We start from the raw sequence: 57,671 nt of genomic DNA, 5'->3' as shown, positions 1-57,671 counted from the left end.
TTCAGGCCACTGATCGAAAGGCCGCGCTCGGTCAAAATGTGGGAGCGGGCTTGCTCGCGAAAGCAGTCGTTCAGTCAATATTTCAGCTGACTGACACACCGCCTTCGCGAGCAAGCCCGCTCTCACATTTCGTTATGCGCCAGGCAGCGCCAACTGTGGGTTCACGAAGTCAAAGGCTGCCAACGCAAACCCTTGCTCATCCACCTGCAATGCCCACCCTTGCTTGTCCCAATCCCCCAGCACAATGCGCTTGGCCGCCTGTTCGCCAATCTGCAACTTGTGAATCGCCGGGCGGTGGGTGTGCCCATGCACGAGGGTACGCACGCCGAACTGCTGCATCACCCTGGGCACTTCCTCGGGCGTCACATCGACAATGTCGTTGGTCTTCATCCGCGTTTGTGCCCGGCTTTCACTGCGCAGCTTGCGCGCCAGCTTGTGCCGCGTGCGCAAGGGCAGGTGCCGCAGGATGAACAGGGTGATGGGGTTACGCAGGATGCGGCGCAGCTTCATATAGCCAACGTCGCGGGTACACAGGCTGTCGCCGTGCATCAAGAGCACTGGCTCGCCGTAAAACTGCACCACACTCGGGTCCTTGAGCAAGGTTGCGCCTGCCGCTTTGCAGAACGCCTTGCCGATCAGGAAATCCCGGTTGCCATGCATGATGAAAATCTGGGTGCCGCTGTCGCTCAGTTCGCGCAGAGCCTGGCAAATCGAACGCTGGAAGGGCGTCATCCCATCGTCGCCAATCCAGGCTTCGAAGAAGTCCCCCAGAATGTACAACGCCTGGGCGGAACGGGCGCGACCGTTCAGTAAATCCAGAAACGCCCGGGTAATGTCCGGGCGCGTATCGATCAGATGCAAATCTGAAATCAGCAATATCACTCAACGATCTCGGCTTTCTCGACGATAACGTCTTCTACCGGTACGTCCTGGTGACCTGCCTTGCCGGTGGTTTGCACACCCTTGATCTTGTCGACAACGTCGGTGCCTGCGGTAACTTTACCGAAGACCGCGTAGCCCCAACCCTGGGTGTTCTTGCCGCTGTGGTTCAGGAAGGCGTTGTCGGCCACGTTGATGAAGAACTGCGCGGAGGCCGAATGCGGCTCCATGGTACGGGCCATGGCGACGGTGTACTTGTCGTTGGAAAGGCCGTTGTCCGCTTCGTTCTGGATGCTTGGACGCTTGTCTTTCTTTTCTTTCATGCCAGGCTCGAAACCGCCGCCCTGGACCATGAAGTTGCCGATGACACGGTGGAAAACAGTGTTTTCGTAGTGGCCGGCTTTCACGTACTCGATGAAGTTGGCGACGGTGATCGGCGCTTTCTCGGCGTTCAGCTCGATGACGATGTCACCGTGGTTGGTGGTCAGTTTGACTTGAGTCATGTTCACTACTCTTTCAAGAAATTCGTGGGTTTGGGCGTTTTTGCGCCTTACCTGCTTGGCAAAACGACAGCCAAGGCGCGCAGTTTAGCGTGACCTGCAGGAATTTCGAGGTGGTTTTTTACCAGCGGGCTAATAAATGCGGCAGTTTTTGGTCGTGCCCTGTCAGGTAGTTGACAGCATCGGCTATGATAAGCCCTTTGTTTTATCTGGCCTGCCCAGGCCACGTACTCGTCTGTTCAAGGATCCTATGAGCAAGCCCACTGTCGACCCTACCTCGAATTCCAAGGCCGGACCTGCCGTCCCGGTCAATTTCCTGCGCCCGATCATCCAGGCGGACCTGGATTCGGGCAAGCACACGCAGATCGTCACCCGTTTCCCGCCTGAGCCCAACGGTTACCTGCACATCGGCCACGCCAAGTCGATCTGTGTGAACTTCGGCCTGGCCCAGGAATTCGGTGGCGTCACGCACCTGCGTTTCGACGACACCAACCCGGCCAAGGAAGACCAGGAATACATCGACGCCATCGAAAGCGACATCAAATGGCTGGGCTTCGAATGGTCCGGTGAAGTGCGCTATGCCTCCAAGTATTTCGACCAGTTGTTCGACTGGGCGGTGGAATTGATCAAGGCCGGCAAGGCCTACGTCGACGACCTGAGCCCGGAACAAGCCAAGGAGTACCGTGGCACCCTGACCGAGCCTGGCAAGAACAGCCCGTTCCGTGACCGTTCGGTCGAAGAGAACCTGGACTGGTTCGCCCGCATGCGCGCCGGTGAATTCGCGGATGGCGCTCGTGTGCTGCGGGCCAAGATCGACATGGCCTCGCCGAACATGAACCTGCGCGACCCGATCATGTACCGCATCCGCCATGCCCACCACCACCAGACCGGTGACAAGTGGTGCATCTACCCGAACTACGACTTCACCCACGGTCAGTCGGACGCCATCGAAGGCATCACCCACTCCATCTGCACCCTGGAGTTTGAAAGCCACCGTCCGCTGTACGAATGGTTCCTCGACAGCCTGCCGGTACCGGCGCACCCGCGTCAGTACGAATTCAGCCGCCTGAACCTGAACTACACCATCACCAGCAAGCGCAAGCTCAAGCAACTGGTCGATGAAAAGCACGTGTTCGGCTGGGACGACCCGCGCATGTCGACGCTGTCGGGCTTCCGCCGTCGCGGCTACACCCCGGCGTCGATCCGCAATTTCTGCGACATGGTCGGCACCAACCGTTCCGACGGCGTGGTGGATTTCGGCATGCTCGAGTTCAGCATCCGTCAGGACCTCGACCAGAACGCCCCGCGCGCCATGTGCGTGCTGCGTCCGTTAAAGGTGGTGATCACCAACTATCCGGAAGACCAGGTCGAAAACCTCGAACTGCCGCGTCATCCGCAGAAAGAAGAACTGGGCGTGCGCAAGCTGCCGTTCGCCCGTGAAATCTACATCGACCGTGATGACTTCATGGAAGAGCCGCCAAAAGGCTACAAGCGCCTGGAGCCGAACGGCGAAGTGCGCCTGCGCGGCAGCTACGTGATCCGTGCCGACGAAGCGATCAAGGACGCCGATGGCAACATCGTCGAACTGCGTTGCTCCTACGACCCGGAGACCCTGGGCAAGAACCCTGAAGGTCGCAAGGTCAAAGGTGTCGTGCACTGGGTGCCGGCTGCGGCCAGCATCGAATGCGAAGTGCGCCTGTACGATCGCCTGTTCCGTTCGGCCAACCCTGAGAAGGCCGAAGACAGCGCGAGTTTCCTCGACAACATCAACCCTGACTCGCTGCAAGTTCTCACTGGTTGTCGTGCCGAGCCATCGCTTGGCGACGCACAGCCGGAAGACCGTTTCCAGTTCGAGCGCGAAGGTTACTTCTGCGCGGATATCAAGGACTCGAAACCAGGTCAGCCGGTATTCAACCGTACCGTGACCTTGCGTGATTCGTGGGGCCAGTGATCAGTCTTAAGGATTCATCGTGCTAACGATCTACAACACACTCAGCAAGACCAAAGAAGTCTTCAAGCCGCTGGATGGCAACAAGGTGCGCATGTACGTGTGCGGCATGACCGTGTACGACTACTGCCACATTGGCCACGGCCGCAGCATGGTTGCCTTTGACCTGGTGACCCGCTGGTTGCGGTTCAGCGGTTATGACCTGACCTACGTGCGCAACATCACCGACATCGACGACAAGATCATCAATCGCGCCAACGAAAACGGCGAGTCGTTCGACGCGCTGACCGAGCGCATGATTGCTGCGATGCACGAGGACGAGGCCCGCCTCAACATCCTCAAGCCGGACATGGAGCCGCGCGCCACGGACCATATTCCTGGCATGCACGCGATGATCCAGACCCTGATCCACAAGGGTTACGCCTACGCCCCGGGCAATGGTGACGTGTACTACCGCGTCGCCAAGTTCATGGGCTACGGCAAGCTGTCGCGCAAGAAAATCGAAGACCTGCGCATTGGTGCGCGGATCGAAGTCGACGAAGCCAAGCAAGACCCGCTGGACTTCGTTCTATGGAAAGGCACCAAGCCGGGCGAACCGAGCTGGGAGTCGCCATGGGGCGCCGGGCGTCCGGGCTGGCACATCGAATGCTCGGTGATGTCCACCTGCTGCCTGGGCGAGACCTTCGACATTCATGGCGGCGGCAGCGACCTTGAGTTCCCGCACCATGAAAACGAAATCGCCCAAAGCGAAGCGGCCACCGGCAAGACCTACGCCAACGCGTGGATGCATTGCGGCATGATTCGCATCAATGGCGAGAAGATGTCCAAGTCCTTGAACAACTTCTTCACCATTCGCGACGTGCTGGAAAAGTACCACCCGGAAGTAGTGCGGTACCTGTTGGTGTCGAGCCACTACCGCAGCGCCATCAACTATTCGGAAGACAACCTCAAGGACGCCAAGGGCGCGCTTGAGCGGTTCTACCATGCGTTGAAAGGCCTGCCCTCCGTGGCGCCTGCGGGCGGCGAAGCGTTCGTTGCGCGGTTTACCGAAGTGATGAACGACGACTTCGGCACGCCGGAAGCGTGCGCGGTGCTGTTTGAAATGGTGCGTGAGATCAACCGGTTGCGCGAGAGTGATCTGAATGCGGCGGCTGGGCTTGCGGCGCGTTTGAAAGAGCTGGCGAGTGTGCTGGGCGTGCTGCAGATGGAGGCCGAAGACTTCCTGCAGGCAGGCGCTGAAGGGCGTGTGGATGCGGCTGAAGTGGATGCGCTGATTCAGGCGCGGTTGACTGCCAGGGCTAACAAGGACTGGGCGGAGTCTGACCGGATTCGTGACCAACTGACCGCGATGGGTGTGGTGTTGGAAGACGGGAAGGGTGGGACGACGTGGCGGTTGGCTGATCAGGCTTGATGGGTGAATGCTGAAAAAAAACGCCCCGACTGGTTCGGGGCGTTTTTTTTGGTGTGAATATCCGTTATGCAGGTAACGGCTGCTTATGGATCTGGATGGGAAGCATGATGGGGCAGGTAAAGCTGCTCTTCTGTAGGAGCGAGCTTGCTCGCGAAAAACCTGAGAACGCCGCGTTGAATCAGGCTGCCAACGTCATCGTTAACGACCTTCGCGAGCAAGCTCGCTCCTACAGGGGAACGCGTTTGCTTTTAAACACTCAAGCCGGCCGGTAGGCCGCTGTGCTGTTGCTTTTGATCTTGATCTTAGGCACCCCGTTAAACCAAACACACCTGCACCGACGCCAAATCCTTCGATGCGTTGACCAACAACGTCTACGCGTCCAACCCTTCCCGCACGACAAAGAGCCTGGAGCCCTCACCAGGCAAGTCAGTTTCAGAGGATGGATTCAGACAATGATTAATCGCCCGATGAGCAGCGGCGTGAAGCGAGGGTGAATCGAGCGGCGGATTTGGACTGTCTTTGATCATGAAGAAGCTCCTAGAGTAATGGGGCCGCCACCCATCGCTGCGAAACGACAATCGGGTGGCAGCTGTACGCAGGTTCGCAGACCGGGACTCTAGGCACCCGGCATACCCGAAGGTATCCCGCGCACAGCCGCCATAAGATCAGGCATAAAAAAGCGCCCGCTATCTTGTGGTGGACGCTGTGCGTCTAGAGTTTACCCGGGCTGCGAAACCCGGTCGCTGAATTTGCAGCGACCACCGAAGAGTAGGGAGCCATCTTCTGAGCGACAACCCTAAAAAGCTGTCGGAAATTTCCGCGCGTTGACCCACGAGCATCAGCGTGTGCCACTGACTTCATACCGGCTTTGAACAAACCCATTGTCCGACGCATACGTGCCGATATGCCGAAGCTCATGCCCGCTCCCCAACTGGCTGAACAAGGGAATACCCTGGCCCAACAAAACCGGGATACGCGTGATGATCAGCTCGTCAATCAAGCCCGCCTCAAGAAATGCCTGAATCGTCTGGCCCCCGTCTATGTAAAGGTGCTTCATCCCGCGCTCGGCCAACGCTGCCACGAGGCGGGTGACATCCTGGCTCATCACCTCAACCTTGCCCTTCAACTGCGCAGGTATCTCAACCGATTGACGAGAGAGCACTATCACAGGCGTACCCTCATAGGGCCATTCCGCAAAGGAAAACACTTTTTCCAGGGTTTTACGCCCCATCACCAGCGCATCAACCGTGGCGATGAAGTGCTCATAGGTCACACCGTTCAATTCAGCCCCTTCGTACTCTGGCCGATTAAGCCACTCGATATCACCGTCTGGCCGGGCAATAAAGCCGTCGACGCTGGCTGCGATAAAGACCGAACATTTGATATCCATGGGGCGCGAAACTCCTTTTTTATGTGCTTGAAGACAGCGACTGCCAGCGCCCGGTAAAGGCATCGAAACCGACCGCCAGTAACGCTAATGTTAATTTAATCCTTTGGTGTAATAAGCGACCATTGCCAAAAATAACCCAGGGCTGCCCGGTACACGCCGACGCCCTTTCTATATTGCGAGGATCTATGCGCCGTTGGTTAATCCGCTACCGTTACGCAATCATCTTTTGGCTGTGCTTCGGCGTGTTCCGCACCTCCCTGGCCGACTGGAACCCCATCCCGTCCGGCTCCATGCGCCCCACGTTACTTGAGGGCGACGTAGTACTGGTCAACCGCGTAGCGTACGACCTCAAATTACCCCTCACGGATATTTCCCTGGCCAAACTGGACAACCCCCAGCGCGGCGATGTGGTGACGTTCTCCTCACCCAAGGACGGCATGCGCTTGATCAAACGCATCGTCGGCATTCCCGGCGACACCCTGGAAATGCGCGACGAGGTGCTGTGGGTCAACGGCACACCGGCCACCTACAGTAATGGGCAGGACATCAGCGAGCCCCTCGCTCCTGGCCACACGGTCCCGGGGATCAAGCTGACTGAACTTGCGAACAACAGCCAGCGCACAATTCAGTTCATGCCGACAGTACGGGCGCTACGGAGTTTCGCCCCGGTGGTCGTGCCTGCCGACAGTTACTTCATGTTGGGCGACAATCGCGACAACAGCGACGACTCCCGGTACATCGGGTTTGTGCCGCGCCGGCTGTTGATCGGGCACGCCCACCATATTCTGGCGTCAGCGCAGATCCTGGATCATTGGATGCCGCGATTGGGCCGGTTTGGCGCGCCGATTTTGTAGTGGGGGATCACGCATTCATCCGCCAAATATTACCCGGTCAAGGTAAGCGGCCCGCCCCATTGCAGGGGTGACAGAACGTTATGGTGCCAGGTCAGCGATTTTTTTCAGCCCGGCGACTGCTCACCTCAGCCGGCACATCGTCCCCTGCCATACGCTTGCGGAACAACGCCGTACGCGCCAGCAACAACGTGGTCACCGGCACCGTGATCGACAGCAATATCGGAATCAACCAACCGTGAAGTACCGGCCCGGACTTGAGCACCGAAAAATAGATGATCGACGCCAACGCCACGCACCATGCACCCAACGTCGAGGCCAATGCCGGGGGGTGCATGCGTTGAAAGAAGTCCTTCATCCGCAACAACCCGATCGCCCCAATCAGCGCAAACACGCTGCTCGTTACCAGCAAAACCGCAACGATCACTTCAACCCAAAGCGGCAAAACACCGACATTGATCATTCGATCACCTCCCCACGCAGCAGGAATTTCGCCAGGGCAAACGAGCCCACAAAACCAAACAGCGCGATCAACAACGCCGCTTCAAAATAGGTGTCACTGGCATACCGGATGCCCAGCACCAGCATCATCAGCATCGCCAGGATGTACAGGTAATCCAGCGCCAGAACCCGGTCCTGGGCCGACGGGCCTTTGAACAGGCGCACCAGCGTCAGCACCATGGCCAGGGAGAACAGGAACAGGCTGAACAGGATCGCATTGGAGAGCAGGGCGCTCATTCGAAGATCTCCATCAGGGGCCGTTCGTAAGCGTGTTTGAAGTGCTCGATAAACTGCGCTTCGTCATCCAGGTCGAACACGTGAATCAGCAGGATGCTGCGGTCCAGGGCCAGTTCCGACCACACGGTGCCGGGCGTCACGCTGGTGATCATCGACAACACGGCCAGGCCATTGGCGTCCCGCAAGTCCAGCGGGATTTTGATAAAGCGCGAACGCGGTGGCCGCGAGCCGCAGACCAGGATGCCCCAGGCCACGGCGAGGTTGGAGATGATCACGTCGCGGCCCACCAGGAAGAACAGGCGGATCATCACGCCCGGCCTGCGGATGCGGATCGGCAGCGGGCGCAGCGGCGCCATCATCAGCGGCGCGGCAAAACCGAGGATCGCGCCGAGCAGCAGGTTGCCGGGGCTGACGGACAGGTTCAGCACCAGCCACAACAACCACAACGCCAATGACAGCCACGGGGCAGGGAGCAGTCGCTTCATGGCTGCACCTCCACTGCGGCGGCCTTGGCTTCAGGGCTCGGCACCGGGCGCGTCGCCATGACGGCCATCACGTAGTGCTCCGGGTTGTTCAGGCTTTCAGCGGCGGCCTGGGTGTAGCGCATCAGCGGTTCGGCCTTGAAGGTCAGGACGATGCTCAGGCCCAGCAGGAAGAAGATCGGCACGCATTCGAAGCGGCGCAGCAGTGGCGACGGGCGTTCTTCCGGGGTCCAGAAACGCTGGATGCCAAGGCGGGCGAAGGCGATCAGCGAGGCCAGGCCGGAGAAGATCAACAGCGCTACCAAACCCCAGGCAGCCGGGCGGACGGGCCCGTCGATGGCGTTGCCCAGGCCCATCGGGTTGATCAGCGCGCTGAGCAGGCTGAGCTTGCCGATAAACCCGGACAGCGGCGGCATGCCGATGATCAGCAGGGCGCAGGCAATAAAGCTCAGGCCGAGGAAGGCTACGGTCCAGGGAATCACCTGGCCGACCACGGCTTTTTGTTCATCGTCGAGGTTGGTGCCGGGCGGTGGATGCAGGGATTCCATGGCCTTGGGCAGGGCTTCGATTTCATCGTCCAGCGGCATGTCGTTGGCCGAGCGCGAACGCTCGATCAACTCGGCCAGCAGGAACAGCGCACTCAATGCCAGCGTCGAGCTGACCAGATAAAACAACGCCCCGGCGGTCAGGCTTGGCTGGGCAAAACCCACCGCCGACAGCAGGATCCCGGCGGACACCAGAATGCTCAGGCTGGCCATGCGTTCCAGGCGTTGCGCGGCGATCATCGCCAGTGCCGCACAGACGATGGTCGCCATGCCGCCGTAGATCAGCCAGTCGCCGCCGAACAGCGCCGAGGCACCGGCCTGGCCGGAGAACAGCAGGTTCCACAGGCGCAGCACGGTGTACACGCCGACCTTGGTCATGATCGCAAACATCGCCGCCACCGGCGCACTCGCCGAGGAGTAGGCGGGCGCCAGCCAGAAGTTCAGCGGCCACATGCCGGCCTTGGCCAGGAATGCGACGGCGAGGATGCCCGCACCGGCGTGCAGCAGGCCGCGATCGGCTTCCGGCACCAGGGGGATTTTCAACGCCAGGTCGGCAAAGTTCAGGGTGCCGGTGACGCCGTAGATCAGCGCCGCGCCAATCAGGAACAAGGTCGAGGCCAGCAGGTTGATCGAGATGTAATGCAGGCCCGCTGACACCCGTGCCCGGCCGGAACCGTGGAGCATCAGGCCGTAGGACGCCGCCAGCAGCACCTCGAAAAACACGAACAGGTTGAACAGGTCGGCGGTCAGGAAGGCGCCATACAGGCCCATCAACTGGATCTGGAACAACGCATGGAAGCTGGTGCCGGCACGGTCCCAGCGGGCCATGGCAAACAACAGCGCGCTGACGCCGATGATCCCGGTGAGCACCAGCATCATCGCCGACAGTTGGTCCACCACCAGCACGATGCCGAACGGCACTTGCCAGTTGCCCGGCAGGTACACGCCGATGGAGCCGGGGCCGCCTTTCTGGGTCCAGTACAGCAACAGCACGGCGATGCCCAGGCCCACCATGCTGGAGAACAGGTTGATCCGTGCCTTGAGCGGGCGGTGTTTCTCGCCCAGCATCAGCATCAGCGCGGCGGTGAGCAACGGCAGCAGGATCGGCGCGATGATCAGTTGATTCATCCAGGTCATTCCTTGGGCTCCCGGCCGTCTACATGGTCAGTGCCGGTCAGGCCCCGGGACGCCAGCAGTACCACCAGGAACAGCGCGGTCATGGCGAAGCTGATCACGATCGCCGTCAGCACCAGGGCCTGGGGCAGCGGGTCGGTGTAGTTGAGCAAGTCTTGCGGCACGCCGTCCTTGATGATCGGCTCCTTGCCGATAAACAGGCTGCCCATGCTGAAGATGAACAGGTTGACCCCGTAGGAGAGCAGGCACAGGCCCATCACCACCTGAAAGGTCCGTGGCCGCAGGATCAGCCAGACGCCGGAGGCCGCCAGGACCCCAATGGCAATTGCGATGACTTCTTCCATCAGGCGGCTCCTCCTGGGCTGGCAACGGCTTTCGCCTGGTTGCCGGGTTTATGGGCACGCACCGATTGGTGGCCCAGGGCGGTGAGCATCAACAAGGTCGCGCCGACCACCATGGCGTACACGCCAACGTCGAAGAACAGCGCGCTGGCGACGTGGATGTCGCCCAGCACCGGCAGGCTGAAGTGCCAGGTGTGAGTGGTGAGGAACGGGTAGCCGGCGAGTAGCGCGCCAAGCCCGGTCAGCGTTGCTGACAGCAAGCCAAAGCCCATCCAGCGCATCGGCCGCAGGCTCATCTGCGCCTCGACCCATTGGGTACCGGCGACCATGTATTGCAGGATGAACGCGACAGACATCACCAGCCCGGCGACAAAACCGCCACCCGGTTGGTTGTGGCCGCGCATAAAGAGATAAAACGACACCACCAGGGCAATCGGCAGCAACAGTCGAACCAGCACCGCCGGCACCATCATGAAGCCCAAAGCGGTGTCGCTGGCCTGGCGCGGGTTGACCAGGTCGGTGGCCACATCGGGCGCCAGCTGGCGCTGTTGCGCGGGCAATTCCATGCTTTCTTTCGAAGGGCGAAAGCGGCGCAGCAGGGCGTACACGGTCAATGCCACGGCGCCGAGCACGGTGATTTCACCCAGGGTGTCGAAGCCCCGGAAGTCCACCAGCATCACGTTTACCACATTGCTGCCGCCGCCTTCGGGCAGGGCGCGGCTGAGGTAGAAGGAGGAGATGTCGTTGGGCGTCTGGCGGGTCAGCATCGCGTAGGAGAGCAGCGCCATGCCGCCACCGACAACGGTGGACAGGAGGAAGTCCCGCAGGCGGCGGATGCGAGCCTTGCGCAGCGTACTGGGCAGTGGCGAAACTTCTTCGATCCGCCGTGGCAACCAGCGCAGGCCCAGCAGGATCAGCACGGTGGTGACCACTTCCACCACCAACTGGGTCAGCGCCAGGTCTGGCGCGGAGAACCAGACGAAGGTCACGCAGGTCATCAGGCCGCACACGCTGACCATGGTCAGGGCCGCCAGGCGGTGGTACTTGGCTTGCCAGGCGGCGCCCAGGGCACAGGCAATTGCCAGCAGCCACAAGGTGACGAACACGATGGAACCCGGGATCTTCGGCCGGTCGCCCCAACTGATGCCGCTGTACAGCATCGGGATCAACCCGGCGATCACCGCCGCCAGCACCAGCAGGAACAGTTGGGTTTGCAGGCGCTTGGTGCTGATGCGTTTCTCGATCTTGCGCACCCCGCGCATCATCACCACCAGGCAGCGCTCGAAGCCGCGCTTGCCGTTGAAGTAGCTGATGATTGGCGGGTATTTGAAGCGGCCCAGCTTGAGTTGCTTGCGCAGCAGCAGATACAGCACCACGCCGCCGGACATGGCCACCAGGCTCATGATCATCGGCGCGTTCCAGCCGTGCCAGATGGCGAGGCTGTATTCCGGCAATTTGCCGCCGACGACAGGCAGGGCGGCTGCCGCGAGGATCGAACCGACCACCTGGGCCGGGAAAATCCCCACCAGCAGGCAGGTAAACACCAGCAATTCTACCGGGGCACGCATCCAGCGAGGCGGCTCGTGCGGCGTGTGGGGCAGGTTAGTGGCTTTGGGGCCGAAGAACACATCCACGGTAAAGCGCAGGGCATAGGCCACGCTGAAGGTACCGGCGATGGTGGCGATGACCGGCAGGGCGATTTCCACCCAGGCGGTAGCGGAGATGAACACCGTTTCGGCGAAGAACATTTCCTTGGACAGGAAACCGTTGAGCAGTGGCACGCCGGCCATGGACGCACTGGCGACCATCGCCAGGGTGGCGGTAAACGGAATCAGCTTGAACAGGCCGCTGAGCTTGCGAATGTCACGGGTGCCGCTTTCGTGGTCGATGATCCCCGCCGCCATGAACAGCGACGCCTTGAAGGTGGCGTGGTTGAGGATATGGAACACCGCGGCGACCGCAGCCAGCGGGCTATTAAGGCCCAGCAGCAAGGTGATCAGCCCGAGGTGGCTGATGGTGGAGTAGGCCAGCAGGCCCTTGAGATCGTTCTGGAACATGGCGCAGTAAGCGCCGAGCAGCAGGGTAATGGCGCCGGCGCCGCCGACAATCCAGAACCACTCTTCGCTGCCGGACAGCGACGGCCACAGGCGGGCCAGCAGGAACACGCCGGCCTTCACCATCGTCGCCGAGTGCAGGTAGGCCGACACCGGTGTCGGTGCAGCCATGGCGTGGGGCAGCCAGAAGTGGAAGGGGAATTGCGCGCTTTTGCTCAGGGCGCCGATCAGCACCAGGGCGAGCATGATCGGGTACAGCGAATGGGCACGGATCTGATCACCGGCAGCCAGGACCTGGTCCAGGTCGTAGCTGCCGACGATATGCCCGAGCAGCATCACCCCGGCCAGCAGGCACAAACCGCCTGCGCCGGTGACCATCAGCGCCATATAGGCGCCACGCCGGGCATCGGCGCGGTGGTGCCAATAGCCGATCAACAGGAATGAGAACAGGCTGGTGAGTTCCCAGAAAAACACGATCTGGATCAGGTTGCCGGAGATCACCAGGCCAAGCATGGCGCCCATGAAGGCCAGGAAAAACGCAAAGAAACGCGGCACCGGGTCTTCCGGCGACATGTAGTAGCGGGCGTACAGCGACACCAGGGTCCCGATGCCCAACACCAGCATCGAGAACAACCAGGCAAAACCGTCCATGCGCAGCACGAAGTTCAGCCCGAGGCTGGGCAGCCACATGAATTCTTCGCGAATCACGCCACCGTGGGCGATCTGGGGGTAGAGCAGGGCGACTTGAACAGTCCCGGCCAGGGCTACAAGGCCGGCCAACAGGGACTCTGTGTTGCGTGCGTTGTGCGGCAGCAAGGCCGCGAGACAGCTGCCGATAAAAGGCAGAAGCAGTAGAACTATCAGGGACATAGGCTTCTAATCTGCGGGAGTTTGGGATGCATCATACGTGCCGGATTCTTGATCACCAAACGGCAAGATGTGGCAGGATCCTACAAGGTAGGCTGAAAAAGGCCGTTTGGCATTGTTTCATCTGGCACAAGCACAGACCTTAACCCTGACGTTCCTGTTCCATCTCTTCTGCCAACTCGATGGCCTTCTGCCCCCGCGTCTTCATCTCACTGACAATCACCGCCGCCACAATCAACGCCGCGCCCAGCATGGCAATCGGCGGGAAGCGTTCCCCGGCAATCCGCCCGACCACGCCCGCCCACACCGGCTCACCGGCATAAATCAGTGTGGCGCGAGTCGGCGAGACACTTTTCTGCGCCCAGTTCATCGCCACCTGAATCACCGCGCTGGTCAGCCCCAGGCCCACCGCGCTGAACAGCAGCAACCAGGAAAACCCCGGCAGTGCCTCGCCCATCGGCACTACCATCAGGAACGACAGCACCGAGGCCGTGGCCAGTTGCACCACCGTTACCCGGCGCACATCCACCTGGCCGGCAAACGCGCTGATCATGATGATTTCGGCGGCAATTGCTACCGCACTGATCAATGTGGCGATTTCACCCGGACTGAAATTCAGCGATGCGCCCATCGGGCCGGTCAACAGCATCAACCCGGCAAACGCCAGCATGATGCCCAGACTTGGCATCAACCCCGGCCGACGTCCCAGCACCAGCCATTGCAGCAGCGGTACGAACGGCACATACAGTGCAGTAATAAACGCCGACTGGCTGCTCAGGATCGTCTGCAAGCCAATGGTCTGCAAACCGTAGCCAAACATGATCGCGACACCGATAAAGCACCCGGCCTTCAGTTCAAACAGGGTCAGGTCCCGCAGGCTGCGCAATGAGAACGCCCCGACGATGACTGCCGCCGCCGCAAACCGCAGGCCGACAAAAAACATCGGGCCGCTCACTTCCATGGCGTGCTGCACCAGCAAAAAGGTGCCGCCCCAAATCATGGTGATCACCACCAATATGCATTCGGCTTTGCTGAAACGGGAAAACAACGGGGAGGTGGTCATGGCGGCTCGGTCTTGCACAGTAGGGGCGCGGACCGCACAATGCGCCGCAAGCTGGGCAGTATACTGCGCAACCCCACCCTGTGAGCAATATAGTGCACAAAGAAAATCCACAACGGGCCTCGGTCCTGCAACACGTCAGCCAGAACGTTCGGCGCCTGCGCCATGCGGCCGAGTTGAGCCAGACGGCGTTGTCCGAAAAGTCCGGTGTCAGCCGGCGCATGCTGGTGGCGATCGAGGCCGGGGAGAAGAACGTCAGCCTGTCGACCCTCGACCGGGTGGCCGAAGCCCTGGACGTGGCCTTCAGCGACCTGATCCAGGCCCCGGATGCCGGTGATCACAGCCGTATCAACGAGCTGGCCTGGGCCGGTGAAATCCCAGGCAGCAAGGCGGTATTGCTGGCCAAGGCTAACGCCCGGCGCGAAGTGGAGTTGTGGGAATTGCGCCTGGAACCCGGCGACCGCTATATGCCGGAGCCGGACCCCGAGGGCTGGAGCGTGCAGCTGTTTGTGTTCGAAGGTGCACTGACGCTGGTGCTGGGTGACGAGGAAAAACACGTCGCCACGGGTGAGTTCCTGATGTTCGCCAGCCGCCAGCTTCACGCCTATCGCAATGACGGTGACGTGGCGGTGCGGTTTGTGCGCAACGTGGTGATCTAACTGTTGGCAGCGCAACAGTGGTTGGACACTTTGCTGTTTTGAACCACCCACAACATCCCTGAGTTACCAACAACCCACTGATTTTATTGATCATTATATTCAGGCACGACTCCTGCAATTGCCCCAGTATCTCTCTGGAGCCTGGAGTCGGCCCATGTCAGCCCAACCCCTACAAGCTGCCCACATCATCCGCTCGGACGCCGAAGCCATCGCCGTTGCCACCGAGTTGGCCAAGCGCTTTGCCGTCGAGGCGGGCGTGCGTGATCGCGAGCGGCGCCTGCCGGTGGCCGAGCTGGACGAATTCTCCGCCAGCGGCCTGTGGGGCATCACCATTCCCAAGGCCTACGGCGGCGCCGGGGTTTCCTATGTGACGGTGGCCGAGGTGATCAAGCTGATCTCCGCCGCCGACCCGTCCCTGGGGCAAATTCCGCAAAACCATTTGGGCGTCGTCGACATCCTCTTGCAAACCGCCAGCGAGGAACAAAAGCAGCACTACTTCGCCAAGGTCCTGCAGGGCTACCGTTTCGGCAACGCCTTCTCCGAAGCCAAGAGCAAGAACGCCGGTAGCTTTGAAACGCAGATCCGCTTTGACGGCGACAGCGCGTACATCAACGGCGAGAAGTTCTACTGCACCGGCGCGCTGTTCGCGCATATCGTGCCGGCGGTGGGCGTCAACGAAAAAGACCAGGCCTTCATCGCCTTTGTCGAACGGGACGCACCGGGCCTGCAAGTGATCGACAGTTGGGACGGCTTCGGCCAACGCACCACTGCCAGTGGCGGCGTGACCCTCGACGGCGTGAAGGTGCCGCTGAGTGCGGTGGTTCCCGCTCACCAGGCTTTCGACCAGCCCACCGCCAACGGCCCGATTTCGCAAATTATCCAGGCGGCCGTCGACACTGGCATCGCCCTCGGCGCGCTGGAGCAAGCCAAGATCTACGCACGCCAGGCTCGGCCCTGGATCGACAGCCAGCAGGATCACGGCTGGCAAGACCCGTTCACCATCGCCGCTATCGGCGATCTGGAATGGCGCGTCCACGGCACCGAAGCGATTCTCGCCAAGGCCGGTATTGCCGTAGACCAGGCCCTGGCCAACCCCAACGAAGACACCGTGGCCAATGCTTCGCTGGTCGTCGCCCAGGCCAAGGTGCTGTCGGCAGAAACCGCGCTGCTCGCCAGCAGCAAACTCTTCGAATTGGCCGGCACCCGCTCGGTGTCCGGCAAGCACAACCTTGACCGCTTCTGGCGCAACGCGCGCACCCACACCCTGCATGACCCGGCCCGCTGGAAATACCACCTGATCGGCAACTTTGTGCTCAACGGCGTCAAGCCTGCACGCCATGCCTGGAACTGAGGAGCTTCATCCATGACCGCACTGAATCAGGCACGCCAACTGCTGGAAAGCACCCTGGGGTTTATTCGCCAAAGTGACGACCCCTACGTGATCGCCCGGTTCGGCGACCTTCAGATTCGCATCGACGTTGCCGCCGCCTTGCTCGAACGTGCCGAAAACCTCGAAGGCCAAAGCCCGGTAGAGGTTGAGATTGCCTTCACCGAAGCGCAGATCGCCGCCGCCGAAGCCTTGCTCGCCGCCAGCAACGCCGAATTCGAATTGACCGGCCAGCGCACCGCGCTGCCGCCGACCCTTGACGACCCATTGCGCTGGAAATACCAGATTGTCGGCAACTACCGTCTCAACGGCGTTGCCCCCAGGAGTGCTGTTTAATGTCCCGTGAAATCCGCTTGAATGCCTTCGACATGAACTGTGTCGGCCACCAGTCCCCGGGCCTGTGGGCCCACCCGCGCGATCGCTCGTGGCAGTACAAGGACCTGGAATACTGGACCGACCTGGCGAAAATCCTTGAGCGCGGCAAGTTCGACGGCCTGTTTATCGCCGACGTGCTGGGCATCTACGACGTCTACAACGGCAACGGTGACGCCGCGATTCGCCAGGCCACCCAGGTGCCGGTCAACGACCCGCTGTCGCTGATCGCACCGATGGCGCTGGTCACTGAACACTTGGGTTTTGGCCTGACCGCCTCGCTGTCCTTTGAACACCCGTACCCGTTCGCCCGACGCCTTTCCACCCTCGATCACCTGACCAAGGGCCGCGTCGGCTGGAACATCGTCACCTCCTACCTGGAAAGCGGCGCCAAGAACCTCGGCCAAAAAGCCCAGACCGAACACGATGCGCGCTACGACTACGCCGAGGAATACCTGCAGGTTTGCTACAAACTCTGGGAAGGCAGTTGGGAGGAGGGCGCCGTGCTGCGCGACCGCGAGCGGCGGATCTTCAGTGACCCAAGCAAAATCCACGAGATCCGCCACGTCGGCAAACACTTCCAGGTGCCCGGCATTCACCTGTGCGAGCCGTCGCCACAACGCACGCCGGTGCTGTATCAGGCGGGCGCGTCCAGCCGGGGCAAGCAGTTCGCGGCCGAGCAGGCCGAGTGCGTATTCGTGGCCGCGCCGTCGAAAGTGCTGCTGAAAAAGACCGTCGCCGACATCCGCCGGCGTGCGGCAGAAGCAGGGCGTGATCCGAAGAAAATCCTGATCTTCAACTTGCAGACGGTGATCGTCGGCGAAACCGACGCCAAGGCCAAAGCCAAGTTTGAGGAGTACAAATCCTACGTCAGCTACGAAGGCGCGATGGCGCTGATCTCCGGCTGGACCGGCATCGATTTCAGCCAGTTCAAGCCCGATGAACCCCTCAAGCATGTGCACACCAACGCCATTCAATCGGCGGTGGAAGCGTTCTCCACGGCAGACCCGAACAAGGTCTGGACCCCGAATGAACTGGCAGACTGGGTCGGCATCGGCGGCTTCGGCCCGTTGTTTGTCGGCGGCCCGGAAACCGTGGCCGATCTGTTACAGGAGTGGGTCGAAGAGACCGATGTGGATGGCTTCAACCTGGCCTATGCACTGACCCACGAAACCTTTATCGACGCGGTCGACCTGCTGGTGCCGGAGCTGCAAAAGCGCGGCGTGTACAAGACCGAATATGCCAAGGGCACCCTGCGGGAGAAATTGTTTGGGGACGGCGCGCGCCTGGCGGACAACCATCCGGGTAGCGTCTATCGAGACCTGGCTGCCTTGCGCGAACCTAATGTGGGAGCGGGCTTGCTCGCGAATGCGGACTAACATTCAACATTGATGTTGCCTGACGCACCGCTTTCGCAAGCAAGCCCGCTCCCACATTTTAAGCTTCATCGATCCAACCATTTCAGCCAGCGGACCACCGCATGCTTGTTTCACTAATAGGAGCATTACCCTATGAGCGTGCATGAGCTTGAACTACCGCTGGATGTGGAATGGCCTGCCGAACGGGTCACGGTGTTGCCCAAGGCGTTGGCGCAGTTGCACCACTGGGCGCAACTGACCCCGTTGCACAGTGCCCTGCGCCATAAGCGTGACGGGCAGTGGTATGCCTGGCGCTGGATTGATGCCCTGCGCGACGTCGAGCGCCTGGCCGACGGTTTGCGCCAGCAGGGCTTTAGCGAGGAATCGCGGTTGGCCCTCAGCGGTGCCTTCGAGCCCCATTTGCTGCTGCTGGCCCTGGCAGCGCAGTCCATCGGCGGGCAGACCTTGACCCTCGACGATGGCCTGGAGCCCGCCGCCCTGCAGCAACAGCTGTGGCGCATTCGGCCCACTCATGCCTACGTCCAGGGCCGGCAACAGGATCAGCACTGGTTGGCGGTGGTCCAATTGATCGAGCCGGTGGACACCTCACAACGGCTCAGCCGCTGGTGGCAGCCTTCCGGCAAAACCGAACTGTGGAGCGAGGAGAGCACCCACTGGCAAGGCGGCCTGGCGGCGGTGCTGGAGCAATGGCTGAACAGCGGCCAGAGCCTGGGCTTCCCGCAGTCGGGCTGAACTAGGCGTCCCGGGTCGATGTACTGGATACTGCGCGGGGCGATGTTTACCACAACCATTCAGGCACACAGTAAGGGCGCAATTTCATGAGTGAAACCGAACGCGGACAGGCGACGAGCGCCATTCGCAACGCTGATGTGCTGATTGTCGGCGGCGGCCTGAGCGGTACGATGCTGGCGGTGCAACTGCTGCGCCTGCCGGGCAAGCGGCAGATCCTGGTGATCGAACCGCGCCAGGAACTGGGGCGCGGCGAGGCCTACAGCGCGGTAGAGCTGGGCCACACCTTGAACGGTAACGCCGCACGCATGAGCGTCGACCCGGACAACGCCGATGACTTGACCCAATGGCTGACCGCCTACATCGCCGGCGGCGGTTGGCCGGAGTCGGACCAGCAACACGTGCCCATCAGCGAACTGTTTCCGCCACGCGGGATTTTTGGCCTGTACGCGCAGCAACGGCTGGCGGAAGCCAAGGCGTTTTCGGCGTCGACCGTCGAGCATGTCCGTGCCGAAGTGGTGGACCTTCAGGTGGATGAACAGTCCACGCTGCTGACCTTGAGCGACGGCCAGCAACTGCGCGGTGCATTTGCGGTATTGGCCACCGGCATGTTCCCGGCGGCGCGCACGCCACAGACCGAATCCAGCGGCTTGAATGCCGCTGCGGTCGACCCGTGGGACGTGCAGGCCATGACCCGGCTGGACCCGCAATCCACCGTGCTGATCATCGGTTCCGGGCTGACCATGGTGGATGCCGTGGTGTCCCTGGAACAGGCCGGTCATCGTGGGCCCATCGAGATTTTCTCGCGCCACGGCCTGCTGCCCCATGTACGTCGGCAGCCGCCGGCGTGGGTCGATTTTCTGGGTGAAGACCACAGCCTGCGCAGCCCCCGGCAATTGCTGCGGGAAGTGCGCCGCCAATGCCGGATCGCGCTGGCTCAGGGGATTGACTGGCAAGCGCCGCTGGACACCGTGCGCGCCAATATCGGGCGCTTGTGGAGCCAGGCCAGCGAGGGCGAGAAGCGCCAGTTCGTGCGGCATGTTCGGCCCTGGTGGGAAAGCCATCACCACCGCTCGCCGCCCTTGAGTGCCGAGCTGGTGGCGCGGCTGCACGGGGAAGGGCGGTTGCGGATTCAGGCGGCTTCGTACAAGGGGCTGGTGCCTTCGCAGGGGGACGTAACGATTCGCCTGCGTCATCGTGGCGAGCAGGCCGTCGTCCAGGTGTCGGGAGCTGCATTGATCAACTCCAGCGGCATTGAATATGACTGGCGCCGGGTGGCCAGGCCGTTGCCACGGCAGTTACTCAAGTGTGGGCTGATTCAGCCCGGGCCGTTGGCGTTGGGGATTGCGGCGGATGTGTCGGGGGCGGTGCTGGATGCCCATGGGCAGGTCAGCCAGCGGCTGTTTGCAATGGGCCCGCCGCTGCGTGGGATGTGGTGGGAAAGTACGGCGGTGACGGATGTGGCGATCCAGGCCAAGGCGCTCGCCGCAAGGTTGGCACACCTCTAATATGGGAGCGCGCTTGCTCGCGAATACGGAGTGTCAGTCACCGGATCAGTTGACTGATCCACCGCATTCGCGAGCAAGCCCGCTCCCACATTTTTGATCTTTATTGGCCTTTTAATCGGCGTCAGGAACCGACCTTCACAAACCCCGGCTTCAACCCAAACACCTCAACCCCCTGCGCCGTCGACTGCCCGGTCGTCACCGTCACCCGCTCCACCGGTTTATCCATCGCCGCCCGATACTCCACCGTCATCACCCCATCCCCGCGGCTGATCGCCTGGGCCGGCACGACAATCGCCTGGTCATTGTTGTAGGTGACAATGGTCAACCGCGCACTCATCCCCAACCGTACCCGTTGCAGCTGTTGCGGCGTCAGCTTGGGAATCGACAACGTCACCGGAAACTGCGCGCTGCCCTGGGTATCGCCGGCAATCGCCAAACCGCTCACCACGCTGACCGACCCCGTCAGCCGCTCACCGTCAAACCCATCGCCCATCACCTCCACCGCCTGGCCTTGGTGCAGCTGGTTGATGTCCAGCTCGGATACCTTGGCGACGATTTTCAGCTTCTCGATATTCGCCAGCCCAAACAGCACCTGGCCCTGGCTGACCTTGCTCCCGGCCTGCACCGGCGCGTTGTTGTTCCCGCCGCCCTGGGCCGACGAGTTACTGCCCGGCGCCGGTACCACAATGCCGGAGAACGGTGCCTTGACCTCCTTGCCGTCGAGCAAGGTGTGCAGGGCGTCGTACTTCACCGTGGCGTTGGTCAGCTCCATATCGGCGATCTGCCGGTATTCGCCCTTGCCTTGTTCGATCGCCTGTTGCAGTTCGCCACGGGCGGCCACCAGGTCCAGCTGTTGCTGCGTGGCCTGTTGCTTGAGGTCGTCGAGTTCGTTGCGCGGGATGATGCCGCGCTTGAACAGGTTTTCGCTTTCGGTGAGTTTGCGCTGGGTGTTGCTGGCGGTCATTTCGGCGGTGCGCAGGCTGCGGCGGGCGCGGCCGACTTGCTGGCCGCTGTCCCAATCCTGCATTTCCTGCACCGTGCGCCGGGCCTTGAGCTGCGCCGAGAGGGCGTCGCGCAGTTGCACTTCGAGGGTGGCCGGGTCCATGCGCAACAGTACCTGGCCGGCTTCCACCCGCTGGCCCTGTTCCACCAGGTTGGCTTGCACGTTGCCATCGAACGGCGCGGTCAGGGTGATGGTGGTGTCGGGCTCGATCTTGCCCACCAGACCGATCTGGTGCACCAGCGGGTCGACCTTCACCGCCAGCCATTGCTCGGCGTTGCCGGGTTGGTTGGCGGCCGGGCTTTGACGGCTGAGCAGCGTGATGCCGACACCGGCCACCAGCACAATTAACACGGCGCCCAACAGGCGTTTTTTATTAGTAGTCATTGAGGGCGATTTCCCAACTTTCCAGCGTCATGCCCAGGGTCAAGTCGAACTGAGTCTGGGCGTTCAAATAGGCAATCAGCGCATTGAGCCGTGAGTTCTCGGCGTTGCGCAGGTCGGTTTCGAAACTCAGGACCTGGAAGTTGGTGGAGCGCCCGGCGCTGAGTTTTTCCCGTTCGATTTCAATTTTGCGCTTGGACAGTTCGACCGCCCGCTGGGAAATTTCATACTGGCGCCAACGGGTGCCAAGGTCGCGCACCACGTCGTTGACGTCGCGCTCCAGTTGCTGGCGGGCGTCGGCGATGATGATCTCCTGGTTCTCCACGTCGACCCGCGCGTGCACCTCGGCCTGGCGGGTGCTGATGTCGCCGATGGGGATCTGCACTTGCACGCCGGCGTAGCTGTCCCAGCGCCGGTTATTGGCATAGCCGTCATCGTTATTGGTGGCGGCCCGTATCTGGTTGGCGCCGGCCACCAGGTCCACTTGCCAGCGTCCGGAGTCCTTGGCGATCACCAGGTTGAGGTCGGCCTGCTGGCTACCGAGCAGGGTGGCGAGGTATTCCGGTTGCTGGTTCTGCGCCAGGACGAAGGCCTGGCGTTTGTCGATGTCCATGCGCTTGGCTTCAAGGGCCTCGGTGGCGCGGATCGGCGTCGACAGGTCGAGGGCCAGCAGGCGCAGCAGGGCCAGGCGGCTGGTGTCCAGTTGGTTCTGGGCTTCTTCCACCCCCAGTTGCTGGGTGGCGATATCGGCTTCGGTCTGCACAATCTCGAACTCGGCCATGCGCCCGGCACTGATCAGCGCCTTGTTCACCTCCAGCAGTGTGCCGGAGCGCTTGAGGGCATCCTGGACGATGCTCAACTGTTCCTGGGCTCGCAGTAATTCGCGGTAGGTGGCGATGATGTTGCTGATGGTCTGCGCCACGTTGGCCTTGAGGTTCAGGCGGTTGGCTTGCTCCGACAGGCGTGACAGGCGCAGCGGCGCGGTGGTGGCGTCCCACCCGGCGCCGCGCATCAGGGGCTGGATCACCGACAGGTCGAGGCCGTCGCTGCGGTAGCGCCCGGCGCGATCGGCGTTGTTCAGTTGCTGGGTCCAGTTCATGCTCAGCCGCGTGCCGTACTCACCGAGCAAGGTGGCATTGGGGGCCAGGTTGGCGTTGCGGGCGCTGTCGTCGGTGCCTTTGGTGGCGCGGTAGTAGCTGTTCAGGGTCAGCTTGGGGTTGAAGGTGTCTTCGGCCACCCGCAGGTCGAATTTCTGCGCCACCCGTTGCAGGTACGCGCTGCGAATCGCTGGGTTGTTGCGCAGGCCCAGGTACACCGCGTCGCCCAGGGTCAGCGTAGTGGACTGGGCATTCAGCGACACGCTGCGTTCATAGCCACTGCGGGTGGTGCTGGGCGCCGAGGGGCGGATCACCACATCGGCGGCCACGCTTTGCAGGCTGACCAGGGCGATCAGCAACAGCAGCTGTTTATTCATCGCGCAGGGCCTCCACCGGCTGCAGCCGCGAGGCCGAGACTGCCGGATAGATCCCGAAAAACAGCCCGACCAGCAATGTGCTGCCCACCCCGAGTGGCAGCGCCGCCACCGCCAGGGAAAACTGCCAGCCGGACAGCCAGGCATATAGATAGGCGGCGGTCATGCCCAGCACCGCGCCGCACAGCGCACCGACGGCGGTCAGGGTCACAGCCTCCAGCAGGAACAGGTTGCGAATGTCCCGCTGGCGTGCACCGAGGGCCATGCGAATCCCGATTTCCCGGCGCCGCTCCGAGACGTTCATCAACATCACGTTCATCACCCCGACGCCGCCGCCCACCAGGGAAATCGCGCCCAGGGCCAGCAGCAGGTAAGCGAAGGTACGGCTTTGCCGGGTCATGCCATCGATCATTTGCTGGGGCACCTGGATGTCGACATCGTGGTCGGTGAGTTGACTGCGCAGCGCTACGGCCACGTCCTGGGCGAGGCGCTCCATGTCCAGGCCTGGGGTGGCGCGGATAATCACGTTGCCGACCTGCGGGCTGGCGTAGATCCGGCGCATGCCTGGGGCGGGCACGAACAGCGATTCGTTGGCCTGCACCGGGATCAGCATTGCCCGGGGCTGGCTGTGCAGAATGCCGACCACCAGGAACAGGTAATCGTTGATGCGCACCCGGTCGCCCAGTTGCAGCGGGTCGCCGGGCGCGCTCAACGCCTGGACGATCTGGTCACCGACCACCGCGTAGGTTTCCCCCGCATCGAAACTCGACAGGAAGCGCCCCTCGCGCACCGACAGGCGCATCGCGTCCTTCAGGTCTGGCGTACTGCCGACGAAATTTGCGTTGGCGCTGCGGCCATGGAACACCACCGGCCCGCTGAACAGCGAAACCGCGCCGATATGGGCGATGCCGGGCACGCTGCGGCGCACCGCTTCCAGGTCCAGGCTGGCGGGCATCTGCGCGGTGCTGGCGCCTTTGGGCGGAAATTGCGCCACCAGGGTGTCGGTGCCCATGTCCTTGAAAATCATCGCCGCGTCTTCGGCGGCGTTGTGCCCGATATTGATCAGCGCCACCACTGAGGAACTGCCAATGACGATACCCAACAGGGCCAGGATCGAGCGCTTGCCCAGGGTGCGCAGGCTGACAAACGCCTCGTGCAGCAATTGGCTCAGGCTTTGTTCGACCCGCAGGCTCATAGGCGCCCGGCCTCTTGCACAACGCCATTGCGCACCAGGATCTTGCGATTCAGGCGCTCGGCAATGTGCGGGTCATGGGTGACGATAATCAGCGTCACCTGCTGCTCGCGATTGAGCGCCAGCAGCAGGTCCATGATCTCCTGGGCGGTAGTGCTGTCGAGGTTGCCGGTGGGTTCGTCGGCGAGGATCACCGAGGGGTTGCCGACCAATGCCCGCGCGATGGCGACCCGTTGGCGCTGGCCACCGGAAAGGTCGGCCGGGCGATGGTGGGCGCGGTCGGCCAGGCCTACCTGATCGAGCATGCGCAGGGCCTGTTCCACCGAGTCATGCCGTGACACGCCGCGATAGCTCAGGGGCAGGGCGACGTTGTCCAGGGCGCTGAGGCGCGGCAGCAGGTTGAAGCTCTGAAAGACGAAACCGATCTGCTGATTGCGGATCGCCGCCAGTTGATCGGGGCTGGCGCTGAAGATGTCATGGCCGGCAAAGCGGTATTGGCCGCAGTCGGGCAGGTCGAGCAGGCCGAGAATATTGAGCAGGGTACTTTTGCCGGAGCCGGAGGCGCCGAGGATGCCGCAGCTGTCACCGGTTTCGATGGCCAGGCATACGTCATTGAGAATAGACAGGTGTTGACCGGCCAGCTGATAGCTTTTGCCGATGCCTTGCAGGGAGATAAAGCCTGGGTGCGCGGGGGTCTCTGTCATCATGACTACGCCTGCAGCCTCGACAGCGCCATGCTTCCCTTGAAAATCCTTGTAACAAGTTCAGGGCTGCCTGGTAAGCGTCACGGACTGGTTTTATTTCTTGTTTTTAAAATATTGTTTGAATACTAACCGCGATCCAGCCGTTCCGCCAGCCATGGATATAGAGCGGTTTTACCCTTTGAAACGATTCTTCAAGGGGGCATTTCGGGCAGCCAAAAACACCTTCGACTACCCTCAATGTGCCCGTCAGTGCTGGCTCCGGTTTGTATGGCGCAGTGTCACTACTTGCTTTCGGGCAGCGGCCCCGGTATAAAAAATCAAATTATTTTTTAAAACAATATTTCCGCAGTGGAACCCCAACCCTTATGGTCGCGAAGAAACTCAGCGCTCCAAACGTTACCAAGACCCGATTGCTGGATGCGACAGAGGCTCTTTTCATCAAATACGGCTATGACGCCGTTTTGTTGCGGCAGATAACCGAGAGGGCTCAGGTCAATCTCGCTGCGGTGAATTACCACTTCGGGGATAAAGACTCCCTGATGAAAACCTTGCTGATGCAGCGCCTGGAGCCGCTCAACGAGCAGCGCCTGGAGTTGCTGGCCAGGTGCGAAGCCGAATCCGACGGCCCGCTGGACTGCGACACCCTGCTCGGCGTGCTGTTTGCGCCGGCCATGGGGCTTGAGCGCAGCGATCCGGCGAGCGGGGAAGGGCGTTCGTTCATCCGTTTCCTGGGCCGGGTCTACAGCGACACTTCGCCGTTTATCCAGGAATACCTCAAGGTGCATTACCAGCCGGTGTTCCAGCGCTTCTTTGAAGCGTTCGCCCTGGCATTGCCGGACCTGCCGCGTAATGAACTGGGTGTGCGTTTGCAGTTTGCCCTCAAGGCGATTTCCGGCGTGATGGCCGGCACCGAGTTGCGCTTGCTGATGAACTCCATGAGCCTGGGCCGCCCGGCCACCGATGCCGAGGTGATGGCCAAGTTGATCACCCTGGTGTCGGCGGCGATTCGTGTGCCACAGCAAAGTCCTGAGGCCGAAACGGCCTTGGCGCGGGTGCTTGACACCCAGCGCGCAATTCGTGAGCAAGCGGCCGCACCTGCCGGCAAGACCACTCGCTGAGACATCTAGGCCGGCTCGCAATGAGCCGGCTTGCTTCAATCTCACGTACTCATCCTTCCTTGTGAACACGCAAATCCCGGGCAAAAAAAAGCCCGCTGGGGCGGCGGGCTTGATGTGCAGCATTTGTAACGGATGAGGCTTCACACTACGGTTCGGGATGTGAACAAATCGTGAAAAATATGTAAGGAAAAGTGTGAATATGCAGGGTTTGTGTTGGCTGCGTTTTCCCCGGAATGGGCCATCGAGTGCTGCCATTCGTCGCTACTGTCAATTCTGACAGGTAGACGCTCGAAAGGGCCGGGTGTTTGATTTCTTCAGTCGCGTGTTCTGTCTGCACGCTGTTTAATCTGGAGAACAACCATGTCGACCAAGCCTGCCGCGTCAAGACCCACTCCAATCACAAAGCAACCCGCCACACCGAAGCCTTCACCTACGCGCCCAGGTGTGATGATCATTGAGGATTTGGATCCGCCCTACACCAGTCCGCGACAGGCCACACCGGTAGAAGGCGCGGCATACGGATTGGGTGTTCACCATTTCCCTGTCAGGGGACTTTCCGCTGAAAAATATATCACCTTTGGTTTTGAGCGTTGGACCGGCCTGCGGGTGGGAGACGAGTATGGGGTATCGATGGAAGGCGTAACGCCACCCAAGAAGGTCATCCAGCTTGGTGAGGAGACAGAGCAGCGATTTTTCTTCGATTTCCCCTACGCCAGTTTGCACGTGGACCCCGCCATAGGTTTTGCCTTTATTTCAGATGTATACGGTGAGGTCGTAAGGGTCGGCCCAGGGACTCCCAGCACTTCGCCCCCCCAAATTGTACTGGTCAAAGAAACTCACCCTGGCGGAGAGGACAACCGCCCCGCCGAAAAATGGCACTCCGAGCTGCAACTGACCCTTTCGGACACGATTATCGGCGCCGGACAAAGCGTTACGGCAACCATCAAGGCCTGGGAACACATGCGTGTGAACGACTTGGTGATTTTCTATTGGGGCCCTGAGCGTTTTGACATCCCGCTGATTACCCCCGAGCAGATGGGCCTGGACCTGACGTTCGAGATTGACGAGGCGTTTATCCAGACGGCGGGCAGCGGCCACTATCCTGTGGAGTTCTTTCTCTATGACGAGGTAGGCAATAACTCGGGTCCAAAACAGCCCTGGTCCAAGCCAGTATCGGTAGAGGTGAACCTGAGCGTGACGCTGCTTGATGAGCCTTACATCATTGAGGCAGACCAGAGCTTGATGGTACTGGATGCTGATGGCTTGGGCAGCGAACCGGCACATGCCGAGGTGGCGATTCTGCGCGGCGGTCCCTTTCTGGTGGGTGATACCGTTTTGCTGACGGTTGAGGGCACGACGCCTGATGGTGTGTTCGTCAGTGAGTCGCTGTCGCTGACCGTAACCCGAGTTCCTGAATTTCTCGAATTTGACATCCGCAACGAGCTGGTCAGGTCTCTTCTGTTGAGCCAGATGACGGTCTTTTACGTGAGACAAAGGGCAGGGCTCGATGACGCGCCGTCCAGAAGGGCCACGGTCGCCGTTGTCGGTATTCGTTACGACCTGCCCAGGCCGAGTGTCAGGGAAGCCCACGGTCCCTTCATCGAGCCGGACCTGCCACGCATTACCGTGGAAATGCCCGACTACCAGCCGCCAGGTACCTCGGGGGATAACCTGGAGGTTGTGCTCCAGGGCTTCCACGTAGACAACACCTCGGAGCGGGTTTCCTCCTCGCGGCTTGCCGGCAACCCGCCACGCACCCGTGATTTCCCGACCGGCGACTACATGCGCCTGGAAGGTTTGCGAGACGCTAATGTGCACTACATCGTCACCGGGCAGATCAGTCCCGGAGTGATTGGTGTCCGTGAGTCGGAGCGCCGGTGGGTACAGGTCGGCCGTCCGCCCAGGGACCTGCCAGCGCCGGTTATCTGGGAAGCGGTTGATGGCAACGTCGACCCCTCAACCCTCGGCAGTGTCGGTACCCTTGAGTTGCGGGCGAATTTCAGACAAGGCAATATCGTTATCATCCGCTACACCGGCTCGCTCAGTGGTGTTGTGCAGGAAGAATATAGGTTGTTCCTGGATGCCAACCCGCTGTATGTAGATGTTCTGAGTCAGCTGTTCCTCGACAATCTCGACGGCACCATCACGGTCAGTTACCTGATTGATCGTTTCGGCGTTTATCAGTATTCCGAAGAACTGGTGGTGACCGTCGGGACCGCCTTGGGCGAGCTGTTCCTGCCCGAGGTGCTGCTGGCCACCACCGAACCCGATGAGCTTGATCCGGCGCTGGTCTGGCCAGGCGGCGCGACGGTGCGGGTGCGCTATGACCAGATCAAGGCCCGCGACCAAGTCGAGGTCAAATGGGAGGGGCTGCCCGGCGCAGGCTCCTACTACGAGGTCAAGGATAACCAGAGCGGGGACTACATCGACTTCACGATCCCTACCAATGTGATCGGCTACAACATCCACCCCCGTGGGCGGGATATTGCGGTGTCCTTCGTTGTCATTCGTAACGGCTTCCCCACCGATTCGCCCGTGCTGATACTGCATCTGCAGACCTTGCATCATCTGCCGGGCCCGTTGATCGACAGTATTGGCGATGCGGCGGTGCTGGAGGTGCCCCTGCTTCAGGACTTCGACGAAACCCGTGTAGCAGCGTGGCCGTATGCCGAGGTTGGGCAGCGTATGACGCTAAATTATTTAGGCACCCGCAATACGGGCGTGACTTATGACAACGATGTCTACCGGGCGCGGCCGGTGAGCGCCAGTGAGGTGTTGAACGGTATCGTCAGCGAAACGCCGGTGCTGGCGTTGCGTAACCTGGAGGAGTGGTCGACGTTGACGATTAGCTTCTGGGTCACATTCAACCACAGTGGCGACTACCTCAACGATGGCGTGTTGTTCGAGGTCAGGCACCACATGATCGAGCTGGTGGGCGCTACGTTCCCCTTCCCGCAAATCAAGGATTCCGTTCCTGCCGATGAGCAGGTGGTTTCCATCGACCCCTTGGTGGTCGAGAACAAATGCCAGGTGCTGGTGAGTTACCCGAACATGAACCAGGGCGGCACCGACAAGATCACCTTGCACTGGATTCACGCGGACGGGACCATCGCGCCGATCTCGACCCAGGACGGGCTCGCCGGTGGCACGGTGACGTTCAATATCAACAACGACGTCCTTGCCGCCAGTGTCAATAGCACGATTCACCTGCAGTATTCGGTGGTGCTGGGCAGGGACGGCAGCACCCGCATTTCCGAGGAGCAGACGGTGAAGGTGGGCACCATCCTGCCAGCCAATCTGCCGCGGGTATTGATCAATAACGTGGCCAATGGCGGCAGCCTCAATCCTCCCGACCTGACCGGCAATGCTATCGCTACCTGCCCAAAATGACGCCTGAGTCTGCCAGGGCAGCGGTTTTGGCTGAGGCTCACCACCAACATCGCCGGTATTGCACCGCTGGTGTTGCGCACGAACGAACCGCTCACCGCGCAGCAGGCAGCCAACGGTTTGGCGAACATCCAGGTCAGCCGCGACTGGTTGCTGAGCTTGCCCAACAATGCGCGCATTACGGTGCACTTGAGTGTGACGTTTAATGGCAGTGAGGATGAGTTTGATGCGTTGGTGTTTCCTACTACCGAATACACCATCAGCCTGGTCAGTCCGCTGGTGTTTGACTCGAGCACAGTTTTCCTCGGTGCGCGTACTTATCTGATTCCAGGAAATCCGGAGGTCTTGCCTGCCTTTAGTGCTGGCAACTCGATTCGGCGCGCGGCGTCGGGTGGTACACCGCCTTACACCTATTCTTCAAGCAACACGGGCGTGGCAGTTGTGGACGCCACGGGATATGTCACTGTGCGGGGCAACGGATCGGCGACGATCACCGTGCGTGACTCCTCCTCTCCGGCGCAAACGCGCAGCTATCCCGTTTCTGTCAGCAATATCGTTCTGTGCTATGGCTTGGGGAACGGTAATTACAACACCATCTCCAACTCGGCTCGCAATCAAGGCATGCGCTTGCCCAGCCTCGATGAACTGCGTGCCTTAAGCGCCGCTTATGGCAACCGGTGGCCGATGGGCAGTGCTTTTTATTGGTCCAACACGCTGGCCGGTTATATAGCTCTTTGGAATTACTGGTATGCAAGAAATATCAACGCCGGTGCAGAAACGAACTTCAAAAGTTTGAGTGGTACCTGGCTATTGGGCGTAGGACTCAGATAGCTGCGGCGAAAGGGGGGAGCGGGGACAGATCTATTTAACCGTAGACTGTCCCTTTTTTGCCCACTCAACGCTTGTGTACCCTGCCAATAAAGCCAAAAACGCACTTACTCACCTGTGCCGGCGCGTCCTCCATCAGAAAGTGCCCGGCGTTTTCCACCACCTGCAACACGGCCCCGGGAATGTCCTTTTGCAGGCGATGCGCATAAGCCAGCGGTTGCCACTCATCTTCAGCACCCCACAAAATCTGCACCGGCAAGTCCATGCCCGGCAGGCGCTCGGCAAAATCGGCGGTATACCGCGAGTCGTACTGCGCCACCTGATGCTGGTAGAACATCGGCTGGCCGACCACGCCACTGATCGGCGCCATGCACGCATGCTCGGTAAACCGCCGATGAATCCCGCGCCAGGTGGGCGATGGCCAGGAGTCGTAGCTGGGCGCGTCGGCGATTGTCAGTCCCGAGCCCCGGCTACAGGCGTTGCAGCAACTCTTGGTACAGGCGCTGCACCGGGGCTGATCAGATTTTCCAGTGGCTGGCGGTCTTGGCCAGGCGTTGGCGCATGCCATCAATATTGGCCGCCAGTTGCAGGGTTAATAACCGATAACCATCGAGGGCGCTGACTACCGGCACTTCAAAGGTCTGCTCGTGGGTGGGCGTGTTGCTCGGGCGTTCCAGCCGGTCGGTCGCCCCGGATTGCAACGCCCGCGCCATGCCGATCAATTGCACGCGAATCTGCCGATGCTTGGCCTTCAACGCCACCTGCATCCGCGCCAGGGCGTCCTTGTCCCGTGGGTCGGGCCGGGTGTTGCCGAGGATCTCCAGGGTGCTGATGCACATCCGCAAATGCCGCTGCAGGGTGTCCAGTTCGGTCATGGAAATCCGTACTTCCTTGGACACCGACGGCATTAACGAGCGCAGTTGCAGCATGGCGGTGTTAAGCCGATTCAGCAGTTTGAGGTGTTCATCGTCAGTCACCGACTGGCCGCTGATGATCCGGCTGTAAATCAGCGCGCAATCGCGCAAGGCACTGGCCAGGTTGTAACGCCAGGAATACACCGCATACAGCGGCAGGGCGAAGGAAAACGCCAGCGCCAGGACGATGCCGATCAGGATGTCGACGGTGCGCCACAGGCCGTCCGATATCGGATTATCGCCATGGCCGGCGACGATAAATACGGTGATGGCCGACAGCAACGCGATGTACCCGCCCTTGCCGATGGCGTGATAGGAAAAGAACCCGCACACCACCGACATCAGTAAATAGGTCAACAGGGGCTGGCCCAGGTACGCCTGTTGCAGCACCAGCAGCAAACCGACGCTGGCGCCGATCAACGTACCGTAGGCGCGCTCGACGGCTTTCTTGCCGATATTGCCATGGTGCTGCAAACCGCCGATCACGATCAGCATCGTCACCGAGGCCCACTCACCGTGGGGCAGGTTGATGCCGGTGGTGAGCAGGATGGTCGCGAGTAAACCAATGGAAACCCGTACCGCGTGGATCAATTTGGCGTGACGGTAGCGCCGATATGGGTCCAGCAACGGACGCAGCAAGCGGCGGGCGAAGAGGGGCAAGTGCAGGTTCATCAATCTCGACGCGGCCTCAATAGTAAGGATTCATGCGGTCAAAATGTGGGGGCGGGCTTGCTCGCGAAAGTGGTGGATCAGTCGCCAGATGCATTGGCTGAAACACCTTGTTCGCGAGCAGCCCGCTCCCACATTTTTGAGCGGCGTTGGGGTTAGAAAATATAGTCAGTGGTTAGAAAGCTCGACGTGCGGTCATGCAGGATGTCGCTCACCAGTTCCTTGTTGCTCGCCTGGAACTTGGTCGCCACCAGCGTACGGATCGAAAACACCCGCAACGCATCATGCACCGACAGCGTACCTTCGGCCGAGTTCTTGCGCCCGTTGAACGGGAAACTGTCCGGCCCGCGCTGGCACTGGGCATTGATGTTGATCCGGCCCACCTGGTTGGCGAACGCGTCCACCAGCCGCCCGACTTCACCGGCGTCGGTGCCGAAAATGCTCAACTGCTGGCCGAAGTCCGATTCCAGCACGTAGTCGATCACCGTCTCAAGGTCGCGGTAAGGCACGATCGGCACCACCGGGCCGAACTGTTCCTCATGGTACACGCGCATTTGCGGGTTCACCGGGTACAGCACCGCCGGGTAGAAAAACGAGCCACGGCTGGCACCGCCATTCTCGTTCACTACCTTGGCGCCGTGGGCCAGTGCGTCGGTCACCAGGCCACCCAGGTAATCGACCTTGCCTTGCTCCGGCAGCGGCGTCAGCGACACACCGTCTTCCCAGGGCATGCCGGGCTTGAGGGTGGCCAGTTTGCGGTTGAATTTCTCGATAAAACTGTCGACCACATCCTCATGCACAAACAGGATCTTCAACGCGGTGCAACGCTGGCCGTTGAACGAAAGCGAGCCGGTGACGGCTTCGCTGACCGCATTGTCCAGGTCGACCTGAGGCAGCACGATGCCCGGGTTTTTCGCATCCAGGCCGAGGGCCGCACGTAGACGGTGTGGTTTTGGGTGCAGCTTCTTCAAATCACTGGCGGCCTTGTTGGTGCCGATAAACGCAAAGATATCGATCTTGCCGCTGGCCATCAGCGCGCTGACCGTTTCGCGGCCACTGCCGTAGATCACGTTGATCACGCCGGCGGGGAAGCTGTCGCGAAATGCCTCCAGCAACGGGCGAATCAACAACACGCCGAGCTTGGCCGGCTTGAATACCACGGTATTGCCCATGATCAGCGCCGGAATCAGCGTGGTGAAGGTCTCGTTGAGTGGGTAGTTGTAAGGGCCCATGCACAGCGCCACGCCCAGCGGTACGCGGCGGATTTGCCCGAGGGTGTCCTGTTCCAGCTCGAAGCGGCTGGAGCGGCGGTCGAGTTCCTTGAGGGCGTTGATGGTGTCGGTGATGTAGTCGCAGGTGCGGTCGAACTCTTTCTGCGAGTCCTTGAGGTTCTTGCCGATCTCCCACATCAGCAGCTTGACCACCGCATCGCGCTGTTCACGCATGCGCCGCAAAAAGGCCTCTACATGCTGGATGCGATCCACCACGCGCATGGTCGGCCAGGCGCCCTGGCCACGGTCGTAGGCGGCAACGGCGGCGTCGAGGGCGGTCAAGGCGGTGTCGGCGTCCAGCAGCGGGGTGCTGCCGATGATCACTGGCGTGTCACCGTCGGCGCCGCGCAACTGCACCGGGCTGCGCACTTCGGCCAAGGGGCCGTTCCACACACGCAACTGGCCGCCTACAAGGTAATCACGTTGTTCAATGGGCGCCGCGAGCCGCAATTGCTCGGGAATCTCGGCGGCAGTGGGAAATAGCTGGGCGAGCAGGTTGTCGGTGGTCATGTCACTACCCCTGGAGTGGTTGCAAAACGTGACTAGAGATTCACCCATCAACGCCCCGTGTGGCAAGGGCTAGACGCATTACGCCCACAAGTGGCCCGCCAGCAGCCCGCCGAACAGCGCCACCCCCAGCGCCGCGCCCACCTGTCGGGCGGCATTCAGGGTGCCGGCGGCGATGCCGGCACGGTGCTTGTCCGCGGCGCCCATCAAGGCACTGGTGGCAGCGGGTGTGATCAGCCCGGCGGCCAGGCCGATCACCGGCATCGGCAGGGCGATCCACAGGTAGGAAGGGGCAGGGCCGTAGAGCAACAGCGGGCCGAAACCTGCCAAGTATAAAAGCAGCGCTACGCCGATCAGCCGTTCGCTGCCCCAGGCCCTGACCAGGCGGCTGGCGACCAGGCTGCCAAGGCTTACCAGCGCGGTCAGCGGCAGGAACGCCAGGCCCGTGCATAACGGTGAATAACCCAGTACCCGCTGGAAATACAGGCTCAGCAGAAACACCAGGCCGTAGAGCATCAGCGCCGATACCAGGGACACCGCTACACAAGCGCTGAACACGGGATTGGCGAACAGCTTGAGCGGTAGCATCGGCTGTGCCTGGCGGGTTTCAATCCGGATGAAGGCGCCCCAGGCCGCCACGCTCAGCAAGCTGGCCAGCAGGATCGGCATGGACGACCAGCCGCGTACCGGGCCTTCGATCAACACGCCAATCAACGTCGCCAGCGCCAGCACCGCGCTCAATTGTCCGCGCAGGTCCAGTGCCCTTGGCGAGCGCTCACTGGCGCTGAGCCGGGCACTCAGGCCAATCGCGATCAGCCCCAACGGCAGGTTGGCGAGAAAAATACTGCGCCAGCCAAACAGCTCGATCAGCACGCCGCCCAGCAGCGGCCCGGCGGCCATGGCGATACCGCCGCAACCCGCCCACACCCCGATGGCCGTCGCACGCCCGGCCGGGTCGTTGATAAAAGCCTGGTTGATCAGCGCCAATGAGTTGGGCACCAACAGCGCCGCCCCCACGCCTTGCAGCACCCGCGCCGCCACCAGGGTCATCCAGTCGCCAGACACGCCACACAGCAACGAGGCCAGGGTAAACAACACCAACCCCAGCAGATAAAGCCTTCGAGCACCGAAGCGATCGCCCAACGCGCCGCCACTGAGCAACAGGCTGGCAAAACTCAGGGTGTAGGCGCTGACCACCCATTGCAGCCCGCTGATGCCGGTGTGCAGCGTGGCGGCGATGCGCTCCAGGGCGACGTTGACGATGGAGGTGTCGAGAATCACCAGCACGTAACTGAGGCTGGTGGCCGCCAGTACCCGGCGTTGTGCAAGAAGAGGAGAGGGCATTGCGGATCATCCTTGAAGTCACCAGGTGGCGAATCTAGCGTGCGCACCCGCGCCGATGCTTCGACGGTGATCGAAGCATGGCGTCATCCGGTGCGCCTATACTGGCGCGGTCCTGCTGGAGACCTGCCATGCCCATTGCTGCCAACTTTTCCGATGTCGCCGCCCTCATCGCCGAGCCGGCCCGCGCCGCGATCCTGCTGGCGCTGTTCGACGGCCGCGCGTTGCCGGCCGGTGAACTGGCGCATGCCGCGTCCGTCACACCGCAGACCGCCAGCACGCACTTGGCCAAGCTGCTGGCCGGTGGTTTGCTGACCTGCGAAACCCAGGGCCGGCATCGTTATTACCGCTTGGCCGGTGCGCATGTGGCACGGGCCATCGAGTACCTCAGCGTGATCACCCCGGTGCCGGCCAAACCCCTGGAGCGCCAGGCCCAGGGACTGCGGTTTGCCCGCTGCTGCTACAACCACCTGGCCGGGCAAATGGGTGTCGCCATCACCCAGGCCCTGGAAAACTGCGGCTACCTTCTTGCGGTGGAGGACAAGCGCTACGAACTGCTGCCGGCAGGGGCGCAGTGGTTTACCTCGCTCGGGGTTGACCTTGCTGCGCTCAAACCTACGCGCGAGGGCTTGGCGCGCCAGTGCCTGGACTGGACCGAACGCACCCATCACCTGGCCGGGCCCTTGGGCGTACAACTGCTGAATGCCCTGTGCGAAGCCGACTGGCTGCGCCGTTCAAAAAACTCCCGCGCGGTGTTGGTCACGCCCAAAGGCTGGGCGCAACTCAAGGTGCAGTTGAACCTCGACCCGCGAACCCTGGAAAACCTTGCGCACAACCGGGCGCTCGCCGGGTAAACTGCGCGGCTTACTTGAAGGAGTTCACATGAGTCAGTACCAGCCGGGCATTCTTGCCGCACCGGTGCCGTTGCAGGCACGCCATCTGTTTTTTGCCATTGAGTCCCTCGATGCTGTGCCTGCCGCATTGGATGCGCTGGTGCACTTGGTGGATGCCAATGCAGTGGTCGGTTTTGGTGAGCCGCTGGTCAATGCCCTTGGAGCCCGGATTGACGGGCTGCGGGCGTTCCCTCACGTGAGCGGGCCGGGGGCGAATAATCCGTCGACCCAGCAGGCGCTGTGGGTCTGGTTGCATGGTGTGGATCGCGGTGAGTTGCTGTTGCGCAGCCGGGCGTTTGAAAAGGCCCTGGCGCCGGGGTTTGGCCTGGTGCAGATGACAGAGGGTTTTCGCTACAAGACCGGGTTCGACCTGACCGATTATGAGGACGGCACCGAGAACCCCCATGATGATGCGGCGGTTGAGGCGGCGGTGGCGCAGGGTGGTGCGAGCTTTGCGGCGATCCAGCAATGGCAGCATGACCTGGATGGGTTTGCGGCGTTGCCGGCGTTGGAGCGGGATCACATTATTGGTCGGCGCCATGGTGATAACGAGGAGTTGGAAGATGCGCCGGAGTCGGCGCATACCAAGCGTACGGCCCAGGAGAGTTTTACGCCGCAGGCGTTTGTGGTGCGTCGGTCGATGCCATGGGCGGAGAATGGTCAGGCGGGGTTGATGTTCCTGGCGTTTGGGCATTCGTTTGATGCGTTTGAAGCGCAGTTGCGGCGGATGAGCGGTCTGGAAGACGGCATCGTCGATGGCCTGTATCGCATCAGCAAGCCGTTGACCGGCGGTTACTACTGGTGCCCGCCGATCAAGGATGGGCGCTTGGACCTGAGCGCAATCGTATCGGCTGAATAAATAACCTGTGGCGAGGGAGAGGCGCCGCGCCTTTAGCTGCGCCAGGCGGGAGCAAGATGCTCGTCAATCATCCAGTGCGGTTTGCCTGGGCGGATGCAGGTGCCGCCGATCCAGCGTTCCTGGGTGGCGTGGTCCGGCCAGTAAGCCTTGCCGTTCAGCACCTGACGACCCAGCGCAGTCAACGCCAACAGGCGTTGCGGCCATGGCAGTTGAGTCTCGGACTCGGTCAACAGCGGGTTGTCACCATCAATCAGCGGCCGCATCAACGCATGAAACATCATGTCCCCCAGGTACGGCAGCGGTTCACGCTTGCCCATCAACTCGGCAAACACCCTGCCAAACGGAACTGGCCCGGCCTCATCCACGTAGTGCAGGGACAGGCGCTCGGTCAGTGACAAACCGTCCCGCACGCCTGGCAGCTCCTGCAACTGCCGGCGCAACGCCTGGGCCAGGAAGGGCAGGGACGTGTGGCTTTCCCGTGCCAGTTCCGCCAGCTTGACCGGCGAACTGTCGCAGTACGCCAGCCAAGCCAGCCGCGCCAATTGCAGCATCTCCTCATCGACCCGCCGACGCTGCGGCCACAGCCACGCCAACACTTCAGGCGCCAGTTGGCCAATCCCGATAAAACGTTGCACGCCGGGGATGCGGTCGACCTCAATCAGCTCAAGCTTTTCAGGCAAACGCTCAAGCCCTGCCAGTGCACGAATCAGGAACAACTGATCGTAAGCATCCGCCTCACACCACAACACGCTGTGCCCGGCGCTGCCCAGTTGTTCAAGATGGTGGTACTCGTCTGTATGCCGGCGAGCCACCTCTACCTCATCCATTGCAAAAACCTGGCTGATATAGCGGGTGCGAAGGCTCTGGTAGTGCTCGGCAGCCAGGTCCTGGACCGGCCCCATGCACAACGGATCAATCAGCATCCGAAAGCGGCCCTTGAACCCCGCCACACCCAGGCTGTGGGCGATGTCATTGCCGCAGCGCCAGTGGGTGGTACGGGCCTCATCGCTTGCTTCGAAACCGGGATGGCGGGCGGCAAAATCCACCGCATCAACGTGGGCTTTCAGCTTGGGCCAGCTAGAGAAGCCGAGTTCCTTGGCGAGCAGCCACTGGGCATCGGACAAGGTCGGGGCAGCGGCGGTGTCAGCGCTTTTCAGGCGCCGCAAAAGCTCCTTGGCGCGCTTGCGTTGCTGCTCAAGGTTGATACGGCCGTTAGTGGACGAGAATGATTGCGACATACGATCTCCTTGCACAAACCTTGTCCGCTTTAAGGTTGGGAGTCGTAGAAATGTGATATTCAGTCAAGGTCTTGGGCGCAGCCCTTTCCGCGGATGGAGGCGTAGATGGCGCCTGGCGGGAAATATAGGCAGTCGCCTTGTTGATTGCAAGCCGCCAGGCGCTGGGCGCGGGCGAGTTGAGCAGGAGAGCGAAATGAAAGTTGGTGTGATTTCCGATACCCACGGCTTGCTCCGCGCCGAGGCCCTGGCGGCCCTGGAGGGGTGCGAGCAGATTGTTCACGCCGGGGATATCGGTAGCCCGGAAATCCTTGAGCTGCTGGCCTCGATTGCGCCGTTGCACGTGGTGCGCGGCAATAACGACCTCGACGCGGGCTGGGCAGAGCATCTGGCTGACCGGCTGGATTTTGACCTGAATGGCTGGCGGGCGCTGTTGGTGCATGACATTGCCGATGTGCCGAAGGCGCTTGATCCGGGCATCAGGCTGGTGATTACTGGGCACTCTCACAAGCCACTGATCGAGTGGCGTGGCGAGCGGTTGTTTCTCAATCCCGGCAGCGCAGGGCGCAGGCGTTTCAAATTGCCGGTGACGCTGGCGCTGCTTGAGGTGCGTGAAAAGTCGATCAAGTCGCGGCTGGTGTCGCTCGAGCCCAAGCACTGAACAACCCCTGTCTCACCATTGCGCATAACCCAGAAACAAGGATCATCAAGTCCATGAGCGTATTGATCGAAACCCGCGCCCTTACGCGTATGGACGAGCGCCGCCAGCTCCAATTGCTGCAACCTACAAACTTCCAACTGCACCGTGCCGACCGCATCTCCATCACCGGTTCATCCGGCTCCGGCAAAAGCGTATTCCTTCGGGCGCTCGCCTTACTCGACGCGCCCACCTCAGGGGAAATCCTCTGGCGCGGGCAACCCATCGCCAACGCGCAAATCCCGCAATACCGCAGCCGTATCAGCTACCTCGCCCAACGCCCGGCGCTGATCGAGGGCTCGGTGGAAGACAACTTGCGTTTCCCCTACAGCCTCAAGGCCCTGCACCCTTTGAGTTTCGACCCGGATGCCGTCAAGGCGCTGCTGGCCCACGCGGGCAAAGAGCCGGGTTTCCTGTCAAAAAACGCCGGTGATTTATCCGGCGGTGAATCCCAGGTGGTTTCACTGATCCGCACCCTGCAACTCAACCCCGATGTATTGCTGCTGGACGAACCCACCGCCGCCCTCGACCCGGCGTCATCGCGGGAAGTCGAGGCGTTGATCAACGCCTGGGCCGAAGCGGACAAAGACCATGCCTATATCTGGGTGTCCCACGACCCCGAGCAGGCACAACGCATGAGCAAGACCCGCCTGCACATGGACGCCGGCGTGCTGACGGGAGCGGTGCAGCCATGAATTATCACGACCTCACGGCACTGGACATGGCCATCGCCGCCTCGCTGATCCTGATCAACGGCGCGCTGTCACTGCTGTTGCGCCTGGGCCTGGAGCGCCAGCTGTTCTGGGCCGCCGTGCGTACTGTGGTGCAGTTGCTGGCGATCGGTTACCTGTTGGGCTGGGTTTTTGAATTCGCCTACTGGTACGTGGTGTTGCCGCTGATGTGCCTGATGACCCTGATCGCCGGCCTCTCGGCAGCCGGGCGTGGCAAGCTTACCTACGCCGGCCAGCGGGCTGACAGCATCGTGTCGGTGTGGGGCAGTTCGTGGCTGGTGACGGCCATTGGCTTGTTCGCGATCATCCGGATTCACCCGTGGTACGAGCCGCAGTATGCGATTCCGATCCTCGGGATGATTCTGGGCAATACGCTTACCGGCGTGTCCCTGGGCATTGAGCGCATGACCCAGGAACTGACCTCGGGGCGCAACACCATCGAGATGGTCCTGGCCCTGGGCGGTTCACGGTGGGAGGCGGCGCAGGACGCGATTCGCCAGGCGGTAAGGGCCGGGATGATCCCGACCCTGAACCAGATGACGGTGGTGGGGATCGTCAGCCTGCCGGGCATGATGACCGGCCAGGTGCTGGCGGGGGAAAGCCCGGTGGACGCGGTGCGTTACCAGATCGTGATCATGTTTTTGATCGCCGCGTCGTCGGCGCTGGGCACGGTAGGTGCCGTGTTGCTCACCTACCGTCGGCTGTTTTCCCCGGGGCATCGGTTTTTGCGTTACCGGCTTGAGGAGCGCACCTGAGGATTACGGCCTGTCCGGCACGCCAAAATCCAGCAGCACCTTCATCGCCTGGCGCTTGTCCGCCGCCAGTTCAAAGGCCTGAACCGCCTCGCTGAACGGCACGGTGTGGGAGACCACCGGGCGCACATCTATCACCTGGCGGTTGAGCAAATCCACCGCCTGGGCAAACTCCGATTGGAAGCGGAAGGTGCCGCGCAGGTCGATCTCCCGACTCACCAGCATATTCAGCGGCAGCGAAACTTCGCCGCCCAAACCGACGGTCACCAGCACGCTGCGCGGGGCCATGCATTCCAGGCCGTTGCGCAGGGCCTGGGCGCTGCCGGAGACTTCGAACATCACGTCGAAGTAGCCTTTTTCGGCGGTGTAGCGCTTCAGTGCATCGGCGTCTTCGGCCAGGTTATGGGTGCGGCTGGCGCCCATTTTCTCGGCGCAGGCCAAGGGGCCTGCGGCCAGGTCCACGGCAACGATTTCTCCTGCACCCGCCGCCCGCAGGCTGCCGATCAACAGGTTGCCGATCGGCCCGCAGCCGGTCACCAGCACCCGTTTGCCGAAGATCGCCCCGGCGCGCTGGATGGCGTGCAACCCCACGGACAACGGTTCGGCCATTGCACCTTCGGCGAGGCTGACATGATCGGCCAACAGGTGCGCCTGATGCGTCTCGATCACCAGGGTCTGTTGAAACGCGCCCTGCACATGAGGGAAGGGCATCGCGCTGCCGTAAAAACGCATGTTCAGGCAGTGGTTCGGCAGCCCTTGATGGCAATAACGGCAACCCCCGCAAGGCCGCGACGGCGAGATCGACAAGCGTTGGCCGACCTTGAACGGCCCGTCTTCACGGCCCACGGCATCGATCACCGCCGACACTTCATGGCCCAGCACCATGGGCTCGCGCAGGCGCACGGTGCCGAAGCCGCCGTGCTGGTAGTAATGCAGGTCCGAGCCGCAAATTCCGCCCCGGGCAATGCGCACCCGCAACTGGTCGGGGGCGAGCGTTTGGGGTTCGGTTTGCGGTTCTACCCGCAGGTCTTTCGAGGCATGGCAGACAATAGCGTGCATGAAATTCTCCGGGTTACAGCGAGGCGGTGATGCCACCGTCCACGTACAGGATATGACCGTTGACGAAACTCGCTGCGTCGCTGGCAAGGAACACCGCAGCGCCCGCCAGTTCGGCGACGTCACCCCAGCGCCGGCTCGGCGTGCGTTGCACCAGCCAGTCGCTGAACTCGGGGTTGGCCACCAGGTTGGCGTTCAGTTCGGTCTTGAAATAGCCGGGGCCGATGCCATTGATCGTCAGCCCGTGGGGGCCCCAATCGATGGCCATGCCTTTGGTGAGCATCTTCAGCGCACCTTTGCTGGCGGCATACGGCGCGATGCCCGGGCGCCCCAGTTCGCTTTGCACCGAGCAGATATTGATGATGCGCCCACGCTTGCGCGGGATCATCGCCCGGGCCACGGCCTGGCCGACGAGGAAGGCGCTGTCCAGGTTGGTGCTCATCAATTCGCGCCAGTGGGTTTCGCTGTAGTCCTCCAGCGGCCCGCGGCGTTGCATGCCAGCATTGTTCACGAGGATTTCCAGCGGGCCCAGGCGCGCTTCGATATCCGCCACGGCGGCCAGCACCGCCGCGCCATCGGTGACGTCAAACGCCTGGGTGTGCACCTCCAGGCCTTCTGCTGCCAGCAACGCGGCGCTGTCACGCAAGGTGCTGCGGTTGCGCCCGTTGAGCACCACCCGCGCGCCGGCCTGGGCCAGGCCACGGGCGATGGCCAGGCCGATGCCGGCGCTGGAACCGGTGATCAACGCCAGGCGGCCATCGAGGCGGAAGTTATCTAAAACGCTTTGCATGGGATAGATCTCCTAAAGCTTCACACCACCAACGACAGCAGCATGATGAACCCCAGGGCGGCGAAGGAGAGCACGGTCTCCATCAGCGTCCAGGTCTTGAATGTCTCGATCACGGTCATGTTGAAGTACTGCTTCACCAGCCAGAACCCGGCGTCGTTTACATGGGACAGCACCAGCGAACCGGCGCCTGTCGCGAGTACCAGCAGCTCGCGGTTGACCCCGGGCATCAAGCCGATCACCGGCGCGACAATCCCGGCGCCGGTAATGGTTGCCACGGTGGCCGAGCCGGTTGCCACGCGAATCACCGCCGCTACCAGCCAGGCCAACAGAATCGGTGAAATCTCGGCGCGCACCGCCATATGCCCGATCACATCGCCCACGCCGCTGGCCACCAGCATTTGCTTGAAACCACCGCCAGCGCCGACGATCAGTACGATGGCGGCAGTGGGTGCGAGGCTTGCGTCCAATAATTTGCTCAGTTGCTCCCGGGAAAAGCCACGGGCGGCACCAAAGGTATAGAACGCCAGCAGCAAGGCCGCGAGGAGGGCGGTGATCGGGTGGCCGATCAGGTCCATCCACACGCGGAATGTGCTGTCGGCGGCGAACGCCACATCGGCGAAGGTCTTGAGCAGCATCAGGAACACCGGCAGCAGGATGGTGGTGACGGTGATGCCGAAACCCGGCAGGTTCTCGCCGGAGGATTCTTTCGCCAGCTGCTCCATCAATTCCGGGGACGGGGTGCCCGGCACGTAGCGCGAGATCAGGTTGCCGAACAGCGGCCCGGCGATGATCGCGGTGGGCAGGCCGACCACCAGCCCGTAGAAAATTGTCTTGCCGATATCCGCCCCGAAGATCCCGATGGCCAGCAGCGGCCCCGGATGCGGCGGCACCAGGCCGTGCACCACCGATAACCCGGCCAGCAGCGGCATGCCGATCTTGATCAGCGACAACCCGGTACGCCGGGCCACGATGAACACCAACGGAATCAACAGCACAAAGCCGATTTCAAAAAACAGCGGGATGCCCACCAGGAACGCGGAAAACATCATCGCCCAGTGCACCCGCTGCTTGCCGAAAGCGCGGATCAGCGTGCGGGCGATCTGGTCGGCGCCGCCGGAATCGGCCATCAGCTTGCCGAGCATGGTGCCCAGGCCGAGGATGATCCCGACAAACCCCAACACCCCGCCAAACCCGTCCTGGAACGCCTTCATGACTTTGTCCACCGGCATCCCGGAGGTCAGGCCGAGAAAGCCGGCGGCGAGGGTCAGGGCAACGAAGGGGTGGACCTTGAAATGGGTGATCAACAATATCAATCCGATAATCGTGACCAGTGCATCGAGCAGCAGATAGGTGTCGTTAGCCATGCCGAGCATGGTGCCTCCTTGTTCTCATTGTTATAGGCCAAGCCCTGTCATATCGTGTATGACGGGCCTTACTTCACCGCAGCGCGTGTTCAGCGTCCAATTTTCATTTGTGATCTAGTGATCAAAAACTGTGATAACCGGAGCCTTCCGATGGAACTCAAGCACCTGCGTGCCTTTGTCGTGCTCGCCCAGGAACTGCATTTCGGCCGGGCCGCCGCGCAGCTGTCGATCGTGCAACCGGCGCTGAGCATGCAGATCAAATTGCTTGAAAGCGGCCTGGGCGTGCGCCTGCTCGACCGTAACCGGCACTCGGTGACGCTGACGGAAGCCGGGCGGGTGTTTCTGCCCGAAGCCCAGGCCACCTTGCACCAGGCCGCCCGCGCCGCCGATGCCGCCCGCGCTTCGAACCGTGGGGAGATTGGCCGGGTGCGCCTGGGGTTTGTCTCGTCGGTGTTGCCGGAGTTACTGCCGGCATTGATTCGCGCAGTGCATCAGCGCTACCCGCGAATTGAACTGGAACTCAAGGACATGCCCGGCCCGGATCAGGCGGCGGCGTTGAAAAACGGCCAGCTGGATTTCGGCCTGATGCGCTTGCCGGCGGCCTACCCCGGCGTGCAGACCCGCGCGGTGCTGCAAGAAAGCTTTGTGGTTGCTTTGCCTGCGGATCACCCGTTGGCGTCGCAGCCATCGATACAACCGGCAGATTTGCTCAAGGTGCCGGTGTTCATCCTGGCCCGACGGTATGCGCCGGGGTTCTACGACGAGTTCGTCCAGGCCGTGGGCGTGCCGCTGGAGATCGCCTCCGAACTCGGCGAATTCACCACCATGCTGGCGCTGGTCTCGGCCGGGCTGGGTGTCGGCGTACTGCCGCTGCAAGCCGCCCGGGCGCTGCCGGCCAATTGCGTGTCCAGGCACCTTGAGTTGGGCGCGTTCCAGGCCAGGACCGGCTTGGCCTGGACCGAACTGGACAGCGCGGTGAAAACCACGCTGTTCAACCTGATCGACGAGTTGTTTTGCGAGTGATTGTTTCATCGGGTGAAATGCTGGATTGTAAAAGCTGGCTATTCTGCTGCGTGCCGTAGCGGCGGAAGATAAGTGCCATCGACACGATCACCGGGTCGAGTCCTTGGCACATTGCGGAGCCTGTCATGATCAAACTCTACCGTTACCCGTTGTCTGGCCATTCCCACCGGGTCGAACTGATGCTGTCGCTGCTGGGCATGCCCGCTGAACTGGTGCTGGTCGACCTGAAGCAAGGTGCGCACAAAACCCCCGAGTTCCTGGCCACCCTCAACAGCTTCGGCCAGGTGCCGGTGATCGATGACAACGGCGTGGTGCTGGCGGATTCCAATGCGATCCTGGTGTACCTCGCCGGTAAATATGGCAACGCTCAGTGGTTTCCGACCGAGCCCCAGGCTCAGGCCCATGTGCAGCGCTGGCTCTCGGCAGCAGCGGGCCCGCTGCACGCCGGGCCGGCTGCCGCGCGATTGGTCACTGTGTTCGGCGCAGCGCTGGATGCCGAGGCCGCCATCAGCCGCTCCTATGCGCTGCTCAATGTGCTGGAGCAACCGCTGGGGCAGAGCCGTTTCCTGACCGGTGAACTGCCGTCGATTGCCGATATCGCCCACTACACCTACATCGCCCATGCGCCGGAAGGTAACGTCTCGCTGAACGACTACCCGCAGGTTCGCGCCTGGTTGGGCAGCATCGAGGCGCTGCCGGGGTTTGTCGGCATGCAACGCACGGCCGTAGGTTTAACAAAGGATTAAAGGTTTTTGTGGTGAGGGAGCTTGCTCCCGCTGGGCTGCGCAGCGGCCCCAAAATCCGGGGAGCGGTGCGCACTCCAGCGGGAGCAAGCTCTCTCGCCACAACAGCTCCCCAGCCACAGGTTTGGTGTACTACATTCGATTAAAGGGGGCCCATGGACCGTTTCCAGGAAATGCAGATTTTCCTCGCCGTCGCCGAAGAACAGGGCTTTGCCGCAGCGGCCCGGCGCCTGAAAATCTCGCCCCCCAGCGTGACCCGCGCGATTGCCGCGATGGAGGCGCGTATCGGCACGCAGTTGCTGTCGCGCACCACCCGCAGCCTGCACCTGAGCGAGGCGGGCCAGCGTTACCTGGAAGATTGCCGGCGCATCCTCGCCGAACTGACGGAGGCCGAAGAGGCGGCGGCAGGTAGTTTTTCGGTGCCGTGGGGGCACCTGACGGTCACCGCGCCCGTGTTGTTCGGCGAATTGTTTGTGGCGCCGATCCTGGGTGAATACCTGGACCTTTTTGCCCAGGTCAACATCAACGCCTTGCTGGTGGACCGCGTGGTCAATATGACCGACGAAGGCGTTGATGTGGCCGTGCGCATCGGGCATTTGCAGGAAGCCGGCCAGCAGGCGATCAAGGTCGGCGAGGTGCGCCGCGTGGTATGCGCCGCGCCGGCTTACCTTGAACGCCACGGCCGGCCGCGGCACCCTGGGCAACTGCGTGAGGCGAAGATTGTCACCTCGTCCTCCAGCCAGTTGGTCAGCGAATGGCAATTTATGGAAGGCGGCCAGCCATTGAGCGTGGCGGTTGACCCACGCCTGGTGGTCACCGCCAACAACGCGGCGATCAACCTGGCGCGCCTGGGCTGGGGCGTCACGCGGGTGCTGTCTTACCAGGTGGCCAGCGATGTGCGGGCAGGCGCACTGGAAATCATCCTGCAAGACTTCGAACCGCCGGCGTTGCCGATCCAGGTGGTGTTCCAGAACAGTGCCAGGGTACCGGCGAAAATCAACACCTTCGTGGACTTTCTGGTCAGCCGGCTGGGGCAGGACGCAGCGCTCAACCCAGCGATGAAGCGGCCTGCGTGATGGACCGCTATCGCGACATGCAGATTTTCCAGGCGCTGTCCCGGCAGCCAAGCCTGGCCTCGGCGGGCCGTTTCCTGGGCATCTCCGGGCCCACAGTGATCCGCGCGATTGCCCGGCTGGAGGCGCGCTTGCACGTGCAATTGCTTGCGCGCAGCACCCGGGGAATTCGCCTTACCGAAGCGGGCACGAGGTTCATGGCGGACTGTTCACGCATCCTTGACGGGGTGAGTGCAGCCGAAGCATCTGCCAGGGGCGCGCATGCGCAGGCTGAGGGCAATCTGCGGGTGTTTTTGCCGTTTCTGTTCAGTCGTTATGTGATGGCGCCCCTGTTGGCCGACTACCTGGAGCGTTACCCCGAGGTGCGGGTGTTTGCGCAGTACCACGATCATCATCCGAACCTGAATGAAGACGGCCTGGACGTGGCGATCCTGGTGGGCGAACTGCCCGGTTCATCCTTGGTTGCACGACCTGTGGGCCATGTGCGCAACATCATTTGCGCAAGCCCCGGCTACCTGCAAACCCATGGCGAACCGCTGCAGCCCGAGGCGCTCAAGCAGCATCGTCTGGTCGCCAGCCAAGCGTATTCGGACTGGGTGCAGTGGGATTTCCAGGCTTCCAGCATCAAGGCCCGGGCGCGCCTCGGTTGCACCACGGTGCAGGGCGCGATCAATGCGGCGGTGCAGGGCGCAGGGTTGATCCGGTGCCTGAGTTATCCGGTCCACGAGCATCTGGCGAGCGGCCAGTTGCGTCGGGTATTGCAGGCCTATGAACCGCCGCCGCTGCCGGTACATGTGGTCTACCGCGAGGGGCGCAACGCTTCGATGCGGGTGCGCAGTTTTGTGGATTTCAGCGTGGCGGCATTGCGTGAACATCCGGCGTTTCATCCACCGAGGGCTTGAGCATGAATCATCAGGACGCGTCCCCCGTTTCGCCATGGCATGCCGGCGAGCGGCAGTTGCAGCAAAGCGCCGGCGTGGCTGAGCGCATGGAGGTGATTGGGGCGAAGGTCATACGTGATCATTTGCCGGAGCAGCATCGGGCGTTTTATGAGTTGTTGCCTTATCTGGTGGTGGGCGCTGTGGATGATCAGGGACTTCCGTGGGCCACGTTGCTGGAGGGCTCGCCGGGGTTTGTCTACTCGCCTGATCCTTACCGTTTGCGTATCGATAGTCTGCCTGCGGTGGGTGATCCTGCTGGGGCCGGGTTGAAAAAAGGCGCGGCGGTGGGGGTGTTGGGTATTGATCTGAATACGCGGCGGCGTAATCGTATGAATGGGGTTGTGGGTACGGCTGGCATGGATGGTTTTGTTGTGGATGTGGTGCACACGTTTGGTAATTGTCCGAAGTATATTCAGTTGCGTGCGGTGGATCCGGCAGCGCTGGGGCAGCGCTCTGCTGAAGGTGTGGTGCAGCGGGCCAGTTCGCTTGATGAGGCTGCCCGGGCGGTGATTCGCAGTGCTGATACGTTTTTTGTCGCCAGCTACGTTGACCTTGCCGGTGACGCGGCTCAACGGTCGGTGGACGTTTCACATCGGGGGGGCAATAGTGGGTTTGTGCGGGTGGAGGGGGATGTGCTGACGATTCCCGATTTTACGGGTAATTCGTTTTTTAATACGTTGGGGAATTTGCAGGTCAACCCTGTGGCGGGGTTGTTGTTTGTGGATTTTGCTTCGGGTGATGTGTTGCAAGTGGTCGGGGAGGCTGAGGTGATTCTGGGTGGGGCTGAGTTGGCCACGTTTGAGGGCGCTGAGCGGTTGTGGAAAGTTCGTGTGGAGCACGTGGTGCGGCGGGATGCGGCATTGGCGCTGCGTTGGCAGTTTGACGGGTTTTCTCCTTATAGTTTGGCGATGGGGCCTTGGCGGGGGTAGGGGGCATATCCGTTATTTGGGTGGATTTTGATATGGGTTCCGCTCTTACAGCGGCTCACTTTTGAACAGCGCAAAAGTAAGCAAAACGCTCTTGCCCCACCACTCGGCACCTCGCTTGGGCTCGGTGTGCCCTCTCTCCGGTATTACTGCGCGGGCCGCCGCGACGGGGCGTCCCTGCCCCGTCGCGGCTAAACCGGCGTCCTGCCGGTTTACCCGCTCCGTACTACCTGCGTTCGGCCAGCGTGGTTTAACGGGGCGCCTAAGATCAAAATCAAGATCAAGAACAAGAGCACAGCGGCCTACCGGCCGGCTTGAGTGTGGTGAAGCAAAATCAAAAGCTAAAGCGGGCGCGGTCCAAATGTGGGAGCGGGCTTGCTCGCGAAGGTCGTTAACGATGACGCGGGCGTCCTGAATGAACGCGGCGTTCTCAGGTTTTTCGCGAGCAAGCCCGCTCCCACATAAAAGCAGCTCTGCTTTCGCTTTCGCTCTGGCCCTTGCCCTTGCTTCTAACACTCAGGTCGGCTTTCAGGCTTCCGTGTTCTTGATCTGCTGTTGATCTTGATCTGCGGGCCCCATCAACCACGATGGCCTTCGTTCCGGCATGCCGAGCCTAGGCGAGGCACCGAGTGGTGGGGCAAAGACCTTTTGGTTACTTTTGGGGCGTTTGCCAAAAGTGACCCGCTGTAAGAGCGGAACCATAAGTCGCCGTGACCGAAAAAACGGATATGCCCCCAGCCCCAACCCCAGCGGAAGCCAAATCCCAACCCCCACCCAACGCCGTATACAAATTCACCTCCGCCACCAACTGCGCCAACCGATCAACAATCAACGCCTGCTGCGAATTGAACAACGACCGCTGCGCATCCAGAAACACCAGATTACTGTCCACCCCACTGCGATACCGGTGCTGCGCCAGGTCGTAATACTTCTGGTTAGCCCGAACAAAATCCCGCTGCGCCGCCAGTTGATCGTTATAAGTCTGCCGCGCCGCCAGCCCATTCGAGACCTCCTGAAACGCCGTCTGAATCGACTTCTCATACTGCGCAACAAAGATGTTCTTCTGAATCCTCGCGTAATCCAGGCTGGCCCGCAGGCTGCCCGCATTAAAGATCGGCAGATTGATCTGCGGCTGAAACGCCCAACTCCCCGAGCCACCCTGGAACAACCCCGACAAATCCTTGCTGCTGCTACCCGCATTGGCCGTCAACGTGACCGAAGGAAAAAACGCCGCCCGCGCCGCGCCAATATTGGCGTTGGCTGCCTGCAACTGATACTCCGCCTGGACAATATCCGGCCGACGTTGCAGCAGATTCGAAGGCAACCCCGCCGGTACCCGGGCTACCAGGTCGTCAGCCAGCGGCCGTGCCGGCAGCGAATCAGGCACCGGCCCACCCACCAGCAGCGCCAGGCTGTTGAGATCCTGGGCCACCTGACGCTGGTAGCGGGCGATGCTCGCTCGGGTGCTTTCAACGCTGGTCTGCGCCTGGATCACATCGATCGACGTCGCCTTGCCAGCCGTTTTGCTGCGCGACGTCAGGCGCAGGCTGTGCTCGTCCGAGGCCAAGGTTTGCTGGGCCAGGGCCAGCAGCTCCTGGTCGGCGCGCCAGGTCAGGTAAGCATTGGCGACGTTGGCCACCAGGCTCAGTTGCGCACTGCGCCGGGCCTCTTCAGTGGCCAGGTACTGCAACATCGCCTGCTCACTGAGGCTGCGCACACGCCCAAAAAAATCCAGCTCATAGGCACTCACGCCCAGCGTCGCCGAATAGGTGGAGGTGATCGCGGACTTGCCGGTGCCAGTGGTGCGTCGCGAGACTTTTTGCCGGTTTTCGGCACCCGTGGCAGACACCGCCGGGAACAGGTCTGCACGCTGGATGCGGTATTGCGCCTGGAACGCTTCGACATTCAGCGCCGCCACCCGCAAGTCACGGTTATTCACCAGTGCCTGGCCAATCAGCTGCCGCATCACCGGGTCACTGAACAACTGCTGCCACTCGGCCCCGGCAGCCGACGAGCCCACTTTGCCTGCGTTGTACACCGGATACTGCGCCGGCGTTGGCGCCTCGGGCCGGTGATAGTCCGGGATCAGCGAACACCCGCCAAGCACACACACCACGCCGAGCATGAGTTTTTTCATCACGCGCCAACCATCCATTTGGCCAGGCCATGCCGGCCACTGACACCCAGTTTTGCTGCCGCGCGCTTGAGGTAGGTTTCGATTGAACTGTTTTTTACGCTGAGTTTTTCGGCCATCTGCGGCACGGTCCCGCCGGTCAATAGCCCGAGGCAAACTTCCTGTTCCCGCGCCGATAACGTGATGTCACTGAGTGACAGGCGTTTATAGAATTCGCGCTGCAATTGCGACTGCTCCAGCAGGGTTTTAGACGGCTCGGGAGCCACCAACGGCAGCTGTCGATTGATCTGCGCGTGGCGCTCGATCAACGGCAGCAAGGTTTGCGAAAGGCTCTTGAGAAACGACAACTCGGCCAGGGAAAACGCACGTTGAGTGTGGGGGCGGTAGAACGAAATAACGCAACGCCGGCTGGCCTGGCGCGACACCAGGTTGCACTGATGAGAGGTGCCGCGGGCGTCGGTGCTGTTGGCCTTGGCGTTCATCTGGATCAGCAGCGGGTCGTTCATGCCGAGCATTTTTTTCAGCAGCGGATGATCGTCGCGGTGGTGCAGGGTGCGCGGTGGCGGCAAGTCCCGCTTCAACCCGTCGCTGCCGAGTAACTTGATATCGAGCACGCAGGCCTGGTGCTCGTCGAGGGTCCATTCACTGAGGTCCACCAAGTGCACCGGCACCAGTTTGTCGACCAGTTGCAGCATGTTCGCCGCAAAGTGTTCAGTGCCTGTGCTGGAAATCAACTCCCCCAACTCGAGATAAAAATGCGGACTTTCCATATTCCGAATACTGCTGGTCAGACTCATAGCCATCTCATCCTTGATGTCGAAAACCGTTAACGGTTGCCCCGTACGTGTGCAGGCCTCCCGTTCTCCTTGAACCTGGGTCGGTGCTCGAGGCTTTATTTAGCCACGGGGATTTGTCCTACGTATGTAGCGGAAACGAGGGACACAACCTGCCATAAAAACCGCGCCATTATTTCGTCATTTCTGACAGATGTATTGGCAGTGGTTGTAGTTTTAGAGGTTTTTAGAGTTATTTAACTAGTTGATATATATATGATTTATTGGTTCTTTTGAAAGTGGCTGGCTGCTGGGCATCGGCCAGATATAGCCAATTTCCTACATTCATTTAATCGTTTCAGCACTGAACCATCAGCCAACCTCGGCGCGGTGCCCGGCTGTCCGGGTTTCGGGTGACATACGGGCCTTGGGGGTGATGCTTAAATCCCGTTGATTTCGCCTCAATGGGGCGTTGTGCGCCTTATCGACACCTCACATGAGAAGGATCTTATGACGTTTTTCCCCCTGACCGCCGCCCAGCGGGATATCTGGCTCGACCAACTGCGCCTCGGTGATTCGCCGCTGTACAACATCGGTGGCTATGTGGACCTCACAGGCCCGGTGAACGCCGAATTGATCCAGCGTGCCATCGGGCAACTGGTGACCAAGCACGACGCGTTGCGTACGGTGTTGCAGGTGGCGGCCGATGGTTTGCCCCGGCAGGCGTTTGCTGAGGCGATGGCGGTGTCGGTACCGCAGCATGACTTCTCGCACCTGCCCGATCCCCAGGCTGCGGCCGAGGCCTTGTTGCAGGAGCAAATGGCCCGGGCCTATACGCTGGGCGACGAGCCATTGTTCCGTTTTTTCCTGGTCAAGCTCGATGACCTGCATTACCGCCTCGGCACCCAGGCCCATCACCTGATTCTCGACGGTTGGGGCTTTGGCCAGATGCTGCAGTCCCTGGCCGGACTCTACAGCGCCCTGGAGCAGGGCCGGCAACCGGACCTGTCGGCGCCGTCCTATATCGACTTCATCGACAGCGATGAACGCTATCGCGAGTCGGCCCGTTACGCGCGGGACCGCAGTTACTGGCTGGACAAATACCAGGCGCTGCCCGAGCCGCTGCTGACGCCCCGTTACCATGCCAGGGGCCAGGCGCCGAGCAACACCTTGGTAGCACCGTTTCCGCCGGCGTTGCTCAACCGCATGGCGCGGGTGGCGAGCCGTTATCAGGCGTCGGCGTTCCATGTGTTATTGGCCGCGATGTACGTGTACTTCAGCCGTACCGGCCAGCGTCAGGAGTGGGTGGTGGGGCTGCCCATTCTCAACCGTTCCAATGCGCGATTCCGTTCGACCCTGGGGCTGTTTACCCAGGTCAGTGCCGTGCGCTTGCAGTTCAGCGACGACCTGTCTTTCAGCACCCTGGTGCGTGGCGTGCGGGACCAACTCAAGCAGGATTTCCGGCATCAGCGTTTCCCGCTGAGCGAGATGAATCGCGAGCTGGGTTTGCTGCGCGCCGACCGTGGCCAACTGTTCGATCTGTCGGTGTCCTATGAACAGGACGACCATGAATTTCGCTACGGCCAGGCACCGGCCCGGGCGATCAAAGTCTCCAACCACCATGAGCCGTTGCCGCTTGCGATTCACTTGCGCAGCAATCGCTACCACGACACGGCGTGTCTGCACTGCGTCTACAACGAGGCGTATTTCCAGCAACACGAGGTACACGCCCTGGCCGAGCGCCTGGTGTATCTGCTGGAGCAGGGGTTGGAAAATACAGAGCTGGCCCTGGCGGATTTCTCCCTGGTGACGCCTGGGGAAACCGCGCAATTGCAACGCTGGAACAGCACTGAACAGGCATACCCTGCGGCGCAAACCCTGCACGGGCGTATCGAAGCCCGGGCCGCGCTGACCCCGCATGCGGTGGCAGCGGTGTATCAGGGGCAGCGGCTCACGTACGTCGAGTTGAATCAACGGGCCAATGGCCTGGCTCATCAATTGTTGAGGCTGGGAGTAAAGCCTGACGACCGCGTGGCGATCGTCGCCCGGCGCGGCCTGGAAACGCTGGTGGGGTTGTTGGGGATTCTCAAGTCCGGCGCCTGCTATGTGCCGGTAGACCCAGCCCATCCTGCCGAGCGCCTGAACTATTTGCTCCGCGACAGCGCGCCGGTAGCGGTGCTGACACAGACGGATTTGCTGGAACGCTTGCCGGTGCTGAGCCTGCCGGTGATCAACCTGGACGAGGCAACGGCGCAATTGGCGAGCAACCCGCAAGTGGCGGTGACACCCGCCAATCTCGCCTATGTGATCTACACCTCGGGCTCCACCGGCCTGCCCAAAGGCGTGATGGTGGAGCACCACACCGTGGCCAACCTGGTGGACTGGCATTGCCAGGCCTTCGATTTGCACCAGGGCAGCCACACCGCCAGCGTTGCCGGCTTTGGGTTTGACGCGATGGCCTGGGAAGTCTGGCCGGCGCTGTGCGTGGGTGCGACCTTGCACCTGCCGCCGGCCCACGACGGTGCGGAAGACATCGACGCGCTGCTGGCGTGGTGGCGCGCGCAACCTTTGGACGTGTGCTTCCTGCCCACGCCCGTGGCCGAGTACGCGTTCAGTCAGAACATGGAGCATCCGACCTTGCGCACGTTGCTGATTGGCGGCGACCGCCTGCGTCAGTTCAGCAAGGCCCGCAGTTTCGCGGTGATCAACAATTACGGCCCCACCGAAGCTACGGTGGTTGCCACCTCTGGAAGCGTGGAGGTCGGACAGCCGCTGCACATCGGCAAACCCATCGCGAATGCCACGGTCTACCTGCTGGATGAGCAGCAGCGGCCTGTGCCAATCGGCATCGCGGGCGAGTTGTACGTCGGCGGTAAAGGCGTGGCCCGGGGTTATTTGAACCGCCCGGAAATGACCGCTGAACGCTTCCTCGACGATCCCTTCAGCCCGGGACGTATGTACCGCACCGGCGACCTGGCGCGCTGGCTGCCGGACGGGAATATCGAGTACCTGGGCCGCAACGACGACCAGGTAAAAATCCGTGGCGTGCGTATCGAGCTGGGTGAAATCGAATCGGCCCTGGCCGCTTATGCGGGCGTCACTGAAGCCGTGGTCCAGGTGCGTGAGGGGCAGTTGCTGGCCTGGTTCACCGAGCACGCGCCGGTGGCGATCGACGAGCTTCGTGCCCACCTGCAATCACGCTTGCCGGATTACATGGTGCCGCGGGCCTACGTAAAACTGGATGCGTTGCCCCTGACCGCCAACGGCAAACTCGACCGCAAGGCCTTGCCGGCACCTGGCGCCGATGCGTTGGTCAGCCGAACCTACGAAGCCCCGCAAGGCGCCACGGAAATCGCGCTGGCGCAGATCTGGGCCGAGGTGCTGCATGTCGAGCAGGTGGGGCGGCATGATCATTTCTTCGAGTTGGGCGGCCATTCGTTGTTGGCCGTCCAACTGGTGCAACGCATGCGCCAGGCCGGATTGCAGGCCGATGTGCAGGTGCTGTTCGGTCAGCCCACATTGGCCGCGCTGGCGGCGGCAGTCGGCCAAGGCGCCGAGTTCGATGTGCCGGCAAACCGCGTTCCTCTGGGCTGCACGGCGATTACCCCGGACTTGCTGGCGCTGGCCGAGCTGGACCAACCGACGATTGAACGCATCGTCGCCGCTATCCCCGGTGGTGCCGCCAATGTGCAGGAAATCTATCCGCTGGCGCCGTTGCAGGAAGGTTTGCTGTATCACCACATCACCGACGAGCGCGATCCGTACCAGCAACACGCGATGTTCAGCTTTGCCCGGCGTGAACAGCTGGAGGCATTCGCCCAGGCGCTGCAACAGGTGATCGACCGCCATGACATCCTGCGCACCAGCCTGGCGTGGGATGCCCTTGAACAACCGATGCAAGTGGTGTGGCGCAAGGCGTGCCTGGACGTGGAGCCTGTGAACCTTGAGGGTGATTCAATCGTCGAGAAGCTACGCGAGCGACAGCGTCCGCTGGATTTTCGCCAGGCGCCGCTGATGGCTCTGGATTATGCCGAAGACCCGCTGAACCGCCGTTGGGTGGGCATGCTGCGTTTCCATCATCTGGTTAACGACGCCACATCGACCCAAGTGTTGATGGCGGAAATCCAGGCACATTTGCAGGGCCAGCAACAGCAACTGCCGGCGCCGGTGCCCTATCGCAACGTGGTGGCCCAGACCCGTTCACCGGCACGCCAGGCCGGGCACGAAGCGTTCTTGCGAGAGCGCCTGGCGGATGTCGACGAGCCGACGCTGGCCTTTGGCTTGCAGGAGCGCCAGGCGGATCGCCACGCGACCGAAGAAGCTCTTGTGCTGCTTCCCGACGCCCTCGGCCAACGCCTGCGTGAACAGGCCCGCACCTTGGGCGTCAGTGCGGCGAGCCTGTTTCACCTGGCGTGGGCCCAGGTGCTGGGTCGCGTCTCGGGCCGTGACGATGTGGTGTTCGGCACCGTATTGCTGGGACGTTTGCAGGCAGGCGAGGGCGCGGACCGTGCCCTGGGCATGTTCATCAACACCTTGCCGTTGCGCCTGCGCCTTGCCGGGTTGACGGTAAGTGAGGCGATCAAGCAGACGCAGCAACAACTGAGTGCCTTGCTCGCCCATGAGCAAGCCTCGCTGGCGTTGGCCCAGCGTTGCAGCGGCGTCACACCGCTGTTCAACAGCCTGCTGAATTACCGGCACGCCTCGGCCGAAGAACTCCAGCAATTGCAGCCCGGCATCGAGTTGCTCAGCAGCGAAGACATCCTCAGCTATCCGCTGATGCTGACGGTGGATGACCTGGCCAGCGGTTTCCGTCTCAAGGCCAAGGCGCCCCGCAAGGTGGGTGCCCAGCGCCTGCTGGATTACCTGGGCACGGTGCTGGCCGGATTGATAGCGACGCCAGAAGCGCCGCTGTTCGACATACAGGTGCTGCCCGCGACCGAGCTGCAACAGCAACTGGTGGACTTCAACGCCACCGAAACCGACTACCCCGTGGGCCTGACCGTCCACGCCCTGTTCGAAGCCCATGCCCGGCATACACCCCACGTGGTGGCGGTGCAGGCTGGTGAGCAACAGCTGACCTATCGCGAGCTCAACGAGCGTGCCAACCGCCTGGCCTATCACCTGCGTGAGCGCGGGGTGCAGCCGGATTCGCGGGTGGCGCTGTGTGTCGAGCGCGGGTTGGACCTGGTGGTGGGGTTGTTGGCCATTCTCAAGGCCGGCGGCGCTTATGTGCCGCTGGACCCGAGCTATCCCCGCGAGCGTCTCGCCTACATGTTGCAAGACAGCGCGCCGGTCGCGTTGCTGGTCCATGGCGCGACCCGCGAGTTGCCGGGAGAGGTGTCGATACCGGTGATCGACTTCGACCACTGCGCGTGGCACCAGGCGCCCGAGGGCAATCCGCTGGTGCCGGGCTTGAGTGTCGGCAACCTGGCCTACGTGATGTACACCTCCGGCTCCACCGGCACACCCAAGGGCGTGATGATCGAACATTGCGGCCTGGGCAACCTGATGCACTGGGGCTCGCAACTGTGCCCGAATGCGGAGGGTGGCGCGTTATTGCAGCGGGCGCCGTTCAGTTTTGATGGTTCGGTGTGGGAGCTGTTCTGGCCGCTGACCAATGGCATGCGCCTGGTGCTGGCGCGGCCCGATGGCCACCGTGAGCCGGCGTACCTGGCGCAGGTGATTCGTGAGCAACAGATCAGCGTGATCAAGTTTGTGCCGGCGATGTTGCAGCAGTTTTTGGAGCTGGAAGAGTCTGCGCACTGCACCAGCCTTACCGACGTTTTATGCGGTGGCGGGGAGCTGACCGAAGCCTTGGCCCGTGGGGTTCAGGCGCGGTTGCCGAAGGTGCGTTTGCACAACGTTTACGGGCCCACCGAGGCCACGGTGGACAGCAGCGCCTGGACCCTGGAGCCGGGTGCGCCGGTGCCTGCGGTGCAATTGCCGATCGGGCGGGCCATCAGCAATACCCGGTTGTATGTGCTGGACGAGCATGACCGGCCGGTGCCGCTGGGGTGCAGTGGTCAGTTGCATATCGGCGGGGTGGGCGTGGCTCGCGGGTATTTGGGGTTGGCGCAGATGACTGCCGAGCGGTTTATCGATAGCCCGTTTGTGGCGGGGGATCGGTTGTATCGCACGGGGGATCTGGTGCGGTATTTGCCGGACGGGAGTCTGGAGTTTCTGGGGCGTAATGACTTTCAGGTGAAGCTGCGCGGGGTGCGGCTGGAGTTGGGGGAGGTTGAGGCGCGGTTGGCTGCGCATCCTGCGTTGCGGGAGGTGGCGGTGTTGATTCGGGATGAGCGGTTGGTGGCGTATTTCACGGTTCGTGATGTTGTGCCTGGGCTTGAGGCGTTGCGTATTTACATGGTGGAGGGGTTGCCTGAGTACATGGTGCCTTCGGCGTTTGTGCGGGTGGAGGTGTGGCCGCTTAATCCGGCCGGGAAGCTGGACCGCAAGGGGTTGCCGGAGCCTGGGGTGGAGGCTGTCTTGAGTCGCGCCTATGAGCCGCCTCGGGGGGAGGTGGAGACGGTGATTGCTGGGGTTTGGGCTGAGGTTTTGAAGCTGGATCGGGTAGGGCGAAAGGATCATTTTTTTGAGTTGGGGGGGCATTCGTTGTTGGCCGTGGGGGTGGTGGCGCGGATGCGTAAGGCGGGGTTGGAGG

48 protein-coding genes (1 of these 48 running past the window's edge) are annotated in these 57,671 nt (G+C 61.7%); 24 read left to right on the top strand and 24 right to left on the bottom strand.

The features are described 5' to 3' along the window. Positions 1-13, top strand: the end of a protein-coding gene (locus CEC48_RS18875) for a DHA2 family efflux MFS transporter permease subunit (RefSeq protein WP_088425115.1). Its footprint begins 1,520 nt before the window's first position; the window shows 13 of its 1,533 coding nt (coding positions 1,521-1,533); its start codon lies beyond the left edge, outside the window; the stop codon is at positions 11-13. Positions 14-132: 119 nt separating this feature from the next. Here CEC48_RS18875 and lpxH read toward each other — a convergent pair whose 3' ends face one another. Together lpxH and CEC48_RS18865 are read right to left on the bottom strand one after the other, a co-directional pair. Beyond that, positions 133-882: a UDP-2,3-diacylglucosamine diphosphatase gene (gene lpxH / locus CEC48_RS18870; protein ID WP_088425114.1), complete on the bottom strand. Its 750-nt coding sequence runs from the start codon at positions 880-882 to the stop codon at positions 133-135. After that, positions 879-1,382, bottom strand: a complete 504-nt coding sequence (locus CEC48_RS18865; RefSeq protein WP_088425113.1) for a peptidylprolyl isomerase — start codon at positions 1,380-1,382, stop codon at positions 879-881. The genes lpxH and CEC48_RS18865 overlap by 4 nt, the downstream gene beginning before the upstream one ends. A gap of 247 nt (positions 1,383-1,629) precedes the next feature. On the opposite strand from CEC48_RS18865, the gene CEC48_RS18860 reads away from it, so the two are divergent. Both CEC48_RS18860 and cysS read left to right on the top strand, forming a co-directional pair. Next, positions 1,630-3,330 carry a glutamine--tRNA ligase/YqeY domain fusion protein gene (locus CEC48_RS18860; RefSeq protein WP_088425112.1) on the top strand — a complete coding sequence of 567 codons (1,701 nt, stop codon included), beginning with the start codon at positions 1,630-1,632 and terminating at the stop codon, positions 3,328-3,330. Positions 3,331-3,349: 19 nt separating this feature from the next. Beyond that, positions 3,350-4,738 (top strand): cysteine--tRNA ligase, encoded by a 1,389-nt coding sequence (gene cysS, locus CEC48_RS18855; RefSeq protein ID WP_088425111.1) that lies wholly within the window; start codon positions 3,350-3,352, stop codon positions 4,736-4,738. A gap of 838 nt (positions 4,739-5,576) precedes the next feature. Here the strand turns inward: cysS and CEC48_RS18850 are convergent. Further along, entirely contained in the window at positions 5,577-6,128 is a 552-nt protein-coding gene (locus CEC48_RS18850) for a dihydrofolate reductase family protein (protein WP_088425110.1), read from the bottom strand. Between the two features lie 185 nt (positions 6,129-6,313). On the opposite strand from CEC48_RS18850, the gene lepB reads away from it, so the two are divergent. Further along, positions 6,314-6,982 carry a signal peptidase I gene (gene lepB / locus CEC48_RS18845; protein WP_088425109.1) on the top strand — a complete coding sequence of 223 codons (669 nt, stop codon included), beginning with the start codon at positions 6,314-6,316 and terminating at the stop codon, positions 6,980-6,982. A 91-nt stretch (positions 6,983-7,073) separates the two neighbouring features. Here lepB and CEC48_RS18840 read toward each other — a convergent pair whose 3' ends face one another. The 7 genes from CEC48_RS18840 to CEC48_RS18810 all read right to left on the bottom strand — a co-directional run bounded on the left by CEC48_RS18840 (position 7,074) and on the right by CEC48_RS18810 (position 14,203). Further along, the gene (locus CEC48_RS18840; protein ID WP_088425108.1) at positions 7,074-7,442 is read right to left on the bottom strand and encodes a Na+/H+ antiporter subunit G; all 369 of its coding nucleotides are present in this window, start codon (positions 7,440-7,442) and stop codon (positions 7,074-7,076) included. Then, entirely contained in the window at positions 7,439-7,717 is a 279-nt protein-coding gene (locus tag CEC48_RS18835; RefSeq protein WP_003211751.1) for a K+/H+ antiporter subunit F, read from the bottom strand. The genes CEC48_RS18840 and CEC48_RS18835 overlap by 4 nt, the downstream gene beginning before the upstream one ends. After that, positions 7,714-8,202, bottom strand: a complete 489-nt coding sequence (locus tag CEC48_RS18830; RefSeq protein ID WP_088425107.1) for a Na+/H+ antiporter subunit E — start codon at positions 8,200-8,202, stop codon at positions 7,714-7,716. The genes CEC48_RS18835 and CEC48_RS18830 overlap by 4 nt, the downstream gene beginning before the upstream one ends. Continuing rightward, entirely contained in the window at positions 8,199-9,881 is a 1,683-nt protein-coding gene (locus tag CEC48_RS18825; protein WP_088425106.1) for a monovalent cation/H+ antiporter subunit D, read from the bottom strand. The genes CEC48_RS18830 and CEC48_RS18825 overlap by 4 nt, the downstream gene beginning before the upstream one ends. Continuing rightward, on the bottom strand, positions 9,878-10,222 hold the full coding sequence (locus CEC48_RS18820) for a Na+/H+ antiporter subunit C (protein WP_003192163.1): 345 nt from the start codon (positions 10,220-10,222) through the stop codon (positions 9,878-9,880). Before CEC48_RS18820 ends, CEC48_RS18825 begins: the two co-directional genes overlap by 4 nt. Then, positions 10,222-13,143 (bottom strand): monovalent cation/H+ antiporter subunit A, encoded by a 2,922-nt coding sequence (locus CEC48_RS18815; protein WP_088425105.1) that lies wholly within the window; start codon positions 13,141-13,143, stop codon positions 10,222-10,224. Before CEC48_RS18815 ends, CEC48_RS18820 begins: the two co-directional genes overlap by 1 nt. A 139-nt stretch (positions 13,144-13,282) precedes the next feature. After that, complete coding sequence (locus CEC48_RS18810) at positions 13,283-14,203, bottom strand: DMT family transporter (RefSeq protein ID WP_088425104.1); 921 nt, start codon at positions 14,201-14,203, stop codon at positions 13,283-13,285. Positions 14,204-14,295: 92 nt separating this feature from the next. On the opposite strand from CEC48_RS18810, the gene CEC48_RS18805 reads away from it, so the two are divergent. From CEC48_RS18805 to CEC48_RS18780, 6 genes are all read left to right on the top strand, one after another. Next, positions 14,296-14,859, top strand: coding sequence for a helix-turn-helix domain-containing protein (locus tag CEC48_RS18805; protein WP_088425103.1), 564 nt, complete (start codon positions 14,296-14,298; stop codon positions 14,857-14,859). Positions 14,860-15,013: 154 nt separating this feature from the next. Further along, positions 15,014-16,210, top strand: a complete 1,197-nt coding sequence (locus CEC48_RS18800) for an SfnB family sulfur acquisition oxidoreductase (RefSeq protein WP_088425102.1) — start codon at positions 15,014-15,016, stop codon at positions 16,208-16,210. A 12-nt stretch (positions 16,211-16,222) separates the two neighbouring features. Then, a complete protein-coding gene (locus CEC48_RS18795; protein ID WP_088425101.1) occupies positions 16,223-16,582 on the top strand; it encodes an acyl-CoA dehydrogenase in 360 nt (119 codons plus the stop codon). Next, positions 16,582-17,997: an LLM class flavin-dependent oxidoreductase gene (locus tag CEC48_RS18790; protein ID WP_088425100.1), complete on the top strand. Its 1,416-nt coding sequence runs from the start codon at positions 16,582-16,584 to the stop codon at positions 17,995-17,997. Before CEC48_RS18795 ends, CEC48_RS18790 begins: the two co-directional genes overlap by 1 nt. A 132-nt stretch (positions 17,998-18,129) precedes the next feature. Next, positions 18,130-18,729 (top strand): AMP-binding protein, encoded by a 600-nt coding sequence (locus CEC48_RS18785; protein ID WP_088425099.1) that lies wholly within the window; start codon positions 18,130-18,132, stop codon positions 18,727-18,729. 86 nt (positions 18,730-18,815) lie between these two features. Continuing rightward, positions 18,816-20,234 (top strand): FAD/NAD(P)-binding protein, encoded by a 1,419-nt coding sequence (locus tag CEC48_RS18780; RefSeq protein ID WP_088425098.1) that lies wholly within the window; start codon positions 18,816-18,818, stop codon positions 20,232-20,234. A gap of 121 nt (positions 20,235-20,355) precedes the next feature. Here the strand turns inward: CEC48_RS18780 and CEC48_RS18775 are convergent, their stop codons facing one another. Genes CEC48_RS18775 through CEC48_RS18760 form a run of 4 tightly spaced genes read right to left on the bottom strand, consistent with a single transcriptional unit; the run spans position 20,356 to position 24,988 of the window. Continuing rightward, positions 20,356-21,621, bottom strand: a complete 1,266-nt coding sequence (locus CEC48_RS18775; protein ID WP_088425097.1) for an efflux RND transporter periplasmic adaptor subunit — start codon at positions 21,619-21,621, stop codon at positions 20,356-20,358. Further along, positions 21,611-23,092: a TolC family protein gene (locus CEC48_RS18770; protein ID WP_088425096.1), complete on the bottom strand. Its 1,482-nt coding sequence runs from the start codon at positions 23,090-23,092 to the stop codon at positions 21,611-21,613. The genes CEC48_RS18775 and CEC48_RS18770 overlap by 11 nt, the downstream gene beginning before the upstream one ends. Further along, the gene (locus CEC48_RS18765) at positions 23,085-24,284 is read right to left on the bottom strand and encodes an ABC transporter permease (protein WP_088425095.1); all 1,200 of its coding nucleotides are present in this window, start codon (positions 24,282-24,284) and stop codon (positions 23,085-23,087) included. The genes CEC48_RS18770 and CEC48_RS18765 overlap by 8 nt, the downstream gene beginning before the upstream one ends. Further along, positions 24,281-24,988 (bottom strand): ABC transporter ATP-binding protein, encoded by a 708-nt coding sequence (locus CEC48_RS18760; RefSeq protein ID WP_088425094.1) that lies wholly within the window; start codon positions 24,986-24,988, stop codon positions 24,281-24,283. The genes CEC48_RS18765 and CEC48_RS18760 overlap by 4 nt, the downstream gene beginning before the upstream one ends. A 362-nt stretch (positions 24,989-25,350) precedes the next feature. Between CEC48_RS18760 and CEC48_RS18755 the strand changes: the two genes are divergently transcribed. From CEC48_RS18755 to CEC48_RS31885, 3 genes are all read left to right on the top strand, one after another. Beyond that, positions 25,351-26,103 carry a TetR/AcrR family transcriptional regulator gene (locus CEC48_RS18755; protein ID WP_088425093.1) on the top strand — a complete coding sequence of 251 codons (753 nt, stop codon included), beginning with the start codon at positions 25,351-25,353 and terminating at the stop codon, positions 26,101-26,103. 447 nt (positions 26,104-26,550) lie between these two features. After that, on the top strand, positions 26,551-29,493 hold the full coding sequence (locus CEC48_RS18750; protein WP_256579738.1) for a hypothetical protein: 2,943 nt from the start codon (positions 26,551-26,553) through the stop codon (positions 29,491-29,493). 69 nt (positions 29,494-29,562) lie between these two features. Further along, positions 29,563-30,321, top strand: coding sequence for an Ig-like domain-containing protein (locus CEC48_RS31885; RefSeq protein ID WP_256579737.1), 759 nt, complete (start codon positions 29,563-29,565; stop codon positions 30,319-30,321). Between the two features lie 64 nt (positions 30,322-30,385). Here the strand turns inward: CEC48_RS31885 and CEC48_RS18745 are convergent, their stop codons facing one another. From CEC48_RS18745 to CEC48_RS18730, 4 genes are all read right to left on the bottom strand, one after another. Then, entirely contained in the window at positions 30,386-30,886 is a 501-nt protein-coding gene (locus tag CEC48_RS18745) for an alpha/beta fold hydrolase (protein ID WP_256579736.1), read from the bottom strand. Then, positions 30,837-31,898, bottom strand: a complete 1,062-nt coding sequence (locus CEC48_RS18740) for an FUSC family protein (protein ID WP_088425127.1) — start codon at positions 31,896-31,898, stop codon at positions 30,837-30,839. The genes CEC48_RS18745 and CEC48_RS18740 overlap by 50 nt, the downstream gene beginning before the upstream one ends. A 158-nt stretch (positions 31,899-32,056) precedes the next feature. Further along, positions 32,057-33,682 (bottom strand): NADP-dependent glyceraldehyde-3-phosphate dehydrogenase, encoded by a 1,626-nt coding sequence (locus CEC48_RS18735; RefSeq protein ID WP_088425092.1) that lies wholly within the window; start codon positions 33,680-33,682, stop codon positions 32,057-32,059. Positions 33,683-33,760: 78 nt separating this feature from the next. Then, positions 33,761-35,023 (bottom strand): MFS transporter, encoded by a 1,263-nt coding sequence (locus tag CEC48_RS18730; protein ID WP_088425091.1) that lies wholly within the window; start codon positions 35,021-35,023, stop codon positions 33,761-33,763. A 128-nt stretch (positions 35,024-35,151) separates the two neighbouring features. Between CEC48_RS18730 and CEC48_RS18725 the strand changes: the two genes are divergently transcribed. Both CEC48_RS18725 and CEC48_RS18720 read left to right on the top strand, forming a co-directional pair. Further along, positions 35,152-35,874: a helix-turn-helix transcriptional regulator gene (locus tag CEC48_RS18725; RefSeq protein ID WP_088425090.1), complete on the top strand. Its 723-nt coding sequence runs from the start codon at positions 35,152-35,154 to the stop codon at positions 35,872-35,874. Positions 35,875-35,902: 28 nt separating this feature from the next. Continuing rightward, on the top strand, positions 35,903-36,772 hold the full coding sequence (locus tag CEC48_RS18720; RefSeq protein WP_088425089.1) for a Dyp-type peroxidase: 870 nt from the start codon (positions 35,903-35,905) through the stop codon (positions 36,770-36,772). Between the two features lie 32 nt (positions 36,773-36,804). On the opposite strand, the gene CEC48_RS18715 is transcribed toward CEC48_RS18720, so the two are convergent. Further along, the gene (locus CEC48_RS18715; RefSeq protein WP_088425088.1) at positions 36,805-38,010 is read right to left on the bottom strand and encodes a DUF1835 domain-containing protein; all 1,206 of its coding nucleotides are present in this window, start codon (positions 38,008-38,010) and stop codon (positions 36,805-36,807) included. A 193-nt stretch (positions 38,011-38,203) separates the two neighbouring features. Between CEC48_RS18715 and CEC48_RS18710 the strand changes: the two genes are divergently transcribed. The 3 genes from CEC48_RS18710 to fetB are packed head-to-tail and all read left to right on the top strand — an operon-like array spanning position 38,204 to position 40,190. Then, complete coding sequence (locus CEC48_RS18710) at positions 38,204-38,668, top strand: metallophosphoesterase family protein (RefSeq protein WP_088425087.1); 465 nt, start codon at positions 38,204-38,206, stop codon at positions 38,666-38,668. Positions 38,669-38,721: 53 nt separating this feature from the next. After that, positions 38,722-39,399 (top strand): ATP-binding cassette domain-containing protein, encoded by a 678-nt coding sequence (locus tag CEC48_RS18705; protein WP_088425086.1) that lies wholly within the window; start codon positions 38,722-38,724, stop codon positions 39,397-39,399. Further along, entirely contained in the window at positions 39,396-40,190 is a 795-nt protein-coding gene (gene fetB, locus CEC48_RS18700; RefSeq protein ID WP_088425085.1) for an iron export ABC transporter permease subunit FetB, read from the top strand. The genes CEC48_RS18705 and fetB overlap by 4 nt, the downstream gene beginning before the upstream one ends. Before the next feature lie 3 nt (positions 40,191-40,193). On the opposite strand, the gene CEC48_RS18695 is transcribed toward fetB, so the two are convergent. From CEC48_RS18695 to CEC48_RS18685, 3 genes are read right to left on the bottom strand one after another with little or no spacing between them, the layout of a single operon-like run. Further along, positions 40,194-41,246, bottom strand: a complete 1,053-nt coding sequence (locus CEC48_RS18695; RefSeq protein WP_088425084.1) for an L-idonate 5-dehydrogenase — start codon at positions 41,244-41,246, stop codon at positions 40,194-40,196. Between the two features lie 13 nt (positions 41,247-41,259). Further along, positions 41,260-42,033 carry a glucose 1-dehydrogenase gene (locus CEC48_RS18690; protein ID WP_088425083.1) on the bottom strand — a complete coding sequence of 258 codons (774 nt, stop codon included), beginning with the start codon at positions 42,031-42,033 and terminating at the stop codon, positions 41,260-41,262. Between the two features lie 20 nt (positions 42,034-42,053). Then, a complete protein-coding gene (locus CEC48_RS18685; protein ID WP_088425082.1) occupies positions 42,054-43,406 on the bottom strand; it encodes a GntP family permease in 1,353 nt (450 codons plus the stop codon). A 141-nt stretch (positions 43,407-43,547) separates the two neighbouring features. On the opposite strand from CEC48_RS18685, the gene CEC48_RS18680 reads away from it, so the two are divergent. The 5 genes from CEC48_RS18680 to CEC48_RS18660 all read left to right on the top strand — a co-directional run bounded on the left by CEC48_RS18680 (position 43,548) and on the right by CEC48_RS18660 (position 48,106). Continuing rightward, entirely contained in the window at positions 43,548-44,420 is an 873-nt protein-coding gene (locus CEC48_RS18680) for a LysR family transcriptional regulator (protein ID WP_088425081.1), read from the top strand. 125 nt (positions 44,421-44,545) lie between these two features. Beyond that, a complete protein-coding gene (locus tag CEC48_RS18675) occupies positions 44,546-45,166 on the top strand; it encodes a glutathione S-transferase family protein (RefSeq protein WP_088425080.1) in 621 nt (206 codons plus the stop codon). Positions 45,167-45,318: 152 nt separating this feature from the next. Continuing rightward, positions 45,319-46,239 (top strand): LysR family transcriptional regulator, encoded by a 921-nt coding sequence (locus CEC48_RS18670; protein WP_088425079.1) that lies wholly within the window; start codon positions 45,319-45,321, stop codon positions 46,237-46,239. Beyond that, entirely contained in the window at positions 46,239-47,138 is a 900-nt protein-coding gene (locus CEC48_RS18665; protein ID WP_088425078.1) for a LysR family transcriptional regulator, read from the top strand. The genes CEC48_RS18670 and CEC48_RS18665 overlap by 1 nt, the downstream gene beginning before the upstream one ends. Positions 47,139-47,140: 2 nt before the next feature. Beyond that, positions 47,141-48,106, top strand: a complete 966-nt coding sequence (locus CEC48_RS18660) for a pyridoxamine 5'-phosphate oxidase family protein (protein ID WP_088425077.1) — start codon at positions 47,141-47,143, stop codon at positions 48,104-48,106. Between the two features lie 649 nt (positions 48,107-48,755). Here CEC48_RS18660 and CEC48_RS18650 read toward each other — a convergent pair. Both CEC48_RS18650 and CEC48_RS18645 read right to left on the bottom strand, forming a co-directional pair. Then, complete coding sequence (locus CEC48_RS18650; RefSeq protein WP_256579735.1) at positions 48,756-50,240, bottom strand: efflux transporter outer membrane subunit; 1,485 nt, start codon at positions 50,238-50,240, stop codon at positions 48,756-48,758. Further along, on the bottom strand, positions 50,240-51,034 hold the full coding sequence (locus tag CEC48_RS18645) for a helix-turn-helix transcriptional regulator (protein WP_088425074.1): 795 nt from the start codon (positions 51,032-51,034) through the stop codon (positions 50,240-50,242). The genes CEC48_RS18650 and CEC48_RS18645 overlap by 1 nt, the downstream gene beginning before the upstream one ends. 486 nt (positions 51,035-51,520) lie before the next feature. Between CEC48_RS18645 and CEC48_RS18640 the strand changes: the two genes are divergently transcribed. Further along, the coding region (locus CEC48_RS18640; protein ID WP_088425073.1) for a non-ribosomal peptide synthetase at positions 51,521-57,671 on the top strand (6,151 nt) is incomplete at its 3' end.

Source organism: Pseudomonas sp. K2I15, from assembly GCF_002204795.1.
Classification (GTDB): Bacteria; Pseudomonadota; Gammaproteobacteria; order Pseudomonadales; family Pseudomonadaceae; genus Aquipseudomonas.
Note: the sequence above shows the minus strand (reverse complement) of the source record. Positions and strands in the feature narration are given on the sequence as shown.

What these genes read in the sequence shown, in the direction of transcription:
- CEC48_RS18865 (WP_088425113.1), bottom strand. Translation starts at nt 1,382, where the DNA reads ATGACTCAAGTCAAACTGACCACCAACCACGGTGACATCGTCATCGAG.
- CEC48_RS18860 (WP_088425112.1), top strand. Translation starts at nt 1,630, where the DNA reads ATGAGCAAGCCCACTGTCGACCCTACCTCGAATTCCAAGGCCGGACCT.
- CEC48_RS18850 (WP_088425110.1), bottom strand. Translation starts at nt 6,128, where the DNA reads ATGGATATCAAATGTTCGGTCTTTATCGCAGCCAGCGTCGACGGCTTT.
- lepB (WP_088425109.1), top strand. Translation starts at nt 6,314, where the DNA reads ATGCGCCGTTGGTTAATCCGCTACCGTTACGCAATCATCTTTTGGCTG.
- CEC48_RS18840 (WP_088425108.1), bottom strand. Translation starts at nt 7,442, where the DNA reads ATGATCAATGTCGGTGTTTTGCCGCTTTGGGTTGAAGTGATCGTTGCG.
- CEC48_RS18835 (WP_003211751.1), bottom strand. Translation starts at nt 7,717, where the DNA reads ATGAGCGCCCTGCTCTCCAATGCGATCCTGTTCAGCCTGTTCCTGTTC.
- CEC48_RS18830 (WP_088425107.1), bottom strand. Translation starts at nt 8,202, where the DNA reads ATGAAGCGACTGCTCCCTGCCCCGTGGCTGTCATTGGCGTTGTGGTTG.
- CEC48_RS18825 (WP_088425106.1), bottom strand. Translation starts at nt 9,881, where the DNA reads ATGACCTGGATGAATCAACTGATCATCGCGCCGATCCTGCTGCCGTTG.
- CEC48_RS18820 (WP_003192163.1), bottom strand. Translation starts at nt 10,222, where the DNA reads ATGGAAGAAGTCATCGCAATTGCCATTGGGGTCCTGGCGGCCTCCGGC.
- CEC48_RS18815 (WP_088425105.1), bottom strand. Translation starts at nt 13,143, where the DNA reads ATGTCCCTGATAGTTCTACTGCTTCTGCCTTTTATCGGCAGCTGTCTC.
- CEC48_RS18810 (WP_088425104.1), bottom strand. Translation starts at nt 14,203, where the DNA reads ATGACCACCTCCCCGTTGTTTTCCCGTTTCAGCAAAGCCGAATGCATA.
- CEC48_RS18800 (WP_088425102.1), top strand. Translation starts at nt 15,014, where the DNA reads ATGTCAGCCCAACCCCTACAAGCTGCCCACATCATCCGCTCGGACGCC.
- CEC48_RS18795 (WP_088425101.1), top strand. Translation starts at nt 16,223, where the DNA reads ATGACCGCACTGAATCAGGCACGCCAACTGCTGGAAAGCACCCTGGGG.
- CEC48_RS18790 (WP_088425100.1), top strand. Translation starts at nt 16,582, where the DNA reads ATGTCCCGTGAAATCCGCTTGAATGCCTTCGACATGAACTGTGTCGGC.
- CEC48_RS18785 (WP_088425099.1), top strand. Translation starts at nt 18,130, where the DNA reads ATGAGCGTGCATGAGCTTGAACTACCGCTGGATGTGGAATGGCCTGCC.
- CEC48_RS18780 (WP_088425098.1), top strand. Translation starts at nt 18,816, where the DNA reads ATGAGTGAAACCGAACGCGGACAGGCGACGAGCGCCATTCGCAACGCT.
- CEC48_RS18775 (WP_088425097.1), bottom strand. Translation starts at nt 21,621, where the DNA reads ATGACTACTAATAAAAAACGCCTGTTGGGCGCCGTGTTAATTGTGCTG.
- CEC48_RS18770 (WP_088425096.1), bottom strand. Translation starts at nt 23,092, where the DNA reads ATGAATAAACAGCTGCTGTTGCTGATCGCCCTGGTCAGCCTGCAAAGC.
- CEC48_RS18765 (WP_088425095.1), bottom strand. Translation starts at nt 24,284, where the DNA reads ATGAGCCTGCGGGTCGAACAAAGCCTGAGCCAATTGCTGCACGAGGCG.
- CEC48_RS18760 (WP_088425094.1), bottom strand. Translation starts at nt 24,988, where the DNA reads ATGATGACAGAGACCCCCGCGCACCCAGGCTTTATCTCCCTGCAAGGC.
- CEC48_RS18755 (WP_088425093.1), top strand. Translation starts at nt 25,351, where the DNA reads ATGGTCGCGAAGAAACTCAGCGCTCCAAACGTTACCAAGACCCGATTG.
- CEC48_RS18750 (WP_256579738.1), top strand. Translation starts at nt 26,551, where the DNA reads ATGATCATTGAGGATTTGGATCCGCCCTACACCAGTCCGCGACAGGCC.
- CEC48_RS18745 (WP_256579736.1), bottom strand. Translation starts at nt 30,886, where the DNA reads ATGGCATGCGCCAACGCCTGGCCAAGACCGCCAGCCACTGGAAAATCT.
- CEC48_RS18735 (WP_088425092.1), bottom strand. Translation starts at nt 33,682, where the DNA reads ATGACCACCGACAACCTGCTCGCCCAGCTATTTCCCACTGCCGCCGAG.
- CEC48_RS18730 (WP_088425091.1), bottom strand. Translation starts at nt 35,023, where the DNA reads ATGCCCTCTCCTCTTCTTGCACAACGCCGGGTACTGGCGGCCACCAGC.
- CEC48_RS18725 (WP_088425090.1), top strand. Translation starts at nt 35,152, where the DNA reads ATGCCCATTGCTGCCAACTTTTCCGATGTCGCCGCCCTCATCGCCGAG.
- CEC48_RS18720 (WP_088425089.1), top strand. Translation starts at nt 35,903, where the DNA reads ATGAGTCAGTACCAGCCGGGCATTCTTGCCGCACCGGTGCCGTTGCAG.
- CEC48_RS18715 (WP_088425088.1), bottom strand. Translation starts at nt 38,010, where the DNA reads ATGTCGCAATCATTCTCGTCCACTAACGGCCGTATCAACCTTGAGCAG.
- CEC48_RS18710 (WP_088425087.1), top strand. Translation starts at nt 38,204, where the DNA reads ATGAAAGTTGGTGTGATTTCCGATACCCACGGCTTGCTCCGCGCCGAG.
- CEC48_RS18705 (WP_088425086.1), top strand. Translation starts at nt 38,722, where the DNA reads ATGAGCGTATTGATCGAAACCCGCGCCCTTACGCGTATGGACGAGCGC.
- fetB (WP_088425085.1), top strand. Translation starts at nt 39,396, where the DNA reads ATGAATTATCACGACCTCACGGCACTGGACATGGCCATCGCCGCCTCG.
- CEC48_RS18695 (WP_088425084.1), bottom strand. Translation starts at nt 41,246, where the DNA reads ATGCACGCTATTGTCTGCCATGCCTCGAAAGACCTGCGGGTAGAACCG.
- CEC48_RS18690 (WP_088425083.1), bottom strand. Translation starts at nt 42,033, where the DNA reads ATGCAAAGCGTTTTAGATAACTTCCGCCTCGATGGCCGCCTGGCGTTG.
- CEC48_RS18685 (WP_088425082.1), bottom strand. Translation starts at nt 43,406, where the DNA reads ATGCTCGGCATGGCTAACGACACCTATCTGCTGCTCGATGCACTGGTC.
- CEC48_RS18680 (WP_088425081.1), top strand. Translation starts at nt 43,548, where the DNA reads ATGGAACTCAAGCACCTGCGTGCCTTTGTCGTGCTCGCCCAGGAACTG.
- CEC48_RS18675 (WP_088425080.1), top strand. Translation starts at nt 44,546, where the DNA reads ATGATCAAACTCTACCGTTACCCGTTGTCTGGCCATTCCCACCGGGTC.
- CEC48_RS18670 (WP_088425079.1), top strand. Translation starts at nt 45,319, where the DNA reads ATGGACCGTTTCCAGGAAATGCAGATTTTCCTCGCCGTCGCCGAAGAA.
- CEC48_RS18665 (WP_088425078.1), top strand. Translation starts at nt 46,239, where the DNA reads ATGGACCGCTATCGCGACATGCAGATTTTCCAGGCGCTGTCCCGGCAG.
- CEC48_RS18660 (WP_088425077.1), top strand. Translation starts at nt 47,141, where the DNA reads ATGAATCATCAGGACGCGTCCCCCGTTTCGCCATGGCATGCCGGCGAG.
- CEC48_RS18650 (WP_256579735.1), bottom strand. Translation starts at nt 50,240, where the DNA reads ATGAAAAAACTCATGCTCGGCGTGGTGTGTGTGCTTGGCGGGTGTTCG.
- CEC48_RS18645 (WP_088425074.1), bottom strand. Translation starts at nt 51,034, where the DNA reads ATGAGTCTGACCAGCAGTATTCGGAATATGGAAAGTCCGCATTTTTAT.